The organism is Corynebacterium sp. TAE3-ERU30 (assembly GCF_019209925.1).
Classification (GTDB): domain Bacteria; phylum Actinomycetota; class Actinomycetes; order Mycobacteriales; family Mycobacteriaceae; genus Corynebacterium; species Corynebacterium megadyptis.
Window position 1 is genome coordinate 461,371 of the sequence record NZ_JAHUTO010000001.1, and the last position, 57,671, is coordinate 519,041.

The 57,671-nt window shown below is 61.1% G+C and carries 34 protein-coding genes (2 of these 34 only partly in view); 17 read left to right on the forward strand and 17 right to left on the reverse strand.

All coding sequences use genetic code 11. From position 1 onward, the window contains the following. The 4 genes in view from KR227_RS02040 to KR227_RS02055 are tightly spaced (at most 4 nt apart) and all read left to right on the forward strand, a layout consistent with a single transcriptional unit that may run on beyond the window. A protein-coding gene (locus KR227_RS02040) for a polysaccharide pyruvyl transferase family protein (RefSeq protein WP_218363489.1) crosses the window boundary here: on the forward strand, positions 1-1,005 show its 3' portion. Its footprint begins 264 nt before the window's first position; only the last 1,005 of its 1,269 coding nucleotides appear in the window; its start codon lies off the left edge, out of view; the stop codon is at positions 1,003-1,005. A 3-nt stretch (positions 1,006-1,008) separates the two neighbouring features. Beyond that, positions 1,009-2,523 (forward strand): hypothetical protein, encoded by a 1,515-nt coding sequence (locus KR227_RS02045; protein ID WP_218363490.1) that lies wholly within the window; start codon positions 1,009-1,011, stop codon positions 2,521-2,523. Then, positions 2,520-3,332 carry a WecB/TagA/CpsF family glycosyltransferase gene (locus KR227_RS02050; RefSeq protein ID WP_218363491.1) on the forward strand — a complete coding sequence of 271 codons (813 nt, stop codon included), beginning with the start codon at positions 2,520-2,522 and terminating at the stop codon, positions 3,330-3,332. The genes KR227_RS02045 and KR227_RS02050 overlap by 4 nt, the downstream gene beginning before the upstream one ends. 4 nt (positions 3,333-3,336) lie before the next feature. After that, positions 3,337-4,779: a Coenzyme F420 hydrogenase/dehydrogenase, beta subunit C-terminal domain gene (locus KR227_RS02055; RefSeq protein WP_218363492.1), complete on the forward strand. Its 1,443-nt coding sequence runs from the start codon at positions 3,337-3,339 to the stop codon at positions 4,777-4,779. A gap of 8 nt (positions 4,780-4,787) precedes the next feature. On the opposite strand, the gene KR227_RS02060 is transcribed toward KR227_RS02055, so the two are convergent. Further along, the gene (locus tag KR227_RS02060) at positions 4,788-6,089 is read right to left on the reverse strand and encodes a hypothetical protein (RefSeq protein WP_218363493.1); all 1,302 of its coding nucleotides are present in this window, start codon (positions 6,087-6,089) and stop codon (positions 4,788-4,790) included. Positions 6,090-6,168: 79 nt separating this feature from the next. Here KR227_RS02060 and KR227_RS02065 point away from each other — a divergent pair, with 79 nt between their 5' ends. Beyond that, the gene (locus KR227_RS02065; RefSeq protein ID WP_218363494.1) at positions 6,169-6,714 is read left to right on the forward strand and encodes a hypothetical protein; all 546 of its coding nucleotides are present in this window, start codon (positions 6,169-6,171) and stop codon (positions 6,712-6,714) included. Positions 6,715-6,850: 136 nt separating this feature from the next. Here the strand turns inward: KR227_RS02065 and KR227_RS02070 are convergent, their stop codons facing one another. The 4 genes from KR227_RS02070 to ychF form a co-directional block, all read right to left on the reverse strand. Further along, the gene (locus tag KR227_RS02070) at positions 6,851-8,653 is read right to left on the reverse strand and encodes a DUF262 domain-containing protein (protein WP_218363495.1); all 1,803 of its coding nucleotides are present in this window, start codon (positions 8,651-8,653) and stop codon (positions 6,851-6,853) included. Positions 8,654-9,526: 873 nt separating this feature from the next. After that, positions 9,527-10,372 carry an MT-A70 family methyltransferase gene (locus tag KR227_RS02075; RefSeq protein WP_218363496.1) on the reverse strand — a complete coding sequence of 282 codons (846 nt, stop codon included), beginning with the start codon at positions 10,370-10,372 and terminating at the stop codon, positions 9,527-9,529. 56 nt (positions 10,373-10,428) lie between these two features. Next, on the reverse strand, positions 10,429-11,271 hold the full coding sequence (locus tag KR227_RS02080; protein WP_218363497.1) for a BglII/BstYI family type II restriction endonuclease: 843 nt from the start codon (positions 11,269-11,271) through the stop codon (positions 10,429-10,431). A gap of 11 nt (positions 11,272-11,282) precedes the next feature. After that, entirely contained in the window at positions 11,283-12,368 is a 1,086-nt protein-coding gene (gene ychF / locus KR227_RS02085; protein WP_218363498.1) for a redox-regulated ATPase YchF, read from the reverse strand. 122 nt (positions 12,369-12,490) lie between these two features. Between ychF and KR227_RS02090 the strand changes: the two genes are divergently transcribed. From KR227_RS02090 to KR227_RS02100, 3 genes are all read left to right on the forward strand, one after another. Continuing rightward, a complete protein-coding gene (locus tag KR227_RS02090; RefSeq protein WP_218363499.1) occupies positions 12,491-13,906 on the forward strand; it encodes an AI-2E family transporter in 1,416 nt (471 codons plus the stop codon). Between the two features lie 36 nt (positions 13,907-13,942). Continuing rightward, positions 13,943-15,106, forward strand: a complete 1,164-nt coding sequence (locus tag KR227_RS02095; protein WP_218363500.1) for a DNA recombination protein RmuC — start codon at positions 13,943-13,945, stop codon at positions 15,104-15,106. 87 nt (positions 15,107-15,193) lie between these two features. Then, positions 15,194-16,516: a DUF6542 domain-containing protein gene (locus KR227_RS02100; protein WP_370625133.1), complete on the forward strand. Its 1,323-nt coding sequence runs from the start codon at positions 15,194-15,196 to the stop codon at positions 16,514-16,516. A gap of 84 nt (positions 16,517-16,600) precedes the next feature. Here KR227_RS02100 and KR227_RS02105 read toward each other — a convergent pair whose 3' ends face one another. Continuing rightward, entirely contained in the window at positions 16,601-17,602 is a 1,002-nt protein-coding gene (locus tag KR227_RS02105) for a 4-hydroxy-3-methylbut-2-enyl diphosphate reductase (RefSeq protein ID WP_151528477.1), read from the reverse strand. Between the two features lie 167 nt (positions 17,603-17,769). On the opposite strand from KR227_RS02105, the gene xseA reads away from it, so the two are divergent. After that, entirely contained in the window at positions 17,770-19,014 is a 1,245-nt protein-coding gene (xseA, locus tag KR227_RS02110) for an exodeoxyribonuclease VII large subunit (RefSeq protein WP_218363502.1), read from the forward strand. Between the two features lie 19 nt (positions 19,015-19,033). Continuing rightward, a complete protein-coding gene (locus tag KR227_RS02115; RefSeq protein ID WP_151548843.1) occupies positions 19,034-19,276 on the forward strand; it encodes an exodeoxyribonuclease VII small subunit in 243 nt (80 codons plus the stop codon). 10 nt (positions 19,277-19,286) lie between these two features. Here the strand turns inward: KR227_RS02115 and KR227_RS02120 are convergent, their stop codons facing one another. Next, positions 19,287-19,868 (reverse strand): DUF4245 domain-containing protein, encoded by a 582-nt coding sequence (locus KR227_RS02120; protein ID WP_218363503.1) that lies wholly within the window; start codon positions 19,866-19,868, stop codon positions 19,287-19,289. A gap of 274 nt (positions 19,869-20,142) precedes the next feature. Here KR227_RS02120 and glpX point away from each other — a divergent pair, with 274 nt between their 5' ends. Beyond that, the gene (glpX, locus tag KR227_RS02125; protein WP_218363504.1) at positions 20,143-21,150 is read left to right on the forward strand and encodes a class II fructose-bisphosphatase; all 1,008 of its coding nucleotides are present in this window, start codon (positions 20,143-20,145) and stop codon (positions 21,148-21,150) included. A gap of 130 nt (positions 21,151-21,280) precedes the next feature. Here glpX and KR227_RS02130 read toward each other — a convergent pair whose 3' ends face one another. Then, positions 21,281-22,870, reverse strand: a complete 1,590-nt coding sequence (locus KR227_RS02130; RefSeq protein WP_218363505.1) for an aldehyde dehydrogenase family protein — start codon at positions 22,868-22,870, stop codon at positions 21,281-21,283. 131 nt (positions 22,871-23,001) lie between these two features. Beyond that, on the reverse strand, positions 23,002-25,101 hold the full coding sequence (gene betT / locus KR227_RS02135) for a choline BCCT transporter BetT (protein ID WP_255549014.1): 2,100 nt from the start codon (positions 25,099-25,101) through the stop codon (positions 23,002-23,004). Positions 25,102-25,512: 411 nt separating this feature from the next. Here betT and betA point away from each other — a divergent pair, with 411 nt between their 5' ends. After that, positions 25,513-27,279, forward strand: a complete 1,767-nt coding sequence (gene betA / locus KR227_RS02140) for a choline dehydrogenase (protein WP_218363676.1) — start codon at positions 25,513-25,515, stop codon at positions 27,277-27,279. Between the two features lie 85 nt (positions 27,280-27,364). Here the strand turns inward: betA and KR227_RS02145 are convergent, their stop codons facing one another. From KR227_RS02145 to KR227_RS02175, 7 genes are all read right to left on the reverse strand, one after another. Continuing rightward, positions 27,365-29,728, reverse strand: coding sequence for an ATP-binding cassette domain-containing protein (locus tag KR227_RS02145; RefSeq protein ID WP_218363507.1), 2,364 nt, complete (start codon positions 29,726-29,728; stop codon positions 27,365-27,367). Next, positions 29,725-30,636 carry an ABC transporter permease gene (locus tag KR227_RS02150; protein WP_218363508.1) on the reverse strand — a complete coding sequence of 304 codons (912 nt, stop codon included), beginning with the start codon at positions 30,634-30,636 and terminating at the stop codon, positions 29,725-29,727. The genes KR227_RS02145 and KR227_RS02150 overlap by 4 nt, the downstream gene beginning before the upstream one ends. Positions 30,637-30,755: 119 nt before the next feature. Beyond that, entirely contained in the window at positions 30,756-32,294 is a 1,539-nt protein-coding gene (locus KR227_RS02155; RefSeq protein ID WP_218363509.1) for an ABC transporter substrate-binding protein, read from the reverse strand. 90 nt (positions 32,295-32,384) lie between these two features. After that, positions 32,385-41,327 carry a type I polyketide synthase gene (locus tag KR227_RS02160; RefSeq protein WP_255549015.1) on the reverse strand — a complete coding sequence of 2,981 codons (8,943 nt, stop codon included), beginning with the start codon at positions 41,325-41,327 and terminating at the stop codon, positions 32,385-32,387. Further along, complete coding sequence (locus KR227_RS02165) at positions 41,276-42,400, reverse strand: class I SAM-dependent methyltransferase (protein ID WP_218363511.1); 1,125 nt, start codon at positions 42,398-42,400, stop codon at positions 41,276-41,278. Before KR227_RS02165 ends, KR227_RS02160 begins: the two co-directional genes overlap by 52 nt. Then, on the reverse strand, positions 42,397-44,106 hold the full coding sequence (locus KR227_RS10890) for an ABC transporter ATP-binding protein (RefSeq protein WP_218363512.1): 1,710 nt from the start codon (positions 44,104-44,106) through the stop codon (positions 42,397-42,399). The genes KR227_RS02165 and KR227_RS10890 overlap by 4 nt, the downstream gene beginning before the upstream one ends. Positions 44,107-44,159: 53 nt before the next feature. Further along, positions 44,160-45,929 carry an ABC transporter ATP-binding protein gene (locus tag KR227_RS02175; RefSeq protein WP_218363513.1) on the reverse strand — a complete coding sequence of 590 codons (1,770 nt, stop codon included), beginning with the start codon at positions 45,927-45,929 and terminating at the stop codon, positions 44,160-44,162. 88 nt (positions 45,930-46,017) lie between these two features. Here KR227_RS02175 and KR227_RS02180 point away from each other — a divergent pair, with 88 nt between their 5' ends. Both KR227_RS02180 and KR227_RS02185 read left to right on the forward strand, forming a co-directional pair. Further along, complete coding sequence (locus tag KR227_RS02180) at positions 46,018-51,822, forward strand: amino acid adenylation domain-containing protein (RefSeq protein ID WP_218363514.1); 5,805 nt, start codon at positions 46,018-46,020, stop codon at positions 51,820-51,822. A 79-nt stretch (positions 51,823-51,901) separates the two neighbouring features. Next, positions 51,902-52,957: an NAD(P)/FAD-dependent oxidoreductase gene (locus KR227_RS02185; protein ID WP_218363515.1), complete on the forward strand. Its 1,056-nt coding sequence runs from the start codon at positions 51,902-51,904 to the stop codon at positions 52,955-52,957. On the opposite strand, the gene KR227_RS02190 is transcribed toward KR227_RS02185, so the two are convergent. Beyond that, entirely contained in the window at positions 52,954-54,387 is a 1,434-nt protein-coding gene (locus tag KR227_RS02190) for a YeeE/YedE thiosulfate transporter family protein (RefSeq protein WP_218363516.1), read from the reverse strand. The genes KR227_RS02185 and KR227_RS02190 overlap by 4 nt on opposite strands. Before the next feature lie 333 nt (positions 54,388-54,720). Here KR227_RS02190 and KR227_RS02195 point away from each other — a divergent pair, with 333 nt between their 5' ends. The 3 genes from KR227_RS02195 to KR227_RS02205 form a co-directional block, all read left to right on the forward strand. Continuing rightward, a complete protein-coding gene (locus tag KR227_RS02195; RefSeq protein WP_218363517.1) occupies positions 54,721-56,118 on the forward strand; it encodes a class II fumarate hydratase in 1,398 nt (465 codons plus the stop codon). Between the two features lie 207 nt (positions 56,119-56,325). After that, positions 56,326-56,928 carry a TetR/AcrR family transcriptional regulator gene (locus tag KR227_RS02200; RefSeq protein ID WP_255549016.1) on the forward strand — a complete coding sequence of 201 codons (603 nt, stop codon included), beginning with the start codon at positions 56,326-56,328 and terminating at the stop codon, positions 56,926-56,928. Positions 56,929-56,930: 2 nt separating this feature from the next. Then, positions 56,931-57,671: the 5' portion of an MDR family MFS transporter gene (locus KR227_RS02205; protein ID WP_218363519.1), read on the forward strand. The gene runs 918 nt beyond the window's last position; only the first 741 of its 1,659 coding nucleotides appear in the window; the start codon lies at positions 56,931-56,933; its stop codon lies off the right edge, out of view.

Genomic DNA, 57,671 nt, shown 5'->3' on the forward strand with positions numbered 1-57,671 from the left:
CCGGTGACTGTAGTGGCCAAGCCGGAGGCGACCTACACCATCGAGCGCGAGGACGTCACCGTTGTCCACGCCGCCGATGCCTTCTATGGCCATGGCCGCGCCCGCGCCGCTGCGGTAGAAACTCTCGCCGAGCACATCGCCCAGGCGGAACATCTCTGCATCATTGGCGCCGACATCATCGACGGCGGCTACCAGCGCGGCGTGGCATATAAAACGTGGTCACTGGCCCACGCCGCCGCCGCGGCCGGCTATGACACCCGCATTCTCGGCTTTAGTTGGGGCACTGCAGTAGACGAGCAGGTCAGCTCCATCGCCCGCGCCGCGCTCGCAGCCGGCGTACAGGCCTGCTGCCGCGACAGCATCTCCTATCAGCGCTTCCGCGCCGATACTCAAGAGGCCGGCGACTGCGAACATGTGGCCGATGTGGTCTTTAACCTGCCCACCGCCACGGCGCCGGCAGCTGCCGCCCCCACCCAGCCCTATACGCTCATTAATGTCTCGGGCCTGATTTCTCATCGCATGGATCAGGTGCAGGATTATCTGCAGGTATGCCGCTACCTATCGAGCCACGGCCGCGAGCTCGTCTTCATCCCGCACGTGGCCAATCGCGGCGGCGACGACCGGCAGGCTATTCGCGAGGTCACCACGGCTCTTGATTCCGAGCAGATCCCCTATCGCGTCCTGCCTGATCTCCTCTCCCCCGCCGAGGTGGCCCAGTGGGCAGCCGGAGCCGAGAGCGTGGTCACCGGCCGGATGCATCTCTCGATTCTCAGCTTCTCCAACCTCACTCCCGCAGTGGTGCTCGGCACCCAGGGCAAGGTGGAGGGCTTGGTCTCCGATCTGGAGCTGCCGTGGCTGCTGGTGGAGCCGCGCCCGGGCATGGGCGGAGCCATCTGCGCCGCCCTAGAGCGCATCGCCAGCGACCCCGCGGCTGTCCAGGACACCCTGCGCACCACGGTGCCGCAGCTACGAGAGCGGGCGGCTGAGAATTTTAGGGGGCTATAAACCGTGGCCCAGCACACCTCCGTACTCGTCAACCGCGAGCAGCAGGACATCACCAGCGTGGTGGCGCAGGAGTTGCTGCGCTTCGGCGGCTCCCTCGTGCTCGTTCTGGTGCTCTACGGGGTACCGATGCTGCTTTTCGCCAATGGAACCATCATCGAGTCCGCGGTGATGTCTTTGCTTTTCGTCAGCATTGTGGCGTTGCTGCTCTCGCTGCTCTCGCCGATGACGGCGCTGCTGGTGGCCATTTTGGCCGCAGTGTTTCAAAACGCCATTTTGGGAGTGCTGCACGATGGCTCCGGCAATATCACCGTCGTGATCAGCGAAACCAAAACCATCATCGCGTTCATCTTGGCTGGGGTGCTGCTACTCAAGGCCGTGTATCTCCGCCGCTCCACGCTTCCGCTCTTCCTCACCGCTGTGGTGTTCGGGCTGTACACCATCGGCCACAATGCTGGCCTCGACGCCAGCTTCGCGGCCAATGCCCGCAATTTCCTCGGGCCTGTTCTGCTCATGCTCGCTCTGGCCGCCTATACCCCTGCGGCTCGAGCGCTGCCGCGCGTGCAACTCTATGTCATGGTCTGCACCCTGTCGGTGGTGCTGGTGCTCGGATCACTGCTGGAGTATGCCATCGGCTCGCGCCAGTGGAAGGCGCTGCTCAATGTGGAGCACATCGCGGGACTGAACGCGCTCTCGGAGCAAACGATCGTTTTCGGCCGCACCGCCACCCGTGTCGGCGGCTTCCTCGTGGAACCCATCAACGCCGGCTATGTGGCCAGCTTCGTCTTGATCTTCGCGCTGATCGAAATCATCCGGCAACTCTTTGTCTGCGAACGCCCGAACGGGCTGGCCCTTGGTGCGCTGGGAACCTCCGCGGTGTTTTTGATCATCACCATTTCTCTGGCCGCCACCAAGAACTCCATTCTGGTGGTCACCACCGGCATTATCGCCTATGTGCTGCTGCTGTGGTGGCGCAACCACCGGCATTGGGCTTTTTGGGCTTCGGTGGCTATTGGCACGGTTCTCACGTTCGCCTACACCACCATGGTCAAAGGCCCCTCCTACATCGTGAATGTCTGGACGAACCCGGTGGGCACCTCCGGCGGCGAATCCTCCAGTATTCACATCGCCGGGCTGCTCAGCGGGCTGTATTCGATCGCCGATAATCCCCTCGGTTTCGGTGTGGGCAGCGGCGGTAACTTCTACCGCCTCTACAACCCCGAGATCCCCCGCCAGTTGTGGCTGGAATCCGGCGGCGAAAGCGCCATCGGCACCTTAGTGTTCCAGATGGGCATCATCGGCCTGCTGCTGCTGGGCTACGCGATCTACCTCGTCTTGCCGCGGTTGGATACCACCGGCGTTGCAGTACTCGCCGCGTGGTTTGCCGCCGCGCTCTTTTCCGAGGCCACCTTCGGCTCTATCGTGACCGTTCCGGCACTCGCCTTCGCCGCCTATCTCTCGGTCCACTCTGATCCCGCCCTCCCCCAGGGCGCATCCACTAAGAACGGAGATCCCGCATGACTGTCCTCCGCCGCCTTTGGGAGCGCATTCCGCGCGTTGCCGTCGATAAGCGCTCCGAGCACTCCCCCAGCATCAACGGCATCGCTGTGTTTCGTGGCGATCTGGCCGCGGCCACCACGATGCTTCTCGACGCCACCCGCCCCTCTTCTCCCCTGCTGGCGATCACTCCCAACGTGGATCAGCTCAACCGCCTAATCAGCGATGAAAACTGGCGGGAGGAGTTTGGCTCCGCCGATGCGCTCTTTGTCGATGGCGCCCCGCTGCTTGCTCTTTTCCGCCTCCTCAAGGCTAAGGATGTGCACCGCGTTACCGGCGCGGACCTTCTGCCCGCGGTGGCCGCTGCGGCCGCCACGCAGGAGCGCACCATCGCCGTACTCGGAGGACGCGATGATATCCGCGAGGCCGCAGTACGCCAGCTGCGCGCAGATAACCCAGGGGCCTCGATCCATGGCGTCTCTATTCCCTTTAGCGAGGATCTTGCCGCCGACCCTGAGACCATCGCGCAGCTGCGTGAACTCCAACCGGATGTGTCTTTTGTCTGCTTGGGTAGCCCGAAGCAGGAGCGCTGGGTGCTAGCCAATATCGAGCAGCTGCCCGCCGGCTGGTATGTTGGCGCGGGCGCAGCCGTGGACTTCGCCGCGGGCACCACCCAACGCGCCCCACAGCTGCTGCAAAAACTCGGCCTCGAGTGGGCCTATCGCCTCTCCCAGGAGCCGCGCCGCCTCGCGAAGCGCTACCTGGTGGTGGGCCCACTCTTCCTCGTTGTTATCGCCCGTGCCCTTGTCCAGTCAGCCCGAAAGAACAGCTAAATCTATGTCTACGCCCCGCACAGCTTTTAGCATCCGCGATGTCACCCAGCGCGACTTCTGCATCGGATGCGGCGGCTGCTCCATCGCTACCGAGGGCAGCATCCCCATCACGCTGTCTCGCGATGGACAGTATCGGGCAGGCGATCTCTCCGAGCATGCCGAGGCTGTATCTGGGGTATGCCCCTTCAGCGATGACTCCCCCACCGAGGACGATCTCGCCGCCCCGCGCTATGCGGAGCACTGCAGCTACACCACCGCGATCGGCTATCACCGCGCCCTCTATGCCGGCCGAGTCCTCAGCGATGATTATCGCCTCGGTTCCTCCTCCGGCGGGCTGGTGTCTTTTGTCGCCGGCGCGCTGCTTTCGTCCGGGGCTGTCGATGGCATCATCCACGTCAAGCGCACCTCCACAGACGAGGCCGATCAGCCGCTCTTTGCCTTCGGGATCTCCACCACCTTGGAGGAGCTACGGGCCCACCGCAAATCTGTGTACTACCCGGTGGAGTTTTCCCAAGCGCTCGCCAGCGCCCAGCGCGCCGGCGGCCGCTACGTATTCATTGGTATTCCCTGCCACGTGCGCGCCTTGCGGCTGCTCCAGCAGCGCGATCCGGAGCTGAGCGAGCTTGTGCCCTACACCATCGGTTTGGTGTGCGGGCATATGAAGACCACAGGCTTTGCCGAGTCGCTGGGCTGGCAGCTCGGCATCGAGCCGGCGAATCTGCGGGCTGTGGATTTCCGGGTTAAAGATCGCGTCGGCCCAGCCAATCGCTATGCCACCTCGGCCACCGATCGCGCCGGCCGCACCCGCACCAAAAAGACCTTCGAAATGCTCGGCACCAACTGGGGCCATGGCTTCTTCCAGCCCAAGGCCTGCAATGTCTGCGATGATATTTTCGCCGAGACCGCCGATATCGCCTTCGGCGACGCCTGGCTGCCCCGCTATGCCTCGGATCCGCTGGGCCACAATGTGGTGGTGGTGCGCAACCCTGAGCTCCACGAGCTGCTCCTGCGCGCCGAACAGGCCGGCGAGGTGTTTTTAGAGGAGCTCTCTGAGGAGGACACTCTCAAAACCCAATCCGGCAATGTGCGCCACCGTCGCATCGGCGTGGAAGTGCGCCTCGCCGACGATATCGCGGCAGGGCTTCCCGTGCCCCACAAGCGGGTCGAGCCCGGCTATGAGCACGCCGATGACAAGCGCGTCGCCCTCATCCGTCGCCGCCGCGCGCTCAGCGAGCTCTCTATTTCTAGCTTCCGGGAGGCCCGCGAGAAGAACTCGTGGCGCCACTTTCTCGCAGCCATCGGCCCCAGCGTGAAGGCCTATGACGCCCAGGGCGCACAGTCGCGGCTGGCCCGCATTCTGGCGCCGCTGCCGCTGAGTATGCAGCTGCGGCTACGCACAGTGTTGATGGGTACGCGCACCCTGATCTCTCGCCTGCGTCGTAAGTAGGGGTGTCCCTAGCGGGCGCCCTTGCGGTGCTTCGGCTGGTAGCTTTCCGCGCCGGAGAGCTTGTGGATTGCCCGCCAGTACAGCACGGCGGTGGTGACACGGCTGAGAAGCCGACCAATGAGCACACCCACCACGCCGATGACGCTAAACAGCCCGAGGCCCACCACCACCATCACGGTGATGGAGACCAGCGAAGCGGGCACAAAATAGCGCTGCCCGTTGAGCATCACCAGCAGGCGCATGGCGGCAAAGACGTACACGATCGGCAGCGTGGCTACCAGCAGCACGGAAGAATAGGCGGCGACCGAGCCCACGGCCTCTGGGCCAATTCCACTCATGGCCACCACGAGGGCCACGCCCGCCCCCGGCAGGGCAATGGCGGCGACGGCCGCGAGGAGGCGTCGAACATCGCGGGCGAAACGTGCATAGGCCTCGCGATAATCCGACTGCCCGGCGGCATCCGCCCACCGCTTCATGCGCGGCAGAATCCCCAGCGCATAAGCTGCCTGGATGATGATGTAGGCAATCTTGTCCGCAAGCTCATAGAAGGTGATAGCGCCCTGGCCGACAGAGGAGATCACCGAACGCTCGATCAGCACCGATGCTTGAGTGATGCCATTGGAGCCAAATTGCTGATACAGCGACAGCGCGCCACCTGAGGCTTGCGGGGAAGAATCGGTGGCGTCGAGCCCGGCGGCAGTGGCACTATCGATGGGTTCATCGGCGAGGAAGCGTCGTTGCGCTAGGGCGAGGACCACAACGCGCAGGATCTCCCCGAGCAGGAAGAACACCACCAATTCTCCGCCCTCGAAGGGCAACACCAGCACCGCCACGATGAGCACGAGATAGCGCAAGCCCTGCGTGCTGAGGGGAATATAGCTGCGGTCTTCTAGAATCAAACACGCCGATAGCGGGCTGGCGAAACACGCCACCAGCACCGCAACCGCCACCACCAACAGCCACACGCCCTGATCAGCGGGCAAGCCGCCGGTGAAGAGGAAGGCGATAAACGTCACCGCCGCCACTACTGTCACGCCGACCGCGGCGGGCACCGCCAGCGCCCGTACACAGCGCAGCACCGCAGCACGCACCGTTGCCCCCGCGCTGAGGGAGCGGGACAGCTCCGCCACGGCATAGGCTTCCGCGGCCTGGGTGACGATAGCCGTGCCCAAAATGCTCACGGTGAGCAGCACGATGACGCGGTCGGAGTCCGCGGCGTCGAGGCGCAGCGCCAAGATAAAAGGGAGAAGCAACCCGGGGCCGAGCCCGAGCCCCATCGCGATGAGCTGGCGGAGCTTAGAAACTGTCACTGCGTCGCCTCGCTAGTCGCCACGTCTGCATACCTCCACTACTGCTGGCCGCGTTGAAGAGCCGTGTTGTAATAGGCCTATGACTCTCAAGATTCTGACAGTGTGCACCGGCAATATCTGCCGTTCCCCGTATATCGAGTATCGCCTCGCCCACGCGGCCGCAGCCGCCGGGCTCGAGGTACAGGTAGATAGTGCGGGCACCCAAGCAACTAATGGTACTCCCTATCATCCGCATACCTTAAGCCTGCTTGAGAAGCAGGGAATAGACGCCAGCCAAGGAAGCTCGCGGTATCTCACGGCAGCCATTGCCCGAGATTATGACCTGATTATCGCCGCAGCTGAGGACCATATTCCCGCCATCGCACGCACCGCGCCGGCGGCGTGGCGGTCCTGCATTACCTTGAGGCATCTCGCGAGCCTCAATCCGGAGGAGATCCGTCCCGGAACCCCCATCATGGGCCAGGCGGAGACGAAACGAGTAGCCCAGAACGCCTCGGCTGGATCATTCAGCATCAGCGACCCCATCGGCCAGCCCCTCGCTGCTTTCGAGACCATGGCCGCCAGCGTCGACGCCGCCCTCCCCCACGCCCTGCGAGTGATCGAGAAACTAGCGGCGGAAGAGTAGAGCACCCTAGGAGCGGGCAGGTGCAGCTGAGGTGTGCTGGAGTTGCTCGGCGATCGGGACGGGAGTTCACACGCGCGGCCAAGCCGCCAACGAGATCGGCTGCATAATCGCGGCCAAGGCACACATCGGCAGCCTCCTAAGAGGTTGCTTGGCCCCTCTCTTTGGGAAGTGGGAAGCGCTCCAATGCCTTCAACGCCAATTCACGGGTGCGTTGTTCGATGTCCTCACCGGTCCACGAGTCCCGGTCCTTCAAGTCGGCGTTCAGCGCAAGCCCATTTTTGTAACCAATGGGGCGGTCCTTGGCGTCCGTGCGATCACGCTTTTCCACGAATGACTTGTTGCCAAGGTTGCTGTTGTATGCGGTGATAGTGAGATTTCCCAGCCGGTGTTTGTGAAGTTCCTGCTCTTCGGCAGCACGTTCCTTACCACCGAGCATCTCCGTCCACGACGCCGGCAGATTCTCCCCTTGCGGAAGGATGTGCTCGATGGTCCACACGAAGTGGGTTTTATCTTGACGCCACAGATCAACCCACGACTCTCTGGTCATGGCATCCTCGGCTAGTGTGGCCAAGATAAATCGTGCGACGTCAGTATTTTCCTCATAAATGCGGCCTAAGAGCCGTTCATGGAAATCTGTGTCGGAGGCCGAAACCGCTCTGATTTTCTCACCGATAATCTCAAGCACATCATCGCCTTGAGCATCACCGATCTCAGAGATAGTTGCCATGAACAACCTCGCTAGCGCGTGGGTGGGCGGGTAACCAGTGAGGTTTCGGCGGATGAAAAAGTTCGTGAGCACATCCACGACACTCTCGAGCTGATCATCACTGAGCTGCAGTTCATCCTGCTTCGTCATGAGCCACAGCAAAAGAACATAGGACGGTGCGCCTTGCGCACGCATGAGCCGCTGGAACGCTCGGTCCAGAGATGTTGACTCCTCAGGCACAGCAACGCAGTTGATGCGGCCGTACACCTTGCTGGCGTTGACGAGAGCATCAACAACAGGTACGAGATCCTGCTCTAAAATTTTCTCGTACACCCGTATCAAGTTGGACTTCATCGCAACGTACGCTTTGGGCACCTCTGGGAGGTCCTGTTTGAAGGCGTTATAGTAATGCCTGAGGAAACGCTCCTGAGTGGAGTAGCTATCGCCAAGATTGACCAGCATCTCGTTCCAGCGCTTGAAGGCCTTATCGACATCCATGATCTTGCGCTTTTCGGACTCAGCTAAGAGTTGATTTTTGATCAAATCGACGGGAGAAAGCGGCAAGCCACGGTTATTCAGTGACTCGAAGAGAATGAATGCATCGGCGTTGCTATCAACCTCGATTTTTACGATGACTGCCTGGAGTGCTGCCTCGCGCAGCTGAAGCGCCGCCGTCGTTTCACTCAGTCCTTCCGTTTCGGCGAGCTTCTGAATAGCCGAACGAAAGTACTCCCAACATTTAGAGATCCTGCGGAGGCGGTAATACGGTTCCTTGTGGCTCTCAATTGATAATCCAGCGTCCGAGAGAACCTGGAGAAAATCAGCGAGGTTATGGCCCTGTTTCTGGGGCGTGACCCGCGGATGCTCGTCGGCTTTACGCACCAACTGGCGACGGAGATTATTAACGTCGGTCCGAGCGTCCTCGTCGAGCTCGTCGATGTGTTCCTTGAGAACCGAGTAGACCGCCGCTAGAAGCAGCGTCAGCGTTGTGAGTCGCTGTTGCCCGTCGACCACTTGGAGAATGTTTCCCTCAAGGGCGTCCGTAGTTTGGTCGAGCGTAATGATAGTGCCGAGGAAGTGTGACCCTTCGGCATTGATCAGGTCTTCGAACAAGTCCTCCCAGTGGGCCTTGCTCCATGAATACTCACGCTGATAAGGCGGAATTTTATAGAGCACATTGCCCTCGTGACTGAAGAGACTATGCACCGCATACTGGCTAGCTGACTTGATCATTACAACGGTTCCTTACTTCTTGCTGCGAGCTCCACGCCAACTACATGTTGCATACAACTCTCTCAAATTTATTCTAGTGAGATCGCTGCATTCGTCACGAACCATGTTGCCCGTCAGCGATAGCCAACGTCAGTTTCCGACCACTTCCTGTCGGTTCTTTTTCTCCGTATAGAGATGCGCCCCGTAACACGCATTGCGATGGCTCTGCTAAGCACCAGCTGTACTACACCTACCGCCCACTCCATCGTCTCGGCGCCTCCCTAATGGTATCAATATTCTCCTCCGCGGTCGATGCCCCCGCGATAGAGAAGATGACGCCTTTAACAAACGATGAAAATGATGATACTGATTCAAGTACTTCTTCGACAATGCGACCGGGCGCGTCGTAGCGGAATCGTGGCGCACCCTTCGACGCATGTCCTCGCACGGCGCACTGGTTCGCCATCCACTCTGTGTTCCACCGCAGTCCTAGCAACGACTGACCCAATACATGGGCATAGCCTGCCAGCATCGGCGCCAGAGGCGGCGACAACATCGGGCGCAAATAAGAGCACACGCTTACCTCAGCCCTATGAACCCAGTTTTCCAATTTAATAAGTTGAAGATAAGAACAATCAAGAGAATGAGAAATGGGTGAGCGCAGACCGATTTTCACAGTCCTGAGACGCGCGGACATACGCGAGAACTATTTTAGCTTTGCTCCTACGCTCGTAACTTATACTATAAAACTTAACATACGGCTAACTACAGCAATGTGCGGATTTTTAATTGACTAATCCGTGTGCGCTGAATGCTGGGCTATCAAAGGCTCAACCGCGTTAGGCACGAACGAAAATCACAAATCGAACAGTAGACGCTCACCGGTTCTCCGACCTACTCTTCGCCATGTCGTCCAGGTTCCCTAAAAACCGCGCCAGCATCACGGAGAAGGGTTCTCACTCTTGAGATTGAATATCCAGTCTGAGTGCTAATCTCTCGAATACTTGCACCGGCGTCGTATTCGGCTTTCAAACGCGGACCGATTGCAGCTCGGGATTCTCGACTCAGACGCTTATGAGGATCAACTGGTGGCACCAAAAGTGGGCCACCAAGATATCCCCGGTGGACTTTCCCACGTGGCTCGACATCAGGGGCAGATTCATCACCCCACACAGCCCATCCTTCGCGCGGGTGACGTGCGAATAACTCTAGAAATGGGCCTGGTGAACATTGTTCGATGAGATCGTATTGCTCGTCAGGCTTTCGGGAGTGCTCCCGCTTACGCGTTTCGATCATATTAACTTGCCGGCGTGCAGGTGCAAGCGTTCTCATAGAACCGCGAACGCCAAAGAGAATCAGCTCAGTAACATTGCGAAAGTAGAATCCAACACCTCGCCCGTCAGGCCCACCGTCTTTACGACGCTTCGCCCACACAATGTTCGATACATAACGAAAACCCCAATCGGACATCACTGCCAGACCATCGGGAAGCAAAGCATTCGGAACCCAAAGGTAAAGATGCGCATTCTCTGCAGAAACTGACTGCACCGGCAAAGATTTGATCTCATCGAGAGTCATCGTTGAGTACCGCCCCAGCCGACGATGCTCAGGAGCGACCTTGCCGGTTCTATTCTGAAAACGCCATGGGGGGTCAGCGAGGATCGTCTTAAAACCACCTTCCACCTGCGGCAAAGGTGCGATTTCTGAATTCTCCCGTAGAGGGTCAAGTTCGTGCTTCACGTGACTAGCATAGCACAAGCGGATCTCACACAAGATCCACTCGTAGAGTTCAATCTTTAGCCCAGCCTAACCTGACTTCCATCCGAATATCTGAAGTCCTCCAGTAAGCCGATGGGTAACCCATTAACTTTTTCCGGCTCGATCCCAATACACAGCAATGGACACTCACCCCCACCACCCATGTCAATCATGGGCGTAAGTTTGTTCCAATGCGTAGTTGCTTTACCATATTTCGTTTTCGGATACTCACCTCGCGAAGCAAGGTATTCTAAGAGTTCTTGTAGACGTGGACCACGGGTAATAATTACCCCGACCGCAATTACACCCTCACGATGTAGAGCTTGGAAGTTATTCAGGTCTCGGTGGAAAAATGGGTCCTTATTATTCCACTCCATCTCGTCTGCGATCCCCGGATACTTTCCATCGTCCCCCATTGTGAAAACATCGATTTCATGATTGCGGACTTTGAATACAGGTTCTCCATCAACACGTTTTTCGATCGTCACATTATGTTTTGCCCAGCCACGATCGGTTAAACCCTGATCATGCCGAGCTGTGTGACGCGCCCTAGAACCTCCGAGGGCCTTGATATCTGCCTCATAGTCGATATAAAACTCTTCGAGATTTGTCACGACATCTGTAAACTTCTGTGGAAACGCCTGTTTCAATATGATATCAGCATACCGCGTGACCCCATACCGAAAACCTGCGGGAAGTTCGATGCTCGGTTCACGGATCATCCCCGGCAAGTCGATATCACTCCCCGCCGCGATGTCTACGTACCGAGTAGCTTCATACCGAAGGTCAGCGGGAAGCTCGACATTCGGGTCCCGAACCTTCCTCGACAATTCGACATCAAGCTCTACTGCGTTGTCCCCTTGCTCGTCTTTTATAGCCATCAGTCCCTGCCCTACACGTTGAACTTGAACTCCACCACGTCGCCGTCAGTCATGATGTAGTCCTTGCCTTCTTGGCGCACCTTGCCGTGAGCACGGGCTTCTGCCATCGATCCGGCGGCAGCGAGGTCCTCGAAGGAGACGACTTCAGCCTTAATAAAGCCCTTCTCGAAGTCGGTGTGGATCACGCCGGCGGCCTGGGGCGCGGTATCGCCCTTGTGGATGGTCCAGGCGCGGGCTTCCTTCGGGCCGGCAGTGAGATAGGTCTGCAAACCAAGGGTCTCGAAGCCGGCGCGAGCCAGAGAGGCCAGGCCCGGCTCTTCTTGGCCGACGCTTTCGAGCAACTCGGCTGCTTCTTCCTCATCGAGTTCGAGAAGCTCCGCCTCGGTCTTAGCGTCGAGGAAGACGCAGTCGGCGGGGGCGACGAGCTCGCGCAACTCCTGCTTGCGGGCGTCATCGCTGAGCACGTCTTCGTCGGCGTTGAACACGTACAAGAAGGGCTTAGAGGTCAAAAAGTGCAGCTCGCGGAGAAGGGAGAGGTCCACATCCCCAGAGACGGATGCGGCGAAGAGCGTGCGGTCATCCTCGAGGATCTCCTGCGCCTTCTTCACCTCGGCCACCATCGGGGCCTTGTCCTTATCCTTCTTGGCTTCCTTCTCCAGACGCGGCAGGGCCTTCTCAATGGTCTGCAGATCTGCCAAGATCAGCTCGGTCTCAATGACGGAGATATCCGAGCGCGGGTCCACTGCACCATCCACGTGGATCACGTTCTCATCGGAGAAAGCGCGCACGACCTGGCAGATGGCGTCGGCCTCGCGGATGTTCGCGAGGAACTTATTGCCAAGCCCCTCGCCCTCAGAGGCACCCTTGACGATGCCGGCGATGTCCACGAAGGACACCGTGGCGGGGAGAATGCGCTCGGAGTGAAAAATCTCCGCGAGGGTGTTCAGGCGTGCATCGGGAAGCTCCACCAAACCCACATTGGGCTCGATAGTGGCGAAGGGATAGTTCGCAGCTAGCACGTCGTTGCGGGTCAGGGCATTAAACAGCGTGGACTTGCCCACATTGGGCAGGCCGACGATTCCAAGTGTAAGGCTCACGAGGCCTAATCCTAACAGCCGCGAGGCTGGGTCTTGGTGAGGTGTGCGTCGATAAGCCTGCTCCACAACGGGCTGAGCGTTCGCGGTTTCGCACGAGAGGTTTTTTGGGCAAGATAAATGATGTGAGCACTTCCACTAATGACGGCAGCGACTCCGCCCGCCCAGAACAGGAGCGCGCGGCGGACACCACGAGCCTGAGCGATGAGGCGTCCAGCACCTTCGAAGCACTGGAATCCGATCCCATCGATCGCTCCGTGGTGATCTCAGATCTGATTAAGGACTTCGCATGGTGGTGCGTGCGCATCCTCGTCATCTTCGCCACCGCGCTCGGGGCGGGCTGGCTGGCCACACAGTTCTGGAAGGGGCTGCTTCCCCTCATCCTCGCCCTGCTTGTCTCCTCGGTACTGGTGGGGCCCACGAAGCGGCTCCGCAAGCTCGGGGTGCCCGCCGGGCTGGCCGCGATTCTTGTGTTGCTAGCGGCGGTAGCGCTGCTCGCCGCGATTGTCTCCTTGATTGCGCCGTCGATGATTCGGCAGTCCCAAACGCTGTATCTCCAAACCTTGGAAGCGGTGCAGCGCTTCCAGCTCTGGCTGCAAGGGCCGCCGCTGAACCTGCAAGAAAAGGACCTCACCGAGGCCTTTCAGTCCGGAACCAAATGGCTGCAGGAACAATCGGGCAATATCGCCGGCGAGCTCTTCGCCGGGCTGGGCGCGGCCGCATCCGTGATGCTCACACTCGTCGTGGTGTTGGTGCTCACCTTCTTCTTCCTCAAAGATGGCGAGCGCTTCCTGCCCTGGATGCGTAGCTTCACCGGCCGGCGCGTGGGCTGGCATCTCACAGAACTACTCTCTCGTATTTGGGTGACCCTTTCCGGCTATATCCGGGTGCAGGCGGTGGTGTCCTTCATCGACGCCTTCTTCATCGGCCTCGGGCTGGTAGTGGTGGGCGTTCCACTGGCGCTAGCCCTTGCCGTGCTGACCTTTCTTGCCGGCTTTATCCCCATCGTGGGTGCTTTTGTCGCGGGGGCGCTCGCCGTGGTGGTGGCGCTGGTCTCACTCGGCATCAAGCAGGCCATCATCATCCTCATCATTGTGCTGGCAGTGCAGCAGCTTGAGGGCAATGTGTTGCAGCCGATGCTGCAGTCCAAGGCGATGAACCTGCACCCGGTGATCGTGCTGGTATCCGTGACCATTGGCGGTAGCCTATTCAACATTATCGGCGCCTTCCTCGCCGTGCCCTTCGCGGCAACCGTGGCCGTTATTTTGCGCTATATCTCGGATGTGGTCTCGCTGCGCTCTGGCGAGAAACGGGCCGAGGATATTTCCTTCATCACCCAGCAGGGCTCTATCTCCGGCAAGCACACCGAGAAAGAAGCCCGCGAGCGACGCACCCGCCTGCCTCTCCCCCTGCGCTTCAGCAGCAATTATGGCAGCGATGATGATAGCGACAACGACGACACCGACGCCGCCGCGAAGCGCTCGCACCGAGACGCCCCGAACTTTATCGCCAATTTGTTCGACAATCGCTCGAAAAAATAGCACCAGTGTCCGGCCCTGCCTTTAGAGTGGGGAGCCATGACTAGCTTTGCCGCGATCCTTCTTGCCCTTATTGCGCTCGTGGTCGGCCTGGTGCTCGGCTGGATAGCCCGCGGCAACGTTGATCGGGGTGCGGGCTGGCAGGCACACCCGAGGGATCCCCAGGCACTCGAAGCACCGGACCAGCCGGCGCACTCCCCTGCCCCGGCCCTAGAATCGCATCTGGCGCCGCTGCAGGCCACGATGTCTGCGCTCAACGAGCACCTCAATCAGATGGAGCGCCGCCAAACTCAGGCCCATGCCGAGTTCAGCGGCCACCTCCACACCATGTTGCGCACTTCGGCGCGGCTCTCAGATCACACCTCCAAACTCGTCACCGCACTACAAAACCCCACGGTGCGGGGCCGCTGGGGCGAGGTACAACTCGAGCGGGTGGTGGAACTTGCCGGCATGGTGAAGCATGTGGACTTCGATACCCAAACCACCGTGAGCTCACAGGGCAGCCGCGTCCGACCAGATATGCTCATCCACCTCTCCGGTGGGCGGCACATCGTGGTGGATGCCAAGGCCCCCTATAGCGCGTATTTGGATGCGCTTGAAACCACCGATCCGGAAGAACACGCCGGCTATCTGCGGCGGCACGCGCATCTGCTGCGCAGCCACGTCACTGCCCTATCGAGTAAGGACTACCAGTCGGCGTTTCAGCCCACTCCCGAATTCGTCGTACTTTTTGTTCCCGCCGATCCTTTTCTCGACGCGGCCCTTGGCGCCGATCCGGAGCTGCTGGAATACGCCTTTTCCCGCGATATTGTGCTCGCCACCCCGTCGACATTGATGGCGTTGCTGCGCACCGTGGCGCTGGGCTGGCAGCACTATGAGGTTTCTGAGCAGGCCGCCGCCATTCAGCAGCTCGGCGATGAGCTCTACCGCCGCCTCGGCACGATGACCGAGCATTTCACCCGCATGGGCGCCAGCCTCGAGAAATCAGTAGACACCTATAACGCGGCCATGGCTTCCCTCGACTCGCGAGTACTGGTGAGCGCGAGGAAGCTCAAAGAAACCTCCTCGGTTAGTGGCACTACACGGCCGATCACTGCCCCCGCTGAGATCCGCACCTCCCCCGCCCGGCCGCGGCACGCAGCTCAGCCGGATTATCCTCATGCGCAGGGGATGCGCGCTCGGCACGAGGGGTTGACAGACTAGATCGCAGTATTCTGAGAAGCCTGAGAACACCGCCGCGGCGGCGTTCCTCGTGGATTAACACATAGTGAATAGGTAAGATATCGGTTCGTGCCAACCCAGCCACGACATAATCCCTCAGCTCACCGCCATTCTTCACCGGGCGGTGGTTTTTCGGGTTTGCCCACGTGGTCATCCACCTCGATCCTGCTCGCATCCCTTTTCACTGGGCTTGTGATCAGTCTCAATCAGCAGTCCTTGGGCACCTTATACCTCATGGCCTTCGCCGTGGGTGCCCTTGCGACGGTGCTCTGGGTGGAACCCCGCGGCTTGACCCTCACCGTGGCGCAGATTCCTGTGATCTTCGGTATCGCCACCCCGTGTGCGGCGCTTTTGCTGGGCAAGTCCAATTCCGTCAACGGCGGCGATGGGCGATTATCCAAGACAGAGCTTTTGACTCTGATCTATCCGCTCGCGCAGTTCTTCCCCACTCTCATCGTGGTCACTCTCAGCGCTGCGGCGATCGCGGTGCTGCGCTATCTGCATCATCGCCGCACCAACATGAAACTCGAGCGCAAGCTCAGCGCCCAGCGCAAACGGGCCAGCGATTCCGATCGCCGCAATCTCAGCACCACAGCCCGCGCTCGGGAGGCGGCCAACCGCTCTCGCCGCTATCGCGGCGAGTCAGGCAATTCTGAGGTCACCGTCGAAGACTTGTTAGAGCGCAGCCGCGCCGATCACAAGCGCTCGAAAAAGCGTGGCTTCGCCCGGGAACACCAGCCGGCCAGCGAGCACCCTAACCCCCACGCGCAGGGCGCGCCCCACCACCCCGAAACACCGGCCCGCCCGGAGGCGCCGACCCGTGCCCGCGACTATGAGGAGATCCGCTCCCCGCGCATCCCCCGCCCACACACGCCGAGCACGCCGCACGCACCGAGCGCACCGCACACGCCTGCCCCCACGCCCAGCGATCCCGCTGCGGCGGCACGCAGCGGTAGTGCCCAGCCACACTCTGGCTCCCGCCCGAAGGCCACGCCCCGCCCTGTTGCCTCGAACGATGGCGCACACCCGCGCCGTGGTGATGCCCAGCAGCATCGCACGCGCCGGATCCGGCGGCCGGACCACGAGAACCGTTTCCGTCGTCTCAGGCGCGATGAGCGCGGCCGGATGAGCGGCCGCCAGGACTCTCGGGGGATGCGCGAGCCACGCGCCTCCCGCGACTTCAGCACGACCCGCGGCGGCGATATGCCCCCGCGCACCCACACGGAGGGCTATCGCTCAGAGCAGCGTGGCGCGCAGGATAAACAGCACAGCTACCGCGGCTCCCGCGCACCCCATAATCCGCGCCGCGATCCCCGGCGCGAGCCCTTCCCTGTGCGCCCTGACGATCCTGACTCCTACGGCTTTCGTACACCTCCCCGCCGCGGGCGCTAAACGCCCACACAGAGCAGACGCATAAAGAACAGCGCGGCCCCACACTCATGTCGGGGCCGCGCTGTCCGTATATCTCGTCGCGCGCTAGCGCTTCCTGGTGCGGTCGCTGGGGCGCAGCACCCGCGGCAGCGAAAAGACGATCTTCTCCTGCGCGGTGGTTACTTCCTCGGCATCGCCAAACCCGTATCCCTCGAGGTACTCCACCACCTCTTGAACCAGGATTTCCGGCACGGAGGCACCGGAGGTAATGCCCACCGTGCTCACGCCCTCTAGCCACGCGGGATCAATTTGGTTGGCGTAGTCCACCAGATAGGAGTTGGCGGCACCGGCATCGAGGGCGACCTCCACCAGCCGCTTGGAGTTCGAGGAGTTTTGCGAGCCCACCACGATGATCAGCTCTGCTTGTTCTGCCACCTTCTTCACCGCCACCTGGCGGTTCTGGGTGGCATAGCAAATGTCATCGCTCGGCGGGTTCTCGAGATTGTCGTAGACCTCATGGAGCTTGTCGACGATTTCCATGGTTTCATCCACCGACAAGGTGGTCTGCGATAACCAGATGAGTTTTTCCTCGTGGAGGAACTCGGGCAGGGCCTCGATTCCTTCGAGCCCATCCACCAGGTGCACCACATCCGGGGCTTCGCCCGCGGTGCCCTCCACCTCCTCGTGGCCTTCGTGGCCAATGAGGATGATGTGATAGCCGGACTTGGCGAAGCGCTTGACTTCGTTATGCACCTTCGTCACCAGCGGGCAGGTGGCGTCGATGGTGTCGTGGTTGCGCTCCGCAGCGGCCGCGTGCACCGCCGGGGACACGCCGTGGGCGGAGAAAACGAGGTGGGCGTTGGGCGGAACCTCGTCGGTATCGTCGACGAAGATCGCCCCCGCCTTAGCCAGGGTTTCGACCACGTATTTGTTGTGCACGATTTCTTTGCGCACGTACACCGGAGCGCCATATTTCTCCAGCGCACGCTCAACGGTTTCGACTGCCCGGTCCACGCCCGCGCAGTAGCCGCGCGGCGAGGCCAGCAGAATTTTCTTCACGCCAGCGGCGTGGGGGTTCGTCGCAGTTGAGGTAGCAGGTGAACTCATGCGCTCAACAGTACTTGCCTTGCGTGCATGCACACCACACAGCCATGCCTAGCCCGCTAGACTGAATGTCTGTTCTTTTCCTCGCCGCATCATCCACGCCCTGGGCGCTGCCCGTGCGGTGAATGTGCGGGGAGGCGACGTCGATAAGCGCATAGGCAAAGAAGACTATGAATCAACAAGCGGCAAGCTCGGCAGAGAGCCCCTGGTCCGTCAGTCTGTTGAACTCCAAGGTCAAGGGCTGGATTCAGCGGCTGGGGCACGTGTGGGTGGAAGGCGAGCTCGCACAAATTAGTACCAAGCCGAGTTGGAAGCTGTCCTATCTCACGCTGCGTGATGTGGAGAAAGAAACCTCGGTGCAGCTCACTGTGCCCACGCAGATGGTGCTCAACCATGAACCGCCGCTGACCACCGGCGACCGGGTGGTATGTTATGCCCGACCTGCGTTTTATGAGGGCCGCGGCTCCTTTTCCCTGTGGGTGACGGAGATCCGCCACGTCGGTATTGGCGAGCTGCTGGCGCGCATCGCCCAGCTGCGAGAAACGCTGCAGCGCGAGGGGCTTTTTGCCCCGGAACGCAAGCAGGCGCTGCCCTTTTTGCCCAACCGGATCGGGCTGATTACTGGCCGCGGCTCGGCCGCCGAACGCGATGTGTTGGCGGTGTCGAAGGACCGCTGGCCCGAGGTGGATTATCGGGTGATCAATACCGCCGTTCAGGGCTCGCGCGCGGTGCCGGAGATTATCGACGCGCTGCGCACCCTCGACGAGGACGAGAGCGTGGACGTGATCATCATTGCCCGGGGCGGCGGCTCGGTAGAGGATCTTCTGCCGTTTTCTGAGGAGTCGCTCCAGCGCGCCGTCGCCGCGGCCCGCACCCCTGTGGTCTCTGCGATTGGACACGAGCCGGACACCCCCATTCTGGATAATGTGGCCGATCTGCGCGCCGCAACCCCTACCGATGCCGCCAAGCGCGTGGTGCCCGATGTGGTCGCCGAGCGCCAGCTCTTGGCCGAGGCCAGCAGCCGTTTGGCCCAGGCGCTGCGGGGCTGGGTGGCCCGCCAGGAGGAGGCGCTGCAGGCACTGCGCAGCCGCCCGGTGCTCGCCGATCCTTATCTGCCCATCACCCAGCGCGAGGAGCAGATCACCCAGGCGCGCGAGCGGATTCGTCGCACCATTGAGCACAGTCTCTACCGCGCCGAAACCCAGACTGCCAGCCTGCGCGCCCAGGTGACGGCGCTGGGACCGGCCGCCACTTTAGCCCGTGGCTATGCGGTGGTGCAGGCGCTACCTCGAGATGGCTCCGATCCGGAGGTGGTCACCTCTATCGAGCAGGCGGGCCCGGCCACCAATATGCGCATCAGAGTGGCCGATGGTTCCATCGCCGCAGTGTCCATGCAGACCTTCCCCAAAGACTAAAAATTCCAAGGAGATTTCCATGTCCAACCCCAACACCTATGGCCACGGCACCCCGAATGATGACAGCTTCACTCCCATCGAGGAGTTGAACTACGAGGCCGCGCGCGATGAGCTCATTGAGATCGTGCGCATCCTGGAGCTCGGGCAGATGTCGCTCGACGAGTCACTGAAGTACTGGGAACGCGGCGAGGCCCTCGCCAAGCGCTGTGAGCAGCAGCTGGCGGGGGCCCGCAAAAAAGTGGAGGATGCGCTCTCCGAGTAGCGCTCGCGCATTAAGGCTTATCGACGCTGACCTCAATCGGTGTTGCCGCCGCATAGGCTTCAGCGAGCGTGGCAAAATCCTCGGCATCGGCGCTACCGGCTAAGACAATGCGCACGTCGCCGAGATCCGCTCCCCAGAGGTCACGGCCGTGGCGATCCTCCTTGATATAGGTGGTGAAATCCATGCCGGCCACGCTCACCGGCTCGCCCTTGGTTTTTAGGCCCGAGTCATTGGCCCGCAGCACATCCTCCAAGGGCTGATCGCTCTGCATCAGCTGGACATAGGCGCCACCTGTGGTCACCCATCCTTGAATCACCGCGGGCTGGCCATTGACGCTGCCGCGGCGCGCCGAATTTGTGATCCAGCCCTCGGGGTCAGCGGGCTGACGCAGCTCAAAGTCCACGGCCCGCGCCTCCATGTGCAGCACGGTAGAGGCATCGACTTCCTGCACCGGGCCGTTTTCCGGGGCGCCGGTATTGAAGGTGCACAAACCGGTAAACGCCACCGATGCTGCCGCGATGCCGATGATCACCAGAAGGGTCATGCCGATATCTCGGCTATCTTGGAACAATTTGGGTTTTTCGCTCGCCACGGGCTCAAGTATGGCAGAGACTCCGAGGCCACTCCCAATTGCTCCGGCCGGCGAATGCCCGCTTGGGCATGACAGCCGCCACAGAGCCCCATTTCGGGTGCATAAATCGCCGCACGCGCTGCACAAGAGTGCAACAATAGACAGTGTGGGTTGTGCGGCTGGGTTCTCATTCCCACTTGGTGGTTACGTGCCACCGCCACCCCACGCTCACCTAACCGGCTCTCACATGATGATGTGAGCGAAGCGCTACTTGCCTGCAGGAGGCTTTACACCTATGTCTAACCATTCTTTGGAGATCCCCGATCGGAACCTGGCGTTGGAGCTTGTTCGCGTGACTGAGGCGGCCGCGCTTGCCTCCGGCCGCTGGGTTGGTCGCGGCCAGAAGAAGAAGGGCGACGGCGCCGCTGTGGACGCCATGCGCAAGCTCATCAACTCCGTGCAGATGCGCGGTGTCGTGATCATCGGTGAGGGCGAAAAAGATGAAGCCCCCATGCTGTTCAACGGCGAAAAGGTGGGCACCGGCGAGGGACCTGAGGTGGATATCGCCGTCGACCCGGTGGACGGCACCACCCTGATGGCTGAGGGCCGCCCGAACGCCATCGCTGTTCTCGCCGCCGCCGAGCGCGGCACCATGTACGATCCCTCCGCAGTGTTCTATATGCGCAAGATCGCCGTGGGCCCCGAGGCCGCCGGCACCATTGACATCGAGGCACCGGTCAAGCACAACATTCAAGCCGTGGCCAAAGCCAAGGGCATTGATCCCACCAACGTCACCGTGGTGGTGCTGGACCGCCCCCGCCACAACAATCTGATCCAGGATATCCGCGAGGCCGGCGCCAAGGTGCGCCTCATCCGCGACGGCGATGTGGCCGGCGCCGTGGCCGCCGCCCAGGACACCAACTCCGTGGACATCATGATGGGCACCGGCGGCACCCCCGAGGGCATCATCACCGCCTGCGCCATGAAGTGCATGGGCGGCGAGATCCAGGGCATCCTGGCCCCCACCGATGACGCCGAGGTACAAAAGGCCAAGGACGCCGGCCTGGAGCTCGATACCGTGCTCACCACCGACGATCTGGTGTCCTCGGACAACTGCTTCTTCGTGGCCACCGGTGTGACCAACGGTGACATGCTGCGTGGCGTGAGCTACCGCCGCAACGGCGCCACCACTCGTTCGCTGGTGATGCGCTCGAAGTCCGGCACCATCCGCTTCATTGAGTCCACCCACCAGCTGGCCAAGCTGCAGGAATACTCCGTGGTGGACTACTCCAAGCTGGACTAATACCCCTCTCCCCTCCTGCTGCCTCGATGGGCAGCTGGGGTAGACAGACACCACCCCTCTGGCGGTATCGGATGATCATCCGAGTTTCCTGCCAGAGGGGTGGTGTTTCGTGTGCGGGCTGCGCCGACCGCTACTCGGCGAACCAGCCAGTGACCGCGGGAGCAATGTTGTGGTACACGTGCTTCTTTTCCTGGTACTCCTCCAGCCCGGTCGGCCCCAGCTCGCGGCCGATGCCGGACTGTTTCATCCCGCCCCACTCTGCCTGCGGCAGATAGGGATGGAAGTCATTGATCCAGATAGTGCCGTGGCGCATGCCGCGGGCTACCCGCTCGGCGCGACCGGCGTTGCTGGTCCACACCGCACCAGCCAAGCCATAGGTGGTGTCATTGGCGATGCGAATAGCCTCTTCTTCCGTGGTGAACGTCTCGATGGTGGCCACGGGCCCGAAGCCCTCATCGTGTACGCAGTCCATGCTCTGATCGCAGCCGGTGATGATGGTGGGCAGGTAGAAATAGCCCTCGGCAAGGTTGGTGGCACCCGTACCATTGCCTGCGGAGGAATCCTCCGCGGTGGCGCGACGGCCACCACAGGCGATAGTGGCGCCCTGTTCCTTGGCGCGGTCCACATAGGCGGAGACCTTGTTCAGATGCTCCTCCGAGATCAGCGCCCCGGTTTCGGCGGCCTCGTCCCGCGGGCCACCGAGCTTGATGGCGCTGGCGCGCTGCACCAAAGCCTCGGTGAAGCGCTCGGCGATGGACTCCTCGACGATAATGCGGGCACCTGCGGAGCACACCTGACCGGAATGCACGAAAGCGCCATTGAGCGCGTTATCCACGGCGGCGTCGAAGTCCGCATCCGCGAAGATCACATTCGGGTTCTTACCACCCAGCTCGAGAGCAATGTTCTTAATCGTCTCTGCGGCGTTGCGGGCGATAAGCTTGCCTGTCTGTAGCCCGCCGGTAAAGGAGACCATATCGACATCGGGGCTCTGCGATAGCGGGTTGCCGCAGGCCGCACCGGCGCCGGTGACCAGGTTGGCCACCCCATCGGGAAGCCCGGCCTCCCGCAGCACGGCCATGAGCAGCATCGCGGTGTGCGGGGTGAGCTCAGCAGGTTTGAGCACGAAGCTATTGCCGGCTGCCAGCGCCGGGGCCACCTTCCACGCCACCTGCAGCAATGGGTAGTTCCAGGGAGTGATCAGGCCGCAGACACCAATGGGCTCGACGTCGACACGCGAGCGCACATTCTCATCGCCCGGGTCCACTACCCGACCCGCATCATGCTGCGCCAAGGTGCCGAAGTACTCGAAGCTGGAGATGATGTCATCCATATCGGCCTCGGCCTCCACCACGCGCTTGCCGGTATCGGCGGCTTCGGCGCAGGCGAAGGTGTCCTTATTCTCACGGATAGCGGCAGCAACGCGCAGCAACAGGGCGCCGCGCTCCACTGCGGGAACCTGACTCCACACCTGCGCGTCGAAGCTCTCGCGCGCGGCAGCAATAGCCCGCTCCGTATCGGCATCGGCGGCTTCGGAGACCTCTCCTACCACGCTGCCATCGGCGGGGCAGCTGATCGTGCGGGTCTCGCCGAACGCTGCTGGTTGCCAGCGGCCGCCAATAAACAACGAGGCGGGTCCTTCAGCCCCGTGCACTCCCTCGAGGAGAGCGCAGGTGGTGGGGTCGAATACGGGCTCGGACGGGGTTGTGGCCACGTCGAACACACTCCTTTTTCATCGGGGAATATTTCAGAATGGTTTATGCCAACAGTCCACGCTACCTATCTTGTTCCGGTGGCGTAGGGACGCGGACTATCAGACGCTGTGGTGCGCCTGCCCAGCGGGCAGGCTCGTGGCTAGTTCTCTTCCCACACGCGGGCTGGGGCGGCCCCATCGGAGACGTCGGTATTGCCGCGGTTTCCTTCCTGCATGTGCAGGAACTCGAGGTGACGTTCGAAGAGATCGAGCACGCTATTAAGCAGCTGCTCCTCGCTATAGCCGTAGACGTCATAGCCCAAGGATCCCTGGAGGTCGTGCACCTCGAGACGGTAGTAGCACTCGGAGTCTGCGGTGGCCTTGCCGGCATAGGAGGGAACCTCGCCCACCACGGGATAGATCTGGAAGCGGAAGTCCTTCTCTTCACCGAAGCTGACGGTGAGATCCAGTTGGCTGACCTCGGAATCGGGCACCTCGGAGTACAGCAGCAGGCTGGCGAAACCGAGATGGCGGATTTCTTGTGTCACCTTCTCCATGGCCGGCTTCGCCACATCCACCATGTAGCTTTGTGCATCCTCGGCCGAGGGCCAGTTGATGGCCCGCTCCAGGCGGCCCTGCCAGCCGCCACGGCTGCGCAGGCGACCCGACATCGCGGAGTGGATGGCCACCATGCGCGCCTCAGACTTATAGGCCTCGATGCGCAAGGACTTCCACAGGCTATACATGATCAAATAGATCACCACGGTAAACGGCAGGCCCATCACGATGGTGGCTGATTGCACCGTCACCACTCCATCGATGGCCAGCAGCACCAAAGTGAGCACACCGACGATCGCCGACCACACGATGCGCGACCAGCTGGGGCCATCTTGGCGGCTATTTTCGATCTTCGAGGTGAAGTTGGACAGCACCAATGCCCCCGAGTCCGCCGAGGTGATGTAGAGCAGCAGCCCCACAGCGGTCACCAGCACCACCAGGATCATGCCGGCGGGATAGGACTGGATGAGGTCATAGAACCCGCGCTGGGGTTCCGCCATAGCCACGGCGCCGAATTCATCGTCTCCACCGATAATGCGCTCCAGGGCGGAATTACCGAAGAAGCTCATCCACATCACGATGAAGAGGAAGGGGATGGTGAGCGTGCCGAAGACGAATTGGCGGATGGTGCGGCCGCGGGAGATGCGGGCAAGGAAGAGCCCCACAAAGGGTGCCCAGGCCACCCACCATGCCCAGAAGAAGAGGGTCCAGGAGGCGAGCCAGTCGCGGGTGGCCTGCGGGGTTTCCGAGAAGGCGTAGGTATCGAGAGTCCAGTCCACGAAGTTGGCGGCATAGTCTCCCACGTTCATCACGAGCGAATCGAAGAGGAAGGCGGTGCGACCAGTGAACACCACGAAGAACATGAGCACCAGCGCGATGACCACGTTCAATTCGCTGAGCCGCTTAATGCCGCGATCCACACCTGATACGGCGGAGACGGTGGCGACCGCCACGGCGATCGTGACCAAGATGATCTGCGCGGTGGGCCCTTCCTCGATGCCAAAGACCATCTTCAGGCCGTAGTTCAGCTGCACCACACCGATGCCGAGGGAGGCTGCGATGCCGAATACCGTTCCGAGGGTGGCGGCAATATCGACCGAATCCCCAATGGGGCCGTGAATGCGGCGCCCAATGAGCGGATAGAGTGCACTGCGCAAGGCCAGCGGCATGTTCAAGCGATAGGCGAAATAGCCGAAGGCCATGCCCATGAGCGCATAGAGGGCCCAGCCACTAATGCCATAGTGGAAGAGCGCAAACACCACCGCGTCCTCTGCGGCCTTGCGGGTTTCCGCATCCCCCACTGGTGGGTTGTAGTACATGGTCACCGGCTCCGCGACGGCGAAGAAGATGAGGTCCACGCCGATGCCGGCGGCAAAGAGCATCGCGGACCAAGAAAAGAGACCAAATTGCGGGCGCGAGTGATCCGGGCCGAGCCGCACCGTACCGGTGCGGGCGAGCGCAATCACTAGGACAAACACCACGGCTGCGGTGGCGGTGAGAATGTAGAACCAGCCGAGATTCACCGAGATCCACCCGGTGATCGAGCCCAGCGCGGACTCGGCGGATTCCGGGGCGAGGGCGGCCCACAGCACCATGGCGAACACACCCAGCACCGAGATGGCGAAGACCGGCATATTTACTTTCGGCTTCTCCGCGATGCCGTCGCTGGTGCTGCGCTCCTCTGCGGCAGCCACTCCAGACATATCGCTGGGTTGGTGCTCGTCACTTCTTTCTTTTCTATTTGTTGATCTGGACTCTAGGCTCACGCTCTCACTTCCTTAAAAATATGTTTGTCCACACACGTACTTATGAAAGGGAGTTAAACATGAAAAACCTTCCACGTGCTTTCGAGGGTGCATTAAACTTCCCCAGAAAACAACCGCCTCAGCCCCCTCATCGTGGTGTTCGGCCACCCCTCCTGCCTGCCCTATCGACGCTCATCACTCCAGCGTAGGGGGTTGTAGGGTGCCGCTGACGTGCTGCGGAGCAACCTGTGGTAGCCAGGCGACCACGAAAGTCATTAGCATGAGTTCGGTAGGTTGTGATCATTTGTTGGATTTGTGTCACGAGGAGGATTGTTCATCTTGGGTTTTAGCGACAGCCTGAAGAATGGTGTGAAAAAGCGTCTCGGACTTGCCGAGGACACTGTGGAATTCGTGCAGGAGAAACGACGCGATGTGATTGTGGTGGGCGGTGGCTCCGCCGGTTCCGTGGTTGCTGCCCGCCTCAGCGAGGACGCCGATACTGATGTGCTGGTGCTTGAGGCCGGCCGCATGGATTCGCTGTGGGATCTCTATGTGCATATGCCTGCCGCGTTTTCCTTCCCCATCGGGAACAAGCACTACGACTGGCAGTACGAGTCCGACCCCGAGCCGGAGATGAACAACCGCCGCATCTACCACGCTCGCGGCAAGGTGGTTGGTGGGTCGAGCTCCATCAACGGCATGATTTTTCAGCGCGGCAACCCCATGGATTATGAAAAGTGGGCGGATTCTGAGGGGATGCAGGACTGGGATTATGCCCATTGCCTGCCCTATTTCAACCGCATGGAGACTGCCCTCGCGGCGGATGAGGATGATCCCCGCCGCGGCCACAATGGCCCGCTGAAGCTCACCCGCGGCCCCGCCCAGACCCCGCTGTTCCAGGCGTTTTTCCGCTCTGTGCAGGAAGCCGGCTATAAGCTGACCAATGACGTCAACGGCTACCGCCAGGAGGGCTTCGCCCCCTTCGACCGCAATATCGTTGGCGGCACTCGTCAATCCGCGGCTCGCGCCTATCTGCACCCCGCACTCGACCGAGACAATCTCGAGCTGCGCACCCGCGCCTTCACCCGCCGCGTTCTATTCGAGGGCACCAAGGCCGTGGGCGTGGAATATGAGTGGAAGGGCCATACCCGCCGCGTGTACGCGGACAAGGTGATTCTGTGTGGCGGCGCGATCAACACCCCGCAGCTGCTGCAGCTCTCGGGTGTCGGCCCGGCGGAGCTGCTCCAGGAGCACGGCATCGACGTGGTGGCCCCGCTGCCTGGTGTGGGCGAGAATCTGCAGGATCACCTCGAGGTCTATGTGCAGTACAACGTGACCAAGCCGGTGTCGATCATGCCGGCTCTGAAGATGTGGAAGCGCCCCTTCATTGGGGCGCAGTGGCTGGTGTCTAAGAAGGGCCCGGTCTCCTCCTCCCACTTTGAGGCGGGTGGCTTCGCGCGCTCGAATGAGGGGGAAAAGTATCCCAACTTGATGTTCCACTTCCTTCCGGCGGCGATCCGCTACGACGGCACCACCTCCGGCGCCGCCCATGGCTTCCAGTTCCACGTGGGCCCGATGTATTCCGATGCCCGCGGCCACGTGCGCATCACCAGCGATGACCCGCACGCCAAGCCCAGCATGTTGTTCAACTACCTGAGCACGGACCAAGATAAGCGCGAGTGGGTGGAAGCGATCCGCGTGGCCCGCGAGCTCTTGGACACCGAGGCGATGCGCGAGTACACCGACGGCGAGATCTCTCCCGGCCCCTCCGTCCAAAGCGACGAAGAGATCTTGGAGTGGGTGCGCAACGACGGCGAGACCGCGCTTCACCCCTCCTGCACCGCGAAGCTGGGGCCCGCCTCTGATGAGATGGCGGTAGTCGATCCGGAGACCATGCAGGTCCACGGCACCGAGGGGCTGTATGTGGTGGATGCCTCGGTGATGCCCGGTATCACCAACGGCAATATCTACGCGCCGACCATCATGATTGCGGAGAAGGCCTCTGATCTCATCGCTGGCCGCGAGCCGCTGGCGCCCAATAACGCACCCTTCTACCGGGCCGATGCGGACATGCCGCTCTACGCTGAGGGCGAGGTAGCGAAGGACCACACGGACACTCCCCGCGGCGGGATTTAATCGCCCCGAGATGGCGTCGATAAGCATCGCGCTTATCGACGCTTTTCTCTGTCTTAGCGTGCTGCGCGGGGTGTATCTGCAGCGTCTAGGAATCCACGCTCCAGCGGCTGACGTCGATCACGTGGTCGGCGCGGTGCAGCACAGTGGGGTCGTGGGTGATGGCCAGCACCGTTGTTCCCTGCTGCGCCAGCTGGTCGAGCAGATCCACGACTTCCGTGGCGTGCTGTGCATCGAGGCCGGTGGTGGGCTCATCGACCACCAGAATGGGCCGGCCGGCGGCGAGAGCACGGGCAATGCTGGCGCGCTGGCGCTGCCCGCCCGAGCATGCGGCTGGCTTGTGATCCGCCACCGCGCTCAGCCGCACCGAGGCAAGCAGCTCGTCCGCATAGGCCTGCGGATGCGGGTGCCCGCCGCAGACTGCGGCGCGCCGAATCTGATGCCGCAGGCTAAACATAGGATGCAGCGCCTGGGCGGCGTCTTGGGCGGCATAGGCGCACTCCCCGCGAATCGGGTCGGGTCCGAGAAGCCCCAAGATATAGCGGATGAGCGTGGTTTTCCCGCAGCCGCTCGGGCCGCTCAGCACGGTGAAGCTGCCGGCGGGTACGCGGAAGTGGACGTCGTGGAGAAGCAGCTTCCCTTTCGCCGTGTACACCTCCATGCCCTGCACGCTCAGGCCACCATGATCTTGGAACACAGTGCCCTGCCCCGCATCCCGGCGCGGCGACACCTCAGCGGAACCGTTGCCCGCATGTGGCGGGTGTTCTTCCTGCTCTGCGGTGTCTCCGCAGGGTAGTTCAGCCACGGTTGAGGGCCTGATGATGGTGCGTGTGTCCTGTTCTTCCACCACCACAACCTGATCGCACACTCGCCGCAGGAAGTCGGCATCGTGGCTGCTGAGAACAATGGCGACCCCGCGGGCTGCCGCATCCTCCAGCACGCGCGCCACCGCATCGATGGCGGCGGCGTCAAGACCAGTGGTGGGCTCGTCCAAGACGAGAATCTCTGGCGCATGGGCCAGGGCACGCACTAATGCCAAGCGAGTGCACTGCCCGCCGGACATGCGCGCCAAGGAGTCAAACTTCTCTGGGTCGAGGCGCACGCTCCGAGCAACCGCATGCACCGCTTCCCTATCGATCGCGCGCCGGGGGCGGCCGTCTCGAATAATCGACCATTGGGACCGAGCCGTATCCACGGTGGTGGCCGCGTCTTGCTCGACGAGGCCGCAATGCTCACGGCGCCAGCGTCGCCACCACCTATCGCTGTGCTCGCTGGCGTGCGTATCAGTGGGAAAGCGCCTACCGCCCAGCCACACTTGGCCCGTAACCTGCAGGGCGGGTGCGGGACAGGCGGCGAGCAGCGAGAGCAGCGTGGATTTTCCGCTGCCGGAAGCACCGCTGATCCCCAGGATTTCGCCCGGTTGGACGCGCAGGGACTGCACCTCGATGGGCGTAGAGTCCGGATACGCCATGCGCAGCTGCTCCACCGCGATGCGCGCAGAGGGCGCGGTCTGGTGTGCTGCCGCAGGCCCGTGATCTGGCGCCGCGGTGGCTGCAGTGTTGGTTCCGCGACGCTGCGGGGCGTGCGCGGAGCGCGGAGTTGGCGGCTGGACGGCATTGACCAACACATCGAAAAACAAGACGACGACGAGCAAAAGCGCAACGATAGCGCAGGTCGGGGCGATAACCGCCGCCGGATTCAGCATGACCCCGGAGAGGTTTTCTCGGATCATCAGCGCCCAATCCGCCGTGGGGGCCGTGGGCCCCAGCCCGAGGATATGAACGCTCACCATCAACTGCATCGCGGCCAGACACCGCACTGCGGCATCGGCGACGATGAGGGGAAATAACGCCGGCACCATCTCTCGGAGCGCGATGGCGACGGTGCTTTCGCCGCGCACCCGAGCCGATTCGATGAAGCCGGCGCTCGTCAGAGGTGCCGCCGCCGCGCTGAGCTGGAGCATGCCCTGCGGCACCCCCAGCAACAACATGGCCGCTGACACCGCGATCCACGCCGGAAAGATACTCGCCGCCGCAAGCACCACCACCATTGCCGGGATGGCTAACAGGGATGTGGACAGACGGTTGGCCACCCTTCTCCACCGCGGGCGTTGCACGGCGAGAAGGGACAGCACCGTGATGCATAAGGTGGTCACAGCACCAATCGGCAGCGCCACCAAAAGCCGAGCACCGCCTGCCATCAATCGCTGTCCCACGTCACGGCCCAAAGCATCGGCGCCCAGCAGTCCCACCTCTTGGTCATAGGGAAACGACACTGGGTGCACTGTATCGCCGGCCCGTATTGGGCCGTAGAGCACCAGGGCGCACACCAGCGCCATCAGCAGGCTGACTACTACAGCTGCTATCTGGGTTCCTGGCCACCGCCTGCTGCGGCGGGCGGTGGCGCCGACCATGCTGCTGCGTGGCTGCTGCCGCATTCGTATCCGGCTCATCGCTTTACCCGCCTCTCCAGGGCAACGCTGAGCGCATCAGCACTGGTGTAAACCACGACTGCGATGCAGGACAGCACTAGGGCGATTCCCTGCACCACCGGCATGTCGCGTGCTCCGAGGGCGCTGGCGAGCAGCCCGCCCACACCGGGATAATTCAGTAGCGCTTCCACCACCACACCAGCTCCCAGCAGGCCGACGGCACTAATCGCCGCAGTGTGCAGCACCACGGGTGCCATCCGGATTGCCACGCACCGCCAGAGTCGCTGCAGCAACGGCATGCCGCGACGCTGGGCCGAGACATACAGTGGCAAAGCGAGCAGCTCCTCTGCGGGGCCGCGCAAGATCCGTGCCACCCAGGCGGCCACGGGGATGGCCAGCCCGAGCACCGGGAGCACGAGCTGCTCGGGCGATCCCCACGGTGATTCCCCGAGGGGGATCATGGTCACAGCCGGTAGCAGCCGCCACTTCACCGCGAAAAGCAGGACGAGCAGCACGACCACAATGGCCTCTGGGATCGCAGCGCAGGCCGCGACGAAGGCGCTGAGCACAAAAGCGCTCGGGCGACCGCGGAGTACGGCCTGAATCAGTGCCCCACCGATGCCAAAGGTCATCGCCAGGATCCACGCGGGCAGCACGATGGCAGATGAGGCCCCCAATCGATGGGTGACAGTACTGAACACATCGGTGCCCCCGATCCAACTCGTTCCCAAATCGAGCTGCAGGGCGCTCCACCACCAGCTAGCCAGCCGATACAGCACCGGCTTGTCGAGGTCATAGTGGGTGCGCAGGCGCTCGGCGGCATCCTGGTTCGCCCCAGCGAGCTGGGAGGCGAAGTCTCCAGGAAGCCACGCAGTAATCAGGAACACGATGCTCACAACGACCAGCAAGGTCACAAGTGCAGAGCCCATATTGCTCAGCACACGGCTGAGCAACGCTGCACCTTTCGGCGCTCTGCTCTCGGCGGTGGGTGGGGCTTTTTTCATCGCGGCTCCTGATTAGCTGACTAGCTGATTAGCGTGGTGCGGAATTAGGCGGTTTCGACCCCGTCGAGGGCGTAGCGGGCAGAGCCATCCCGCCAGCCGCTGACGCCCTCTGCCATGCAGTCCAAGCCGCTGCCGAAGCCCCATACGACCCAGCCGCCTTCTTCTGCCATACGGTGGTGCAGCTTGCCGAGGGCCTCGTTCCGCTCCTTTTCATCCTGGATGCTCATAGCGTCAGCGAAGTCCTTGTCGAACTCCGGGTCCTTGAAGCCCGTCTCGGAGAAGGGAGAGGAGGAGAGCACCGTCTGGCGCACGGTCACCGCAAAAGGAGTGTTGGTGTACATGCCCACAGTGAAGGGCTCCACCGTGTACGCGGTGGACCAATAGGTATCAGGGGCGTGCTCTTCGATCGTGACGCGAATGCCCGCCTCTTCCAGTTGCGCTGCGGCAACGGTAGCGGTGGTCATCATCCCGGGGTAGGACTGCGTGCTGTGCAGCGTCAGATCGAGGCCATCCGGGTGTCCCGCCTCGGCCAGCAGCTTCTTGGCCTTCTCCACATCGCGCTTGATGGGGGTGACATCCTTCGGCACCGAGGGATCATTCTGCTTGATCATGTCATAGCCCACGGATCCATAGCCCAAGAAGACCTGCTCGACGAGCTTCTCCCGGTCCAGCGCGAGCTTGATGGCGTCTCGAACTTCCTTCTTGTCGAAGGGGGCGGTATCAACGCGGAGCAGCAGCGGATAGGTCTCGTAGCCGGGGCGCTGCCGGATGGTGTAGCCGGACTGCTGCTCGAGAGACTTCGCGGCTGCTGGGGCGAGCGAGGAGGCAACCATGACTGCGCCGGTGGACACGGCGTTTGCCATCGCCTGGGGATCGCTGAAGCCGTTGATCTCCACTCGTTGTGCCCGCACATCGCTACCCCACCAGTGCTCATTGGGGCTCAGGACGGCATTGGTGCCTTCTAGCGCATCCTGCACGAAGGGGCCAGAAGCAATCGGCGAATCGAATTCGGTCGTTCCGTCCTTGACCACGAGGATGAAACCAGCCAGCATGCGCGGCAGCTCCGCATCCGGCACGGAGGTCGCCAGCTCGATGGTGTAATCATCGACAATGCTCGAGGCCTGAATATCCACGGTGCCCAAGCGCACACCGTTTTGTTCCTTCATCTCGTCGATACGGTTCAGGCTGTAGAACACGTCTTTCGCGGTGAGCGGGGAGCCGTCCGCGAACTGGGCGTCCTCGCGAAGCTCAAATACCCAGCGGGTGGAGTCCTCGTTCGGGGTCCACTTCGTTGCCAGGCGCGGCACCAGGTTTCCGTCATCGCTGAGCAGCAGCTGATCGTACACGCAGCTGAGGCGGAACCAATCGGACTCGGAGAACAGCGAGCCATGGGGGTCGATGGAGGCTTGGTTGCCTGCAGCAACGGAGGCGAAAGTCAGGGTCGCGTCCGCGGCATCGGCGGCACCGGAGGACGAGGACTGTGCACTGCTGCTGTCGCTGTTATTAGAGCCACAGGCTGCGAGTACGGCACCAGCGATGCTTAAGCCGGTGACAGAGAGGAATCGGCGGCGGTTCATTGCCATGTCAGTCTCCTATGAGAATGGGCTTTCGCGTTTGGGCGAAAGGATGGGTGATGAGAGGGATGGAATGTGCTAGGCACGATCAGCACCCCATCAGGGAGGCTTATCGCCTTCTTCAGCTGCGGCGGCGCGCGAGCACCGCGAGCGTCCCGTGGTATGAGTTCCCGTGGTGTGGGTTCGCACGGCCTGCGAGAGCAGCGTGGCCACCCGGGCTACCTGTGGTTGCCGAAGAATCGAATAGTGGTGTGCGGGCACGCCATGTACCTCGAAGGAGCCATCGATCCAGGAATCCCACCCGAGGTGCTCGTCCGTGCAGTCGTCGACGCCCATGCCTTCCCCGCTATTTCGGGGTGAGCGCTGATCCGCCCGCACCAGAAGAACAGCTACTTCTTGGTCCAGCAGGTGCGCATGATGATCATAAAGCGCATGAATATGGCGAGAAAATATGTCGTTTCGCACCTGTAGCGCTTTCGGGGACACATCTACACCGTGTGCTTCGAGTTTGTCGCACAACGTATCTACATCGGTGTCGGGGCCGCTATCACCGTCGAGGCCGAGATAGGCTTCGATAGAACGCAGCTGCCGCAACATCATGCGATTGTCGCTACACTGCTGGCGCTCTTCTTTGCTCAGAGACAGCGCTTTGCCTTGATTGAGAATATCGATAATTCTTTCTGGAGAATTAGAATCCACCATCCACACAAGATCGACCGAATCCCCTTGCTTGCGAAGAGCACACGCGATTTCGTGAGCCAATGTTCCTCCCATTGACCAACCGCCAATCGTGTAGGGACCATCCGGTGATATTTCTTTGATCAAACTATAGTAAAGCTCAACCATCTCGGCGATACTCGCCCCGAGAACGTCATGTCCGGCAATCTGCGGATCCATAATCGCCACGCATGGACGATCCGTCTCTAGGCGCCTCGCTAATTCTAGATAGCACAATGCGTCGCCTCCAGAGGGATGAATGAAAAAGATGGGCCTTCCCTCGCCTCGGGTGAGATGCAGACAACAGTCTCGAACTACACTCGCGATATCAACCTCTTTTACCCGAGTCGGCTCTGCAGACACGTTGTGCGAATCCGCGGCGCTTTCATCGGCGTTGGAGATTCCTTCTTCCCCCTGCGCAGCGGCAGATATATATGCCTGCGCCAGTCCTTCCCGAGTGGGGTGCGCAAAAAACTCTGGGGCTACTTCTGCCATTGATAGTTGGTGGCTGTCCACGCACTCCAGCTCGGTGGAACACAACCTTTGTATAAGTTGCACGGCCAGCAAGGAATCGCCTCCGGCCCTAAAGAAGTGTTCTTCGCTTGCAATAGGAACGAGCTCGTTCCACAGCTTTTCAATGCACTTCTCTAGCTCAGCGGGGATCTCCCGGACGTGTTTCTGCGGTGAGTTATGAGAATTCTCATTCTCCCCTACCGTGAGATAATCGCTCAGAGCCATGCGCTCTTGCGAAATCTCGACAGTTTTATCCCATGCTGATTCGCTGCCCAGTTCCAATAAGAGCTCATGTACTCGATCGAGGATCAACGATGGCGCATCCCCAAACCGCTCCGGAAGAGCGGCCATGGACAACACACATTCCCCGTAGAGCTCGAAACAACGCAGTTCAAGCTCCACCTGAGGCGTGCGAACCTGCTGGAAGTACTCCGAGATATCTATCGTTCCCAAAGGGCCAGCATTGGTACTCAAGTCACCGCCCAACGCTGCGTCCATTCCGAGTGTGGACTGGAATACAATCGGCGCCACAGATCGCGCTCGGCCCATGTTCTTCAGCAGCATTCGGCTGATGTCCACTGCGCTTACGAGGTTGTGGGACAAGCACTCACCAGATTGAGCAGCAATCGACCGTGCCACTTCTCGCATCGTCGGCTGCGCATCAGAGGAATCGTTCCTCCCAAGCTCGAGCGACACTAGAGCTGTGCGCGAGAAGGGACCCATCAGGTCCATCACATCTGGGTGTATGCCATGTCGATTGTGCTGCAGCGTATTAAGCAGCATCGCACCACGGTGAGTGCGCTCTGCTAAAGCAAGCGCGAAAGCCGTCATTGCTGCCGTGGTAGCAGTAACACCTTCTTTACGTGCCCGTTGACAGATGCGTGACCACGTCTCTGCAGAAATCCTGCGTTCTAGCATGAACATCGACCCAGCGCTGTTAGTCACAGTGGCCGAACCATCTGCGGGGTTAAGCACTGGAGGTGCAGGAAGAGTAGGAAGCCGTTCGCTCCACCATTGCCGGTCCGTATCCACGGCATCTTGTTCATACTCCTGCACAGAAAGCGCGTAATCCGCGAAAGTGATGTCGAGTTCAGGGAGCGGCTCTTCACTACACAGTGCCTTCAGGAGTGCACGGTCAAATAGTGACGCAGACCAGCCATCGAGCACGAGGAGGCTGGAGGAGACGAAGAAGCGACCATGACCGCCAGGCAGAAGTAGTGCCCCGACTATCGCGGTAGCTCCACCATTTACTGGATTCGGCCCTTGGTGAGTCATAGTGTGGCGGTGCTGCTGCAGGGCTGCTTCGAGTTCTTCCGGCGCAGTTAGCCCACGCATATCGACAACACGCACGTCCACGCATGAATCGATAACGTCTGCCGACGCTGGCCGGAAATATTGGAATGAGTCTTCGTCAATGCTCACACGCAGCATTGGGTGCGCCACAGCCACACGGCGGCAGGCAGAACGCAGGATTCTCGTCACCTCCGCTGGGTCGGTGATCTGCATATTCCACAGCGGAACGTCGGTATAGACGTGCGCGGTCGGATACGACACGTCGAGCGCCTGCGTCTGGCCCACAAAATATGCCTGTTGGAGCGACATCAGCGGGAAGCGCTGCTGAGGATCGGCACGCTTGAGCTCGATGCTGGCTTGTCCCTCTGGGTTCTCTGCCGGGGACGGTGCGAGTAGCTGTGCGAGCTTGTCCACGACCTCATTGACGGTGACATCCGCCCTCATCAGGGGCGCCGGAAGGGTGCACCCCAACTGGGATTTCAGCGTGTTCGCGATACGAACGGCCAAAAGTGAGTCTCCCCCGATATCCAGGAGGGTGGAGTCTCGTTGAATGGTCTCAGCCGGCACGCCAACAAGATCGGCCCAAGCCTGACGCACGACCTCTACAAGGTCAGTGGCATCGCCGCTGAGCTGTTCCTCCTCCGCAACCGAGGATGTCTGCTCATCCGCCGCGGTGTCCTTGGACGAGGAGGATTCGAGCCGGTCCTGATTGTGCTGCTGGCCGTCCTGAGCTTGCTGCGCTGTGATGTCGGTGGTGCCGCCGAGGATCCGAAGATATTTCTCGAAGAAGGTTTCTGCTTCATCGATATCCACGACGTCAGCAACATCCCATTGCAGTACAAGCTCACCGCGATGGAAGAATGCCTGGTGATCCAGCCACACCTGCGGAGTTTGGGAGATACCGGTGACATACTCGCCCAGCCAACTGTGGTCATGGTCTTGTTCGAAGTCGACCATGCTGGTGAATACCACCGGAACGCTGACGACGTGTCCCCGCGCACGAGACAGCGCATGAAGCACTTCCACTCCGGACATTGCGCGATGATCCAAGGCATCAAAAAGTTCTCGGTTGGTCGCTCTCAGTCGATCGTCCTGCAACGCTTCTCCAGCATCAGCGTGACTGCGCAGGAGCAGCATGGAGGAGAATTCCCCGACCACCGAGTCGACCTGCTCTGCCCATTCGGCAGGAAGCGCACTCCGGCGATCAAAATGGGTCACCGAGACAGCAATATCTTCTTGCCCTGCATAATCGTGAAGCACGTAGGTATAAGCGCTGAGTAGCAGGCTAGTGAGCGACACTCTCGCTTGCTGAGCACGCTGACGCAGCTCTGCTAGGGCTTGGCCCTGGACACGGCCGCTCAATCGTGTAAAGCGAGGCGCACCATGAGCGGGATGGCGCGCAATAGCAGGTGCGTCAGGGAATCCGTCGAGCTGAGAGTCCCAATAGTCGCGGGCTCGCCGACGCTGTGCCGTCTCCCCCGGTTGGCTGGCGTGGAAACGCTGAATGTCCTCAAATGTCAAAGGCAGCGGCTCCAGAGCTACCTCGGGGTGCTCGTAGTAGTGCTGCACACAGGAGTCGACGATGAGCCATGATGCGGAATCAACCATGAGCACATCGACCGCGATCATTACATGATCGCCGGCATCGGTGCGCACAATTTCCACCAACACTGGGAAGTCCACGGAGGGATCAGACACCCGGCGCGACACGCGCTCTCGGGTGCGTTCCACGAGCCTGCGCTGCGTCTCAGCCGAGGTGGCTCGTGCATCATGCACGTCGATCGTGGGAGCTCGACGATCACGAATGCACTGCTCTCCGCTTTCCACGATGACAGCGCGAAGCATGGGATGGTGTGCCACTGTGGCATCCCATGCCGCCTGATACCGAGCGATATCGAGCTCCTGCGCACGGTACTCGAGGTAGAACTGGCACGCCACCCCACCAAGTTCATAGCCATCGCCTCGGCCCACCCAGTAAGCGTGCTGAATACGGGTCAAGGGAAATGGTTCGTGAGCAGTGCCGAGGGTGGAAGCCACAGCTTCCGTGGGGGCAGGTTCCGGAGCATGAGCTTCGCGCTTATCGACGCTATGTTCCCCGTGGTCGAGGTGGTCTGCGAAGGTCCGTACCGTTGGATAATCGAGAAGATCGCGCAGCCGGGCGTGGATTCCGTGCCGCTGTTGCAACAAAGAGAGCACTCGGGTCGCGAGGAGCGAGTGCCCACCCGCGGCGAAGAAATCGGTGTCTAGATTGAGGTCACGTGCACCTAGAACCTCCGCCCACACTTCTGCTACTGCGCGTTGCTGAGTTGTCCATAATGCAGCTTCTTCTTGCTGCTCCATGCACGCTGGCGTGGTCGATCGACGGGTGACCAACGTACGGGAGCGAGCGTTGAGCTCACCGGCAGATAGCGCGAAGTGTAATCCGGTGTCAGACGTATTTTCTTCCCGCACAACCTTGTCAATGACATTCAAGGCATCATCGATATCGATAGCGTGACGCAAAGATACTTCCGAGGCGGCGGTGTTTTCCTCTTCACTTCCCAGCCGGAAACGATCGAAGTCAATCACCGTCCATCCTCGGGCGGTAGCACAGGTATCAATGAAGGCACTGGCGGCAACATATCCACCGAGCCCGAAACCACCGATAGTTACTGCTGCGGAGGACATCACGAGAACACGTGGGCTACTGCCGCTGTCCTGAATGGCTGTGGCCAGACACTCCAGACCTGCAATCTTGGCCGACATGACGCGGCTGAGCCCGTCCTCATCCATCTCTTCAAAGGTGAGCAGATCAATCTCCGCCGGAGCGAAAATGCACACGTCGTAATCTTCGTGAGCCAATAACTCCTGCACCCTGGATTCATCGGTGACATCTGCGGCTTCCCACCGCAGCTCCCCCGCAGCGATCGCCGCGGCTAGCCGGGCTTGATGCCCCTGTGCGGCCGGCGCCGTACGCGAGCACACCGTTACCTCGTGGCCGTGGCCAACTAGGTGCAGGCACACGTTGCTACCGACACGGCCTGTGCCACCAAGCACTAATACTTGCAGCGCCGGGGCCGGCGTTGCAGCGCCGTCGGTGTGCGTGTCCTTGTGCAGCACAGCATCCAACGCTGGATTATCTTCGGCACTAACCCAGCTTCGTTGGAGCAGCACACCACCGCGCTGCGCATAGTGGAATCCACCGCCCGCGCTGCGGTTGAGCATCCTCGCGAGAAGATGTGGGTGTGCCTGGGTTCCCAGCGGTTCCTCGAGATCCACGGTGGCCCAAGCGATCCCGCCATGCTCCTGAGCGAATACTCGAGCGGCCGCTATCGTGGCGGCGCGATGGGCTTCGGGGCTATCTGCGGAAGTGACCGCGGCGCTCGCGTGCGAGACAACGAGCAGCGCTGGCCCACCCTGCTGAGACTCTGACGGCTGGCTCCATAGATTGTGCAGCTCAACGTAGGCCATGAGCTCCGATCGCACCCGATCGAGTGCGTGCGCAGTGTTCTGCGTGGACAGCAGCGTTGGGAAGAACACCACACCATCGAGGTCGGCCCACGATGCGTGGTCCTGTGCGCCACAGTCCACCCACTGCACACTCGGATCGAGTGTGGCAGCCTGGTGGCGAGCCTCAGGGGGCCAATAAGCGAACACATACGAGCGTTCGGTGCCCCCAGCCTCGGGCGTATCGACCAAGCAGTACTTGGGGATGTGGGCCTGAACCGTGCGGGATCGGCGGCTGGTCTGGGTGCTGCTGTGGCTAGGTTTCACCGTCGGGGTGCGTCGATAAGAAAACCCCATCTCTGCCACTAAGTGGGGAGCAAAGCCCTCATCTGTGACGAGTTCGGAGGCTGCAGAGTCACGGCCGGCCGCCCACACATAACCGCGCACCAGCTGGTGTGGAATAATACCTGGGTTCTGCTGTGCTGGGGCAAGACTGAGACTCGCCTTGCAGATGGGCCTCCGAGCGACCATTTTCGCAAGCCCCAAACCGGGCCCGATATGGCAGGCGAGCACACCGTCACATCCTTGGCGCTCGAGGGCGTTGATGGCTGTGTCCACCGCCGCATCGAAACGCACCGGCTGGCGCAAATGCTGCACCCAATACTCGGGGTCAATCTTCTCCCCAGCACCGTGAACCTGCGTGTCGAGACAACTCACCATGGTTCCTTGCCCAGTGGGTGATCCGACAGTGGTGGCTACCTCGCGAAACGCCGCCATTTCCCCTTCGATGAGCCGGGAATGGCTGGCTGCCGCAATACCGACATTTCGGGTCGTTGCGCCCGCTTCTTCCACAGCGTGTCGAAGCACAGCGATGTCCCGACGCGGCCCACTCAGCACCACGGCATTGGGCGCATTGATTGCAGCGATATCGCAGGCCTCAAACGCTGCGCGGACAGAAGCATCGGCGGCGGAGTCACGACAGAGTTCCTCGAGGGCTGTCGCGCCCAGCCCCACGCTGAGCATCTCTCCTTCTGGTGCGTTCTCCATCGCTTGTGCACGAGCGCACACCAGAGAAACGGCGTCCTCAACCGAGAGCATGCCTGCGATCGTTGCCGCAGCATACTCGCCGGCACTATGACCAAGCATCACATCCGGCATGATCCCTTCCGCCTGTGCGGCACGGGCAAGCGAGACGCTGTAGGCGTAGAGAGAAGACAAGAGGAGAAGGGGCGCAACAGGCTCATGCTGAGTCTGCTCGGCAGCAACGTCTTCGGTCAAAAACGCGAGACAATCTGTGCCGGTTTTTTCATGAAAGCGCTGACACAAGTCATGCAGGTGTGTCCAGAATTCTTGCTCACCGGCATGGCCTAGCTCGGCACGATGCAGTCCCGCTGCAGCTCCCCGCAGTGGCACACCAGCACCGGGGAATACCCACAGTAGGGCGGGGTTATTCCCACTATCCACAACGGTGGGCTCGGCGATGTCATCGTCGTGTGTATCGGATGCACGTGCCCGCAGCTGGGAACGGGAATAGACCGCCCGATAGCGTCGCTGCTGTCGATGCACGGCCAGCATCCCGGCGAGTTGATGGCTGCGATCAGGATGCGCAGCGAGAGTGACTCCAACGCGTCGCGCCATGTCACGCACACTGTCTGCGGAATGCGAACTGAGCAAAAATAGAGGATCACCCTGCGGGTTCAGAGAAGTACTGTCCCGCTCCGTCTCAGTGCTTTGCACCGGTGTGCAGCGCTCATCATATCCGGCGATAACGTGGCAGTTCACGCCCCCGATGCCCAGTGCACTTACTCCTGCCCACCGTTGCGCTGCATCCCACGTACGCGGGGAAGAAAGGAGCTTAAGGTGCTGTGTGCGCGCCAGCGATGGGTGCGGCGAATGCGCGGTGTGCGCAGGCGGCTGAATACCAGTAGCCGCGGCTTGAATCGAAGCAATGAGGCTCGCGATGCCCGCTGCACTATCAGTGTGCCCAATGTGGGCTTTGATCGAACATAGAGGGAGGTCATCGTCGTGACGTTGCCCGTATGCTTGGGAAAAGGCCGCAATCTCTACGTCGTCGCCTAACACCGTAGCTGTGCCGTGACCGTGCAACAGCCCAATATCTTGTGTTTCAAGGCCGGAGACCGCCAAAGCTTCTTCAATGGCGGCAACGTGCCCTTCTACTGATGGGGCGCTAAAACTGGCTCGGCCATACGTACCATCATTAGATACAGCGGAGCCTGCGATCATTCCCAGCACGGGCTGGTTCGCACGCAGCGCGTCTGTCGTTCGCCGCAATACGATAACGCCCGCACCCTGGGTGAACACGGTTCCATCGGCATCACTGCCATAGGAGTGGGTAAAGCCAGACGGCGAGTATGGCCCATCAGGAACAGCGACATAGCCGCCCAGATGCGCCCCCACGTCTTTCAGGCTCACGCCAACGACGATGGCGGTATCGCACTCATGCACGTGCAAGCTATTGAAGGCTTGATGAACAGCCACCAAAGACGATGCACACGTTGCGCCGATACTCATCGTTGGACCGGTGAGGTTGTACCGGTACGCAATGCGTAGAGGCAGATAATCCGCAACGTTGCGGGAGTGCAGATCGAGGCTGCGGACAGGATCCGTGCCGCCCCTCGGATCGAAATCATCAGAAAGGTTGTCGTGGAGATAGACCGATTCAGCGCAGGAAGAAAAAACACCGGTAACTCCCCACTCGTCTTCCCCTGTAAAACCGGCAAGATCAAGCGCTTCGCCAACCAATTCCATCGCCAGCAGCATTTGCGGGTCAGTGGACTGCGCGGCGCTCTCACTCAATCCGAGTGCCTCAATATCGAATGCGTCCATGTGACTGAGATCGCCAACGACGGGAACAAAATGCGGATGGCGATGTAGTGCTGAAGCACCTGCGTCATGCGACGGTGTGCGGCGACCATAGCCGAACTCACCGTCTACTTGGAGGCCAAGGAGTTGCGCTGGGGTGTCGGCACCGGGGTACCTGCACGTCATAGATACGACGGCGATAGCGGGGTTAGCCCGAGTCACGAGACTGAATCCTCCTTGATGAGCTCTAGGCTGAATTGGTCCAGCCATTCCAGGGGGTGGTGTTTTTCTGGGTATCGGCTTTTTACTGTGAGACCCGCTGCAGTGGCTGCTTCTACCCATTCCTCACGGTTGAGAAAAATGCGTCCGCTGCTTCCGCGGGCATCCTGAAATTCTTGGCGCGGTCCATTCGGATCTGGCGCCATCAGAAACCTCATCGAAATCTGCAGGGGAAGATGTTCTGTACCTGTCTCGATGAGATAAATGCTGCCTTTCGGCCGCAGTTGTGCGGACAGCTCCGAGAGCAGTTGCACAGGGCTCAGTGCGTTATGGGCAACGTTTCCACAGGCGATTACATCGAACCCCGAGCCTGGATGGAGAGAATCCAAAGCCTCACTAGGGGCAGCATTGATATCGACGATGCCAAAGTTCATACCGGGACGTCCTGCATAGCGCAGCTTGGCACGATGCAGAAACCACCGCGAGACATCGCTAAAGGTGTAGTCCACGTGTGTGTTCCGGAGAGCATCAAGAACCGGGTCAGTGAGTGCGCCTGTACCCGCGCCTATCTCTGCCACGGCGAGCCTAGATGGGCAGCACGCTGCGCGGGCAGCGAGCTCGGTCGCCACGGTGGTATTGATGGCACTACTGATCGGGTTGTTCTGATACATAGCCGACGCGGCACTGAGTGCATCGTTGTCGAAAAGTATCTGTCGCACGGTGTTTTCTCCCACAATGAGCGACTCGAGTTCGGCATCACAGGTGGAGAAAAATTCGTCAAGATTCTTTTGATTGTCGATGGTGCTCTCGTCCCACCCAGCTTCGGACAGTAGCTCCTCGCCACGCACGCGGACTTCGGCCCACGAACATGACTGGGGCACGTCACCGGTGTCCTGAGCAAGCAATTCCCTCCACCGTTTCTGCTGGGCGTCGGGGTTCGAGGTAATGCTTTCCCAGCGGCGCAGAATCGGTGTGAGGTGCGCCGGTACGCGAGCGTGATCGACATTCCGCAGCGCTCGGGATATCGAGTCGTAGGCGGCCTGCTCTCGGTAGACATGGTGCACTTTCAACGCGTGGACGCGCCCGTCTGTGAGATCAGGGGAGACTGTATCCATGCTGGTCATGACCGGCTATCCCCTCCCCGCTCCGCAGAAGACGAGTGCATCGCTTGGAATGTGGAACAGCGCGACAGCAGTTCGCTGTAGGTGCCGGCATCGACGATGCGTCCAGAATCCATGACGACGATGCAGTCGGCTGACACGACTGTGCTCAACCGGTGTGCCGCCATCACAACGGTGGAGTCTTGCCGCAGCTGCTCGATGGCCTGCATGATGATTCGCTGCTGGAAGGCATCGAGCGCGGAGGTGACCTCATCAAGCAACACCACGGGTGCTTGTTTGAGTAGGGCGCGGGCGATGGCCACACGCTGCCTTTCTCCACCCGAGAGTCGCTCGCCGCCTTCGCCCACGACGGTGTCGACGCCATCTTCAAGATGCCGCGCGAGGTCCTCTACCCCGCAGATGTCCATAACGTGCTCGATCTCTGCAGCGCTAGCGCTGGGTCGAGCAAGGGCAATGTTGTCACGAATACTGGTATTGAGCAGGTAGGTGTCCTGAAAAACCACGCTGACGTGGGCGGAAATATCCTCGACGCTCATCCCGCGTACATCCCGTCCCATGAGGTGCACTGTTCCGGAATCAACATCCCCGAAGCGTGCCAGCAGGGAGAGCAGGGTGGTTTTCCCGGATCCGGAAGCGCCGACAACCGCGACCAGACCCGGCCCGTCAAAGTCCAAGGAGAGGTCATCGACCCCAGAGGTGGAGTTCGGATACTGCATGCTCGCGTGTTCCAGCGAGAACGCCGCGGGCTTTCCCGTCTCGGGGTTGATCTTGGGTGGCTGAGCAGCACGCTCAGGGTCCTGCTGTAGTTGTGGGGTAGCGAAGAAATCCAGCAGCCGCTGTACTGCATTCCGGGCCATGCGCAGCGCTGCTGCGAGTTCAGCAACACCGCGTAGAGGTTCGATACACCTCAACAGCAGCAGAATATTCAGCACAATTGCTATACCGCTGTGCCCGCTGTGTACCCCGTGCACAACCGCCACCACCAGGCTCAGCGCAATGGTGAGCTGCACCATGAAGGCGAATACAGTCACGCCTGGTAGGACCAAGCGGATCATGCGTGCGGTGTCGTCGCGAACGCGATCGAGTGCGGTATCGATGCGCTGCCGGCCGAAGCTTTGGGCAGAAGCCAGACGCAGAGTCGGTTGCAGCCGAGCAAACTCAATCACCGCGCTAGCGGCTAGTTCTTGGGCTTCATGCAAGCGACCGTCGCTGGCGGCCACCATAGCGCGCCCCCATACTGCCGCGCCCCAACAGAAAAGCAGGAGCACCCAGAGGATCCCTCCAAGGAGGAGATCACGAGATGTCAGCAGCACTGCCAAGGAACACGGCACGATCACCGCTGGAATGAGACGCGGGAGGAGATGCGCGGGAATCGACATGGCCTGCATCACGTCCCCCGTGGTCAGGGTCGCGAGATCGCCCCTGCGGTCCGTGCGGAACCAGCCATAAGGAAGCGAGATGAGAGTGCGGCGCACCCGCTCTAAGAGTCCTTCGGCCAAGGAATATCCTGCGCCCCTACTCGCCATGACGCCCACACTGGAGACGATCACCCACGCTGCGGCGAGTAGAAACGCCGGCCACAGCGGAGCGTCCTCGGTCAGTGCCACGGTGGCCATGACTATTGCCGCGACCTCGAGCAGGCTGGCAGCGGCTACCACGCCGATCGCTATCCCGACGCGGCGGCGATCACGAGCGTTAAGAGAGAGCACCAGCCCGCGAAATGTGGACCGTCCTGCGGCACTCGAATGTGTGCTGTGAGTACTCATCGCGGACCTACAACCCCCGCACACAGCTGGCTGAATACCGAGTCGCGCTGGGCGCGTAAGTCCGCCGGACTGCCGTGTTCGACGATGCTGCCGCGGTCCATCACCCACACCTGTTGCGCCTGTGTAGCAAAGGTGAGTCGGTGGTCAATCCTGATAATGGTGACTCCTTGTTGGTGGTGTTCTTCCAACCCCTGATCGATGCGTCGCTCGCCGAGCACATCAACTGCAGCGGTAGGTTCATCGAGGATGAGCACGGGATTTCGCTGGTAGAGAGCGCGGGCAAGGGTGAGCCTTTGCCGTTCGCCGCCGCTGAAAGAGGCTTCCCGGCCAAGAATGGTGTCCGTGCCCTCCGGCAGGGCGTGTACCCGCTCATCGAGTTGCGCCTGCTGCAGACAGGAATCGATGCGGGCGCTGACTGCGTCGCGCCCCATGGTGACGTTGTCTGCGATGCTCGCCTGTAAAATTCCTGGGTGTTGGCCAACGAAGGCGACATGCGTACCGATTGCTCCCAGCGGTAGTTGCGTCATGCTCACCGCTCCCGAGGGCGCATGGATGATGATGTCGCCCTCATCGATGGAATACAGCCCCGCGAGGACCTGGGCGAGTGTTGATTTTCCGCCTCCTGACGGGCCAACGAGGGCCACGCTTTCCCCGCGATGGATGACCCCACTTACTCCGTTGAGGACGCGATGTCCCTGCCGCGAACAACTCACCTCGCGCAATTCGATGGACTCCCAGTCTTCCGGCCACTGGCTAGCTACGCCGTGAGTCTCATCGCGGGGGCTGTCCGTTGCGCGTTGTCCCAGCGCCGCGTCTAAGCGTTGCGCTGCGGCTAGCCCGGCGCTGATGTGTTGTGCGGCATAGGCCAGCGGCAAGATGGGAGCTCCCACCATCGGCGCGAGCAAGGCGGCATAAACGATCGCTTCAGTGCCGACGTCGAAGAGCAGCCCAGCTCCAATGGCGATCACAAAAGCAGGCACGGGGCTCAGCAGGATCTCCGCCGCCGTCATTTTGCGTCCCACATCCATCGCCCATGCGTGGACGAAACGGCTATAGCGCGTCGCGGCCTTCCGGAATTGATCGGCAGATGCCGTCTCATCGTCAACGGTGAAAAAGACTTTCGAGACAGCGACACCTTCCACGGCAGCGACACTTGCACTGTCGAGGGCGGACACATGTGCGAAATACTCGTCCATCTTCGCCATCGCAGTGCGCCCGTGATGGAGCTGAATACCGGCCCCGATCAGAGCTGGAACACAGGCAAGAAGTCCCGCCTGTGGGGAAAGAACCGCCAAGGCGATCAGGGCGAATACTGGTGTGAGAATCGAGGCGACGGCGTCGATAAGAGCATGCGCAACGACGTTGTGTAGGGCCCCAACATCATCTGTGAGCATTCGTTTCACTGCCGCTGAGTCTTTTTCAGCGAACTCGTCCATGGGCTGGCGTTGCAGATAATCGGCGATATCCCCGCGCAGCTCGCGCTGGAGAAAAGTATCGGCCAGGTGGCTCACCGTGGTCGCCGCGCCCAAAAAGATCGCTTGGCCGAGGAATCCGAGAATGGCGCCTATCAACAGCGGCCACGGAAGGGAGCCAGTTCCGAGGTCAGTGACCAGCCATCCAGCCACTGCTGCGGTACAGAGCATTCCCGCCACAGCACTGAACGAGGACAGCGCCTGCAAGACCGAAGCGAACAGCAAACGGCGACGGATTGGGGCCACGATGCGCATAAAAACTCCATAGTCCAAGCGCTCTTCGGAGCTGCTCATCGTGAATCTTTTCCCTCCATCATGCTTCTGCAGAAGCACCGTCGACCAAGCCTAGGCAACCTTCAATCTTTGAGGTAAAAATCTAACTATGAATTCTCCAATTGGCAACGTTGCCCATTACGGGTTGCGGTCTCTGCTCGCTGTCCTCGACAGTGCGCACCTCACTGAGGACGTTGGCACACTGCCCAATCCCGAACTTGTGACATTGCGCGATTGCGGAGTCACATCGTTTCAGGCCCTTAAAATCCAACAAACCTTGCGCGAGGACTTAGGAATACAGGTCCCACTCAGCGAACTTCTGGGCACACTCACCTTGGGCGAACTTGCACGCCGCTACCACCCCCAAATGGGAGCAGGCTCCAGCGCTCAGGGGCAGGCCGAAGATTCCTCGCCCCCTTCTCGCTCTGCGGACGCTGCCGAAGAGATGCCACTTACTGCCCTTCAGACTGCGTATTGGGTTGGGCGCTCCCCCGAGTTTGAACTTGGTGGTGTGGGATCCCATTGGTTCAACGAGTACATCCTCGATATCGACGCCATCACCCGCAGTCCCGCAGCCCGATATCTCTTAGATGATGCGCCGGATACCACCCCAGCTGAACTCGCAATTGAGGTCTTGGACGTTGCCTTTCGTCGAGTGCTCGCCGCAGAAATCACTCTGCGTAGTGCGGTCACAGCCGAGGGGCGCCTGCGGGAGGCAGTGATCGACTGCCGCGATTGTCGGATTGAACGCGTCGACCTCCGTGCGAGCGATCAGCACACTGCGCAGGAGCGCATGACGATGCTGCGTCGCAGCCATTCGCACCTTGTCTTCGACCCGATGCGCTGGCCGATGTTCGCGATCACAGCGGTCCTCTTGCCTGACCACAGCGTGCATCTTTTACTCAGCACGGATGCAGTTCTTCTCGACTATGCGTCTTTTACCGCCCTACTCACACGCTGGAAGGAAGCAGTGTATATGCCGTTTTCCGAAATGAGCGCTCACGATACATTTCGCCAGCCCTCTCCCCTGCCGGAGACGCACGATGCCCAGGCATGGTGGGAGAAGCAGCAACTTAATCCCCCACCTACCTTGGCTGTCGCTCCACAGGACGCCGCAGACACCACTACTCGATACCAGCGCCGCATTGATGGGAAGACATGGGCGCGGATAGTGGAGCAGTGCGAACGTCACCACGTCTCTCCCACGGGATTGCTCTTGACGGTATATGCAGTGCTCTTAGATAGATTCCGGGTAAACGATGAGGATTTCTCCATTAACCTCACCGTCTATGACCGCCCTCCGGGACAATCGGATGTTATTGGCGACTTCAGCAGCAATGCCATCTGTGATGTTCCTAGGTTGAACTACACGATTCCTGCAGAGCGCACGATTACAAACATCACCGATCGGCTGTGGGAGTGCGTTGATCACCGCGCCTACCCTGCCAGCGCCGAGCGCAAGCGTCGGAAGCTGCACGAACAGGCTTCGCCTTTTAGCGCAACCGATCCCATCGTGTTCACCTCTACTCTCGGCGTAGGAACAACTGATGCCGAAGAGTGGCTTGGGAACAAGCAGCTCGGATTGTCTCAAACTCCGCAGGTTTTGGTCGACCATCTCGTATTCACCGCAGGTGATGACCTCGTACTCGTATGGGATGTGCGCGACGGAGAATGGCCAGAGGACATGTGGACGAGCTTCGCAGATTCTTCTCTCCGAGCACTTTCCCAATTCGCCACGAGCGATGCGTGGGAGCGGCCGAGTCTAGGGTGGATGCCCTTCCACATCGAGATGGATGCCCCGGCAGATGCCGGTATCCCCGAGGACGACGGTCTGCTCCATACTCCTTGGATGCGAGCCGCCAAGCGCTATCCAGAGCGTCCCGCAGTCATCACTACTAGCGCTACCGTGACGCATAGAGAGCTAGAAGAGCGCGTCTCCGCACTGCGCACGACCCTTGACACACAGGTCACTGCTGGTGATCGTGTCATCATCGCTATGCCAAAGTCAGCCGCTCAAGTAGTCTCGGCGCTGGCGGTATGCGCCAGCGGGGCGGCCTATGTGCCCGTAGACCCCGCGTGGCCAGCAGCTCGAATCGAGGCAGTCGTGAAGCGGGCGACACCATCGACGATCCTCACTCTGTCCGATGAATCCGAAACTCTCCGCGCCCTGGCAGAGACCTATTCGCTGAGCCAGATCACGCTCCGCCACGACGGGACGCTGGACACCAGCTGTGCTCCTGCTCCAAAGGAAGAACACTCCTTAGCACCTGCATCGAGCCACACCAGCCCCGACGATCTGGCCTACATCATCTTTACCTCGGGTTCCACAGGAGAGCCCAAAGGTGTCGCAATCGAGCACCGTCAAGCCCGGGTAACTATTGATGACGTTAACGACCGGTTCGCTATCACCGCAGAGGACAGCGTCTTGGGGGTGTCGTCTCTCAGTTTCGATCTTTCTGTGTACGACGTGTTTGGGATGCTCGGTGTCGGCGGATGCGTGATCCTTCCAGATCCCCACCAGGCCATTGACCCCACCTACTTGGCCACGCTCATAGAGAAGCACGGGATCACAGTGTGGAATTCCGCTCCCGCCACATTCGAGCTCGTCATCGATGCACTAGAGACCGCTCCTCAGCCACCGTCGATTCGCAGCCTGCGGCATGTACTGCTCTCTGGTGACTGGCTTCCCATCACGCTGCCCACGCGTATGTGGTCCCTCAGTCCCTACACCTATATTCATAGCCTTGGTGGCGCGACCGAAGCGGCTATCTGGTCTATTACCTATCCCATTACAGCGGTGCACGAGTCGTGGACGAGTATTCCCTATGGCCGTGCGCTCCGTGGCCAAGAGTTCTTGGTGCTTGATGAAGACGGCCTGCCCTGCCGGGTGGACCAACCCGGAGAGCTACACATTGGTGGGCACGGAGTGGCCCGCGGCTACCTAGCGGATGAAGAAAAAACGAATGACCGCTTCATCATTCATCCCGTGCTGCAACGACGTTTCTACCGCACAGGTGATATCGGTAAATGGCGGAGTGATTCCACCATCGAATTCTTAGGTCGAAATGATCGCCAAGTGAAAATTAATGGTTTCCGTATCGAACTTGGCGACGTCGAAGCGCCACTGCAACGCATGCCCAATGTTCGCGGTGCTGTCGTCACCGCAGTTCGCGGACCAGACAATAGGCAAAGGCTGATCGCCTTTGTTGCGCAACATGACAACTCAGCGGCCTCTGACTATTACCAGCAGCTCAAAGACTCGCTGCCCAACTACATGGTGCCGCACCGCATCGTCACACTAGAGGCCCTGCCGTTGACCGACAATGGAAAGGTTGATTTCTCCGCGCTACCCGATCCCTTCAGCACCTCCCGAAAGAAAAATACGGCGCCAACTCAGCACTCCTCCACGGGAGAGGTGGCCACGGAGAGCGAAAAGGAATCGCCGGCCCCCGCAGAGAGCAACCTCAGCACGGCGACCGCGGTGGATAGCGCAGCCCACCACGCCCCACGACCTATCAGTACGGCGGAAGAGACAGAAGAACAGAGCGAAAGCCCAGCTTTCACCGATGCAGTGCATGCATTCATTTCCGCCCGTACTGACCAAGAGCACTGGAAGAACCTGCCCTTACTCGCTCTGGGTTTTGACAGCGTCAGCCTCGTCCAGCTGGCGCTGCTCATTGAGGAGCACACCGGAACACGCCCCTCACTCACGACGTTGACCAAGGCTGAAACGACAGGAGCGCTCCTAGAATCTCTCAGGAGTACTTCCTCTGAGACTGACACGACGACTCCAGAGGATGCACCACGCCCTCGCCATTCGGCCGACACCCCCGTACAACAACCATCAACGATGGATTCACTCCCAGAGCGCAGCGGCCTTTATTCGCCTTCCTCGAACAGCGAGCACGCGGAGGAAGGGACGCAACGCGGCCAAACGGGTGAACCACTGTCGGTACGTATGCACCGTATTGCCGATGCTCTAGCACGCATTGAAGAGTGTGCCTCTGCTGTCGATCAGCTAGAGCAACTCCTTGGTCTCAAGAGCGCGGAGAATCCGCAGACATCTCATCGGACTGCGTGTGCCCCAGCGCCGCAGAGCACGATGGCGGAGTTGGTCAATGTAGACGACGCCGCGCTCGACGCTAACGGTGGAACAACTCCTCCCAGTACGGCGCGTGTAGACGATCATGACGCTGACGACTGTGATGTGCCGTTTAACGAGATGCAACTTGCTTATTTCATCGGCCGTCACACACCGTTTTATGGTGCCAAGACAGCGGCGCATTACTACACAGAGCTTCACTGTTCGGAGCTAGACCCGCAACGGCTCCAGGCGGCGTGCACCCGCACGGTAGACGTCTTCGACTGCCTTAAGCTGTACGCAACGGCCAACGCAACGGCCCGCCGCGACCCTGATGCGGGAATCGATGTCGCTACCCTTGATCTCAGCGATCTCTCCGAAAGCGAACAACAGCACCGGCTCTCGGAGATTCGCGAGGAGCGTGCGACTCGGGTTCTTGACTCTGGGCACGCGCCTTTGATCGAGGTTCTTGCCATCCACACCGGTCACAGACAGTGGCGAGTGATTGTCGATGTGGATCTCTTGTTCTTCGATGCGCCCACTGCCCTACGCATCACCCGTGTCATCGAGCAGGAGTATATGCATCCTGGGTGCACACGGGAATGGGATCGTGTCCCCCTCCCAGCCGCTGCTGCCCCCATTCGGCAGGCGGAACCGGGAGCACCCATTGCGCCCTCACCGGCCCTGCCACTCACCGCTGTTGGTGCCGCCTCCGAACCAACGGATCCACACCACCCGGCAGGAAACCACCACTGTTGGCACAGGCTACGCCATGTTGTACCGGCGCATCTGGCCTCCGCATTGGAGGAGGACGCGATGCACCACTCTGCCTCTTTGACCCAGTACATCATCTGGTGTGTCGCCCAGACCCTTTCCCCCGAGGAGGACTGCAGTCTCATTGTGACGACAAACCCTGCAGCTATCACGGATCCTGATGGCCCAGCAGGAGAGCTCACCCATACCGCAGTGCTGACGGTGCCGTGTAGCCAAGGCGAAGCGGCAGCGAAGGCGGCATTGCATACGCAGTATTGGGAGAGCATGGATGCGAGAATCAACGCGCCACACGGCATGGCCCATGGCAATGACCAATTGCGCGCTGCCCGAAACGCCGGTGTGGCTATGCCTGTCGTTTCGGTATCGAGTGCGTTGGGCAGCGCCCCTGGTGACGCCTCGCAGCTACTCACCGCTCTCGGCGAGACCGTCTATGCCATCTCTCAAACCCCTGGGATGTTGCTCGATGTCCAAGCCTTCCGTACAGAAGAGCAGGGAGATCTCGTCATTAACTGGGATTTTGACTCCACCGTCGTCGACGCAGCTGCTTTGGGGCGTCTCTTCGATACGTTCCTCTCACTGCTGAATCACTCGCATATCACGGCAGAGTCCCAGCACGGCGATACTAGTGCGCAGCGGCATCCCGACTCTGCGGCAATACGGGAGCTTGTGCACTCCACACTCAGCGACACCGCGAGCCTCGAGGATCTTGACCCACAGCGTCCCTTCTTCGAGCAATCCATCACTTCGCTGGACTTAGTTGCCGCGCAGCAACGATTGCACGCACAGGGCATGAATGTCACGGTCGTGGATCTCCTTAGCAATCCCACAGTCGATGCGCTCGTAGCGAAGATCGTCGATTCTTCTTCGGCATCCGAACCCAGCACCACACCTGATGCTCGGCGCCTCGTTGCCGACACACTGAGCAATCACACGGTCACTGCTAACAGCCCCACTCGGACAGCCCGCGGAACTGAGCAGGCTCCCCGGCGCGAAAGCCTCTCGCGCCGCGCCCGCGGGCACCGGCGTGCCGCTATCCTTGCGAACTATCGCGATGAATAAACCCCATCCATGACATAGGCGAGAACGACATTCTCAGCCCCATGATGAACACTGCACTCACGCTATGGAGGTACACCCGATGACAGACACCACCCAGCTGCCCACTATTGACGCCGAGGTGATCGTGGTGGGAGGAGGGCCTGCGGGCATGACCGCGGCGCTGCTGCTTGGCCGGCAACAACGACTCACCATCCACATCGATTCCGGCGATTACCGCAACGCCCCCTCCCCTGCCATTAATATGCTCGCCGCGAACAACGGGATCGCGCCCACCGACTACACGGCACAGGCGCGCGCCGCGGTCGCGGCCCTCGACACTGTGATTGCCCTGCAAGGCCACGTGCGTTCCGCCCGCACCCTTCGCGCGCTCGACGATTCCGGCGAACAAGTCGATGCCGTGGAAGTCACCCTCAGCAATGGCCGCGCGATCACCGCCCAGCGCCTCATCCTTGGCACCGGTCAGCATGACCACCCCAATCTGCTGCCCGGCGCCGCCGAGCTGTGGGGCACCGAGGTATTGCATTGCCCCTACTGCCACGGCTACGAGGCCAAGGATTCCGCCATCGCAGTGGTGCATATTCAGCAGCCGGATGCCCCCATGGCTGGACTTCTCGCCTCCTACCAAGCGCTCTATCTGCGTCAACGTCTCAGCGACCGCGTCACCCTCATCACCGAGGAGCTTCCGCCCGCGGAGCATCGCACTGCTCTCGAGGCGCTGGGAGTGCGGGTACTTCATGCCCGGGCACAGCGCCTTCAGGCCGGCGAAAGCTGCGGGTGTGTGCTGCACACGGAAGCTCTCGACTCTTCCGCAGACGAGCCTGCGCAGGAGGAGCATCATCTCGATCACGTCTTCTTCCACGCCCCCACCAGCGCCAGCCTGGATCTCAGCGCCGATCTCGAGCTGGAAACCCAGGGGCCCTATATCCTCGTCGATGCCCAGCAGCGCACCAGCAATCCCCTTGTCTTCGCTGCGGGTGATACCGCGCTTGTGCGCACGATGCCCCAGCCGCTGACCTTCGTCGCCCAAGCGCAGGCCCAGGGCCAGACCGCCGGGTTGTGGGCGGATCAGGATCTCTTCTTCGCCCACCCGCACACCCCGGCGCTGCCCACTATGTCGGATCCCGAGTCCGACTAAGCCTTCGGCGCTCCTACCTGCAGGGTGATCTCCCACTCTGCGGCGCGGCGTTGCACGAACTCGAGCACGCTATGGCCGTTCTCCGCAGCCCACGCAGGAATGGCATCTGTTGCTTGGGTGCAGTCGAAGGTGATCGTGATGTGGTCGCCGGTATGCAGCTCAGCAACCGCATTTTTTAGTTTGAGCAGCGGGAAGGGGCACACATCGCCGCGGCTATCGAGGGCGTAGTGCCCCTCGCTGATCGATTCGACAGTGCGGGTGGAGGTTGCGGCACGAAGCCCCACATCGACCGCCGTGAAACGGGGTGCGGGACGGGTAGCGAGGGCTAGCTGCCCGTGCCCGGCGTCGACAAGCGGAGTGGAGAGACGCTCGGAGGTGGCGGGGAGGGAATCTCCGCTGGTGGCTGGTGCCTGCTGGGTGGGGGACGTGAGATAGAACTTCGCTGCCAGCCATACTCCGAGGGTGGTGAACAGGAGCGCGACCCAGCCTTGGTAGCTGAACAGGCTGGTTTGCACCATGCCATTGCCCACGGTGCAGCCCCCGGCCCAGCTGGCGCCCACACCCATGAGCACCCCGCCTGCCAGGGAAGCCACGGCGGTGCGGCCATCCGGCACGCGCACACGGAACTCGCCACTGAGAGACGCGGCGATCAGCGAGCCGAGAAGAATGCCGAGCACGAGCAGCGCTCCCCAGTCGAGAAAGGCGCTATCGCCAGTGACGAGATAATTCATCACGTTCTTGGACGGGCCGGTGATTCCCAGACCATCATTGCGCCCGGCGGCAGCCGATAGCGGCCACGCCACCACTCCAATCAGACCGACCAGCACGGCCGCGCGATAGAGCGGAATGGGTGCAGACAGCACGCGCGTCAATCGCGGTGTATCAGTGCGCACGGCTCGCTTCGGCTGCTGCGTAGTGGTCGAGCTGTAGTGCCAGACAAGGACGGCCGTGAGAACGCTGAGCCCCAGCGCCAGCACCCACGTCGCAATGTTGAAGTCTTCGGCGATGGAGACATGCTCCGTCTGCAGGCTACGCCCCCAATCGTTTAGTCCACGCAGAGCACCCGTTTTCATCGCTGCCGCGGACAAGGCATAGGCGATGAGTGCAATCCACGATCCCACCAGCCCTTCGCCAGCGCGGTACCAGGTACCGGAGGCGCAGCCGCCGGCGAGAACGATGCCGATGCCGAATAGCAGGCTGCCCACGATCACCGCCACCGGCGCGAAGGGATCAAATTCGGGCTGGATGAGCCCCATACTGGTGAGAAGCTGCACTCCGAGGGCTTGCACGCTGATAACAACCAGCAGTGCGACGAAAGGACGGAATGTGCGCCGGAGGTAGATATCTCGCAGGAAGCCGGTCACGCAGAAGCGTCCGCGCTGCAGAACTGCGCCAAGAAGTGTGCCGAGCGCAAGGCCAGTGATGATCATGGTCGAACCTTTGTGTCTATAACTCATGTGCGTTAAGCGCACAGCGGATGAGGTACTGCTCTTCCCCCGTGTATGCCGTAGCGGCACCACGGGGGATAGACCACACGATAGTAGACATATCTGTCTATAAATAGTAAACCGCTCTGTATGTTAGTGAAGAAGCTCACATAAGCTCGGGGGATTCTTGGCGGCCACAGACCTACCCGCGGCAGAAAAATCAGTCATACTTAAAAGCAGTGCCTGCACTACCCCCTGCCCCGCGTCTGCGTGTGGCTGAGGTGCTGGGCAATTCGCACGACTGACACATTGTCACCAACTTTTAAGGTGGTTTTTATGACTGAGTACCGCATCGAACACGACACCATGGGCGAAGTGAAGGTCCCCGCCGACGCTCTCTGGCGCGCCCAGACCCAGCGCGCAGTGCAGAACTTCCCGATCTCCGGCCGCGGTCTCGAGTCCGCTCAGATCCGCGCCATGGGCCTGCTTAAGGCAGCCTGCGCCCAGGTGAACAAGGACTCCGGCGATCTCCCGGCCGAGCAGGCCGATGCCATTATTGCCGCCGCGAAGGAAATCGCCGCGGGCAAGCATGACGCCGAGTTCCCGATCGATGTCTTCCAGACCGGTTCCGGCACGTCGTCGAACATGAACACCAACGAGGTCATCGCCTCGATCGCCAAGAACAATGGCGTGGAGGTGCACCCCAATGACCACGTGAACATGGGCCAGTCCTCCAATGACACCTTCCCCACCGCCACCCACGTGGCCTCCACCGAGGCGGCCGTGAAGGATCTCATCCCCGGCCTGAAGGTGCTGCAGGAGTCCCTGGAGAAGAAGGCTAAGGACTGGGAAGAGGTCGTCAAGTCCGGCCGCACCCACCTGATGGATGCCGTTCCGGTCACCCTGGGCCAGGAGTTCTCCGGCTATGCCCGCCAGATCGCGGCCGGCATTGAGCGCGTCGAGGCCACCCTGCCCCGCCTGGGCGAGCTGCCGATTGGCGGCACCGCCGTGGGCACCGGCCTGAACACCCCGGCCGACTTCGGCGAGAAGGTCACCGCCGAGCTGGTGAAGCTTACCGGTGTGGAGGAGCTGCGCGAGTGCGTCAACCACTTCGAGGCTCAGGCTAACCGCGATGGCCTGGTGGAGTTCTCCGGCGCCATGCGCACCATCGCCGTGTCGCTGAACAAGATCGCCAACGATATCCGCTGGATGGGCTCCGGCCCGCTCACCGGCCTTGGCGAGATCCACCTGCCAGATCTGCAGCCGGGCTCGTCCATCATGCCGGGCAAGGTCAATCCGGTGCTGTGCGAGACCGCCACCCAGGTCGCCGCCCAGGTGATCGGTAACGACGCCGCTGTGGCATTCGGTGGCGCCCAGGGCGCCTTCGAGCTCAACGTGTTCATCCCGATGATGGCGCGCAACGTGCTCGAGTCCGCCCGCCTGCTGGCCAATACCTCCCGCGTCTTCGCCGAGAAGCTGGTGGATGGCATCGAGCCGAACGAGGAGCGCATGCAGACCCTCGCCGAGTCCTCCCCCTCCATCGTCACCCCGCTGAACTCCGCTATCGGCTACGAGGCTGCGGCCAAGGTGGCCAAGACCGCGCTGAAGGAAGGCAAGACCATCCGTCAGACCGTGATCGATCTGGGCTATGTCGATGGCGAGAAGCTCACCGAAGAGGAGCTGGATCGTCGCCTGAACGTGCTCGATATGTGCAACACGGATCGCGACTCCTAAACCCTCACTTCTTTCCCTAGCTTTCAGGCGCGCCTTCGGGCGCGCCTGTCTGCGTTCGCCCCCTCTGCCGAAGGCGATGAACACTGCCGGTGTGGTGGAGGGGCTAGAGGTGGGCGTCGATAAGCGTCCCAGCCCCGTTGCGCGCCGAGAAAAATGCGCGAGGTGCAAGTTTGCACTCAGTGCAATTTGAGGCGTTAAATGGCTGGTATGACACACGAAAACCTCAGAGACAAAAAGCGCCGCGAAACCCAGGCGGCCATTTATTGCAGCGCAGCACAGCTGGTGGCCGCGCGTGGCTTTGATGCGGTCACGGTGGACGAGATTTGCGCCCAGGTCGGCATCTCGAAGCGCACCTTCTTTAATTACTGCGACTCCAAAGAGCAGGCGGTGATCGGCCCCGGACCGCGGCCGCTCTCAGCGGAGGAACGGGCCGCCTTTTTGGCCACGCCCCATAGCAATCTGCTCGCCGACCTCCTCGAGCTGCACCTCAGCACCGTCATCGACGGCATGGGCGCGGACGAGGACGCCTTAAGGCGGCACCGCAAGCAGATTATGCACCGCAATCACGATTTAGCCGCCCAGCGCAATGCCCAGATGATGACCGCCCTCGGCGCGCTGACCGAGCTTGTCCGCGAGGCGCTAGGCTGTGAAGAAGAACAGGCGGAGGCCACCACCGCCCTGCTATCCACCTGCCTGTATGTGGGGCATCACCGCTGGCTGCAGCGCCCGCACGCGAACTACACCGCACTGCGCGAGGAATGCGCCCGCGCCTTAGAGCAACTCTCCGAAGCCGTGAAGGAGTACGCCTAGCTATGAGCAGAACGAAGAAACAGCCTCGCCCCTCCGCGCTGTCTGCTGAAGAGCAAAAACGCGTCTGGTGGGTATTGTCCGCGCTCATGGTCGCGATGCTGCTGGCCAGCTTGGATCAGATGATCTTCGCTACCGCCCTGCCCACCATCGTCGGCGAACTCGGCGGGGTGGACCACATGATGTGGGTGATCACCGCCTATCTGCTCGCAGAAACCGTGATGCTGCCCATCTACGGCAAGCTGGGCGATCTCATCGGCCGCAAGCAGCTCTTTATTGCCGCGCTCGTGATCTTCTTACTCGGCTCCGTCATGGGCGGGCTCGCCTCCGGCATGGCGATGCTCATCGGCGGCCGCGCGGTGCAAGGCATTGGCGCCGGCGGTTTGATGGTTCTCTCCCAAGCGATCATCGCCGATGTGGTGCCGCCCCGCGAACGCGGCCGCTATATGGGCGTTATGGGCGGCGTCTTTGGCCTCTCCGCGGTGCTCGGCCCGCTGCTCGGCGGCTGGTTCACCGAAGGCCCCGGCTGGCGCTGGGCATTGTGGATGAACCTGCCGCTGGGCGCCATCGCGATCGTGGTGGCCGCCGTCGTCCTCCGGCTGCCGGCACGCTCGACGACGCTGCGCTGGGACTATCTCGGCACGCTGTTCATGGTCAGCGCCGCCACCACGCTCATCCTCTTCACCACCTGGGGCGGCTCGCGCTATGTATGGTCCGATCCCATCATCCTGGGGCTGATCATCGCC

Coding starts and splice junctions, on each gene's coding strand:
- KR227_RS02050 (WP_218363491.1), top strand. CDS start 2,520: ATGACTGTCCTCCGCCGCCTTTGGGAGCGCATTCCGCGCGTTGCCGTC.
- KR227_RS02055 (WP_218363492.1), top strand. CDS start 3,337: ATGTCTACGCCCCGCACAGCTTTTAGCATCCGCGATGTCACCCAGCGC.
- KR227_RS02065 (WP_218363494.1), top strand. CDS start 6,169: ATGACTCTCAAGATTCTGACAGTGTGCACCGGCAATATCTGCCGTTCC.
- KR227_RS02070 (WP_218363495.1), bottom strand. CDS start 8,653: ATGATCAAGTCAGCTAGCCAGTATGCGGTGCATAGTCTCTTCAGTCAC.
- KR227_RS02080 (WP_218363497.1), bottom strand. CDS start 11,271: ATGGCTATAAAAGACGAGCAAGGGGACAACGCAGTAGAGCTTGATGTC.
- KR227_RS02095 (WP_218363500.1), top strand. CDS start 13,943: ATGACTAGCTTTGCCGCGATCCTTCTTGCCCTTATTGCGCTCGTGGTC.
- KR227_RS02105 (WP_151528477.1), bottom strand. CDS start 17,602: ATGAGTTCACCTGCTACCTCAACTGCGACGAACCCCCACGCCGCTGGC.
- xseA (WP_218363502.1), top strand. CDS start 17,770: ATGAATCAACAAGCGGCAAGCTCGGCAGAGAGCCCCTGGTCCGTCAGT.
- KR227_RS02115 (WP_151548843.1), top strand. CDS start 19,034: ATGTCCAACCCCAACACCTATGGCCACGGCACCCCGAATGATGACAGC.
- glpX (WP_218363504.1), top strand. CDS start 20,143: ATGTCTAACCATTCTTTGGAGATCCCCGATCGGAACCTGGCGTTGGAG.
- betT (WP_255549014.1), bottom strand. CDS start 25,101: ATGTCTGGAGTGGCTGCCGCAGAGGAGCGCAGCACCAGCGACGGCATC.
- KR227_RS02145 (WP_218363507.1), bottom strand. CDS start 29,728: ATGAGCCGGATACGAATGCGGCAGCAGCCACGCAGCAGCATGGTCGGC.
- KR227_RS02150 (WP_218363508.1), bottom strand. CDS start 30,636: ATGGGCTCTGCACTTGTGACCTTGCTGGTCGTTGTGAGCATCGTGTTC.
- KR227_RS02155 (WP_218363509.1), bottom strand. CDS start 32,294: ATGGCAATGAACCGCCGCCGATTCCTCTCTGTCACCGGCTTAAGCATC.
- KR227_RS02160 (WP_255549015.1), bottom strand. CDS start 41,327: ATGGCTGGACCAATTCAGCCTAGAGCTCATCAAGGAGGATTCAGTCTC.
- KR227_RS02165 (WP_218363511.1), bottom strand. CDS start 42,400: ATGACCAGCATGGATACAGTCTCCCCTGATCTCACAGACGGGCGCGTC.
- KR227_RS02175 (WP_218363513.1), bottom strand. CDS start 45,929: ATGAGCAGCTCCGAAGAGCGCTTGGACTATGGAGTTTTTATGCGCATC.
- KR227_RS02180 (WP_218363514.1), top strand. CDS start 46,018: ATGAATTCTCCAATTGGCAACGTTGCCCATTACGGGTTGCGGTCTCTG.
- KR227_RS02185 (WP_218363515.1), top strand. CDS start 51,902: ATGACAGACACCACCCAGCTGCCCACTATTGACGCCGAGGTGATCGTG.
- KR227_RS02190 (WP_218363516.1), bottom strand. CDS start 54,387: ATGATCATCACTGGCCTTGCGCTCGGCACACTTCTTGGCGCAGTTCTG.
- KR227_RS02195 (WP_218363517.1), top strand. CDS start 54,721: ATGACTGAGTACCGCATCGAACACGACACCATGGGCGAAGTGAAGGTC.
- KR227_RS02200 (WP_255549016.1), top strand. CDS start 56,326: ATGACACACGAAAACCTCAGAGACAAAAAGCGCCGCGAAACCCAGGCG.